We start from the raw sequence: 57671 nt of genomic DNA on the forward strand, positions 1-57671 counted from the left end.
GCCGGGAAAAGAACGCCTGGGACTGATTGGCCCGTTGCAGGCGAATGGCTTCAATCCGGTCCTGCAGGTGTTCCGGCATCGGTACCTGATCCACCATGTCGAAAATCTGCCGGATGGTCTGGTCGGCGAGTTTGTCGCTGTCCAGGTTCAGTGGCCGGCGGTAAAAGATGGCGTTGCCCTCCCGCTGGGGCTCCAGCAGACCGGCCTTGTTCATCACCTTGAGGTGATGGCTCATGCCGGATTGGCGCATGTCGAACAGTTGGCTGAGCTCCATTACGCCAAAGGTGTCCCGTCGCAGCACCCGCAGGATTTCCAGGCGCAGGGGGTCGCCGCTGGCCTTGAAGATCGGCGCCAGGGAATCGAGGCTGGTCGATTCAATGCTGGGGGTGGGGGCGTTGTTGGTCATGGCTGGCAGTTTAGGGAGGCATGGCTGGTTAATCAATAGTCATATCAAAATATTTTGATATAGATTTGTGCGCCGCGGCAGGGGCGGAATCCGGCAGGATGACCGCTTGTCTATCCGATTTGCCCCAACGGTGCCTAATCGGCGAAAATACGCGCCAGTTTTTGTACCCCTAAATCTTTTCTTTTCCTGAAGCCAGTGGAGAACAGTCAATGCCGTCTCGCCAAGATCTCGCCAACGCCATTCGCGCGCTGAGCATGGATGCGGTTCAGAAAGCCAAGTCCGGCCACCCGGGTGCGCCCATGGGTATGGCGGATATCGCCGAGGTGCTGTGGAACGAGTACCTGAGCCACAACCCGGCCAATCCGGAGTGGGCCAACCGTGACCGCTTCGTCATGTCCAATGGCCACGGCTCGATGCTGGTGTACTCACTGCTTCACCTGACCGGCTACGATCTCTCCATTGACGATCTCCAGAACTTCCGTCAGCTGCATTCCAAGACGCCGGGTCACCCCGAGTACGGTTACACACCGGGTGTTGAGACCACCACAGGGCCGCTGGGCCAGGGCATTGCCAACGCGGTTGGCTTCGCCATCGCCGAGAAGGCCATGGCTGCGCAGTTCAACCGTCCCGGTCACAACATCGTTGACCACTACACCTATGCGTTCCTGGGCGACGGCTGCCTGATGGAGGGCATCTCCCACGAAGTCTGTTCGCTGGCGGGCACCCTTGGGCTGGGTAAACTGGTCTTCTTCTACGACGACAACGGCATTTCCATCGACGGTGAAGTGGACGGCTGGTTCACTGACAACACCCCGCAGCGTTTCGAGTCCTATGGCTGGCAGGTCATCCCGGCGGTGGACGGCCACGATGCCGAGGCCGTACGCAACGCCATCGAGCAGGCCCGCGCCAACACTGAGCAGCCGACCCTGATCTGCTGCAAGACCGTGATCGGTTTCGGCTCCCCCAACAAGCAGGGCACTGAAAGCTGCCACGGCGCGCCACTGGGCGAGGATGAGATCGCCCTGGCCCGTGAGAACCTGGGCTGGAATCATGGCGCGTTTGAAGTGCCTGACGACATCTATCAGGCCTGGGACGGTCGCGAGAAGGGCTCTGCCGCCGAGCAGGCCTGGAACGATGCCTTCGCAGCATACCAGCAGGCGGAGCCTGAGCTGGCAGCCGAGTTCCAGCGTCGCATGGCGGGCGAGTTGCCGGCAGACTTTGCTGAGCAGGCTCAGGCCTACATCCAGCAGATTCAGGATAAGGGCGAAACCATCGCCAGCCGTAAGGCCTCGCAGAATGCTCTGAATGCCTTTGGTCCGTTGCTGCCGGAATTCATGGGTGGCTCGGCGGATCTGGCCGGCTCCAACCTGACGCTGTGGGACGGCGCCAAGGGGCTGAGCCGTGAAGACGCCAGTGGCAACTACATCTATTACGGCGTTCGTGAGTTCGGGATGTCCGCGATTATGAACGGCATCGCCCTGCACGGTGGCTTCGTTCCTTACGGTGCGACGTTCCTGATCTTCATGGAATACGCCCGTAATGCGGTGCGGATGGCGGCACTGATGAAACAGCGCGCCATCTATGTGTTCACTCACGACTCCATTGGTCTGGGTGAAGATGGCCCGACCCACCAGCCCATTGAGCAGCTGGCGAGTCTGCGCACCACTCCGAACATGAGCACCTGGCGTCCGGCGGATGCGGTGGAATCCGCAGTGGCCTGGAAAGCCGCAATCGAGCGCCAGGATGGCCCGACAGCGATGGTGTTCTCCCGTCAGGGCCTGCCACACCAGGACCGCAGTGCCGAACAGTTGGCCAACGTCGCCCGCGGTGGCTACGTGCTGTCTGACAGCGACGGCACCCCGGATCTGATCCTGATTGCCACCGGTTCCGAAGTGGCGCTGGCCCAGGACGCGGCCGCCCAGCTGCGTGAGCGAGGCTCGCGGGTGCGGGTGGTGTCCATGCCGTCCACCGACGTATTCGATGCCCAGAGTGCCGATTACAAGCAGCAGGTGCTGCCGCTGGAAGTGACCAACCGTATCGCCATTGAGGCGGCTATTGAGGACTACTGGTACAAGTACGTCGGTCTGGATGGCCGCGTGGTGGGCATGAGCTCCTTCGGTGAATCCGCCCCGGCGGGTGAGCTGTTTAAGGAATTCGGTTTTACCGTCGACAACGTGCTGGCGGTGGCAGGGGAGCTGCTGGAAGCCTGATGAACAGTCCGGGCCGTCCCTATCGCATTGCCCTCAACGGCTACGGCCGGATCGGGCAATGCGTGCTGCGAGCGTTGTACGAAAACGGCTTTCGCGACCGGCTGCAGGTGGTCGCGATCAATGAGCTGTCGGACATCGACACCATCGCCCACCTCACCAAGTACGATTCCACCCACGGGCGGTTTCGTGGGGAGGTGACGGTGGAGGCCGAGCGCTTGCTGGTCAATGGTGATCCCATCGCCGTATTGCGGGGCACCAGTCCGGAAGGGCTGCCCTGGGGTGATCTGGACATCGATCTGGTGCTGGAGTGCTCCGGCTCGTTCTCTGACCGCGCGACCGCTGAACAGCACCTGGCGGCGGGGGCCCGTCGGCTGCTGTTTTCACAGCCCGCGGAAGCCGATGTCGATCGCACGGTGGTGTTTGGGGTTAATGAACACTCACTGTCTTCGGCGGATCGAATCGTTTCCAACGCGTCGTGCACCACCAACTGTATCGTGCCGGTCATCCGGGTGCTGGATGAGGCTTTGGGGGTGGAGCAGGGCGTTACCACGACGATTCACGCGGCAATGAACGATCAGCCGGTTATCGACGCCTACCATCATCACGACCTGCGCCGGACCCGCAGTGCCCTGCAGAACATTGTGCCGGTGGATACCGGCCTGGCGCGAGGGATCGAGCGTCTGTTGCCGCAGATGAAAGGCCGTTTCAGCGCTGTGGCCATGCGGGTACCGACCACCAACGTGTCCGCCATCGATATGACCCTGAATGTACGTCGGGAAACCTCGGTGGCGGAGGTAAACGCCCTGCTGCAGCAGGTGGCGGGTGGACCGCTGAAAGGCATCCTGGGCTACACCGACGAGCTGCTGGCCAGCTCCGATTTCAACCACGACGCCCACTCCGGCGTGGTGGATGGCGGCCAGACCCGGGTGACCGGCGGCCGCATGGTGAAGGTGCTGTGCTGGTTTGATAACGAGTGGGGCTTTGCCAATCGGATGCTGGACGTCAGCCGAAGCTGGCTGCAACTGAACTGAACCCAACCTACTGAACATTTTTGAAGAGACGACCCTATGGCCATCAAAAAAATGACCGATCTGGATCTCGCTGGTAAGCGCGTACTGATCCGGGAAGACCTGAACGTGCCCGTCAAGGACGGCAAGGTGACCAGTGATGCCCGGATCCGCGCTTCACTGCCGACCGTCAAGGCGGCTTTGGACGCCGGCGCCAAGGTCATGCTGATGTCTCACCTGGGCCGACCGGAGGAAGGTGTTTTTGATCAGGCCGCGTCCATGCAGCCGGTGGCGGAGCACCTGTCCGGTCTGCTGGGCCAGGACGTACGTCTGGCCGCGGATTACCTGAACGGCGTTGATGTTGCCGATGGTGAGGTGGTGCTGTTCGAGAACGTCCGTTTCAACAAGGGCGAGAAAAAAGACGACGAAGCCCTGGCCAGGCAGTACGCCGCGCTGTGCGACGTGTATGTGATGGATGCCTTTGGCACCGCCCATCGTGCTCAGGCATCCACCCATGGCGTTGCCCGGTTTGCCCCGGAAGCCTGCGCCGGTCCGCTGTTGTCGGCCGAGCTGGAGGCTCTTGGCAAGGCGTTGGACAATCCGGCCAAGCCGGTGGTGGCCATTGTCGGTGGCTCCAAGGTATCGACCAAGCTGGACGTACTGAATGCCCTGTCCGAGATCTGCGATCAATTGATCGTTGGTGGCGGCATTGCCAACACCTTTTTGGCTGCTGCCGGCCACCCGGTGGGCAAGTCGCTGTGCGAACACGACCTGGTTGATACAGCCAAAGCGATCGCCAGCAAGGTCAACATCCCGCTGCCGAGCGATGTGGTGGTGGCCAGTGAATTTGCTGAGACCGCTGAGGCGACGACCAAGTCCATTGACGAAGTGGCCGAGGGCGACATGATTCTGGATGTGGGCCCGCAGACTGCCGCCCAGTTCGCTGAGCTGCTGACTTCGGCCAGGACCATTCTGTGGAATGGCCCGGTAGGTGTGTTTGAGTTTGATCAGTTCGGTAACGGTACCAAAGCCCTTGCCGATGCCATCGCACAGAGCGATGCCTTCTCGCTGGCGGGTGGTGGTGACACCGTGGCTGCCGTTGACAAGTACGGTGTGGCTGACAAGATTTCCTATATTTCCACCGGTGGCGGAGCCTTCCTGGAGTTTGTGGAAGGTAAGGTGCTGCCGGCGGTTGCGGTATTGGAAGAACGCGGCGCTTGAGGAATGCCGGTGGCTGTGGACAGCCGCCACTCCCGAGTCGGAAGCCTGGGAAAGGCCCCGGGCTTTTTTCGTTTTAAGCAGAATTCACAGAATTTGAGGAGATAGATCCCATGGCCCTGATTTCGATGCGCCAGTTGCTGGACCACGCGGCTGAGTATGGCTACGGTGTGCCCGCGTTCAACGTCAATAACCTGGAGCAGATGCGTGCGATTATGGAAGCGGCGGACAAGACCGATTCCCCGGTGATCGTGCAGGCCTCTGCCGGTGCCCGCAAGTACGCCGGTGCGCCGTTCCTGCGCCACCTGATCCTGGCGGCGGTGGAAGAGTTCCCCCATATCCCGGTGGTCATGCACCAGGATCACGGCACTAGTCCGGCGGTCTGCCAACGCTCCATCCAGCTGGGCTTCAGCTCGGTGATGATGGACGGCTCCCTGGGTGAGGACGGCAAGACCCCGACCTCCTACGAGTACAACGTAGACGTTACCCGCCGTACCGTGGAAATGGCCCACGCCTGTGGTGTCTCGGTTGAGGGCGAGCTGGGTTGCCTGGGCTCCCTGGAGACCGGTCAGGCCGGTGAGGAAGACGGCATTGGTGCCGAAGGTACCCTCAGCCACGAGCAGATGCTTACTGATCCGGAAGAGGCGGCGGATTTCGTCAAGAAAACCCACGTTGACGCCCTGGCCATTGCCATCGGTACCAGCCACGGCGCCTACAAGTTCACCCGTCCGCCTACCGGTGACATCCTGGCGATTGACCAGATCAAGGCCATCCACAAGCGCATTCCGGACACCCACCTGGTGATGCACGGCTCCAGCTCCGTGCCCCAGGACTGGCTGGCGATCATCAACGAGTTTGGTGGCGAGATCCCGGAAACCTACGGCGTGCCGGTGGAAGAAATTGTTGAAGGCATCAAGCACGGTGTTCGCAAGGTCAACATCGATACTGACCTGCGCCTGGCCAGCACCGGTGCCATCCGTCGCTTCCTGGCAAACAACACCGCCGAGTTTGACCCGCGCAAATACCTCAAGGAATCCATGAAGGCGATGACGGATATCTGCGTGGACCGTTACGAAGCCTTCGGCACTGCCGGCAATGCCAGCAAGATCAAGGCGATGGATCTGGAAGTCATGTTCCAGCGCTACGAAGCCGGTGAGCTGGACCCGAAGGTCAACTGATCCACACCGCACTGCGCATGTAATCATCTGGGGCGGCCTTCGGGCCGCCCTTTTTCATGGTTAATCAGAGGCTCCCCCAAAAAAAAGCCCGCCGGGTGGGTGGGCGAAGGTGCCGGGGCACCGGGAGTCCAGAGGAATGGACGAAGGGAATCGGGCCTTGGGGTTAAGTCAGAGGCTCCTTAAAACCGGTTGATGCGATAAGGCGTGAGGTCTATCCGGGTGTCCTGTTGGGTCATCCGGGCGGCCAGCAACTCCGAGGTGATGGCGGCCTGGGTCAGCCCTAGATGCTGGTGACCGAACGCCGCATATACCGAAGGTTGTTGCGGGTGCTGGTCGATCACCGGCAACGAGTCCGGCAGGGTGGGGCGATAGCCCATCCAGGTGGTGTGATTCCGGGTGACCGGCTCCGCATCGGCCAGCAGGGCGCTGGCATGATGGCGCAGGGTATCGAAGCGCTGCTCGATCGGCGGCTGATCGAGCCCCCCGAGCTCAGACATGCCGACCACCCGCAGGCCGCAGCTCATTGGCGTCATCACCACATGGCGGTCCGCCGATCCCACCGGGCGGCGGAGAACGCTGCCGGCCCGGGGCAATGTCAGGTGGTATCCCCGTTCCGCCTGAAGAGGGACATCGACACCGGTGGTTTTAAGCAGTTGTCGGCTCCACGCACCGCAGGCAACAACCAGTTGGTGTGCATCCACCGCGCCCTGTTCGGTGACGGCCTGTGCCGCCATCTGTCCGCCTCGGACGCTTGTTACCCGGGTTTGCTGGAAGCGTCCACCCGCCTCCATGAAGCGTTCGAACAGCCGCTGCACCAGATGGTAGGGATCTCGTACCTGGTGCGACGCGGGTAGTAACAGGCCGTGACGTACCCGCTCATTCAGCCCCGGCTCCAGCTCGGCAACCCCGGCGGCTGACAGCACGGTGCTGTCAATGCCCCAGCCGGCCAGCTTCTCCGCCTGCTGCTCGGCCTGGCTCCCGGCGTGCTCCGCCTCCCAGACCTGCAGGTAGCCGGACGGCACCAGTTCGTCGATCAGGTCCAGCCGCCGCAGCAGCCGTTGCCAGGCGCCCAGGGCTGACTGGTTCAGTGCCCGAAGCCCTTGCTGTCCCACCTGCACCTGCCTGGGACTGGCAGCTTTCACGAACCGCCATAACCAGGGCGTGATCTGCGGCCAGTGTGCCAGTGGCAGTGACACCGGGCCGCGGGGATTGGCCCACAGCAGCGGCGCCGCTTTGAGTGTGTCAGGGGTGGCCAGCGGGTCGTTCAGTTCAGTGGCAAGAAAACCGGCGTTGCCGAAGGACGCACCTTCACCCGGGCGACTCCGGTCAAGCAGGGTGACCTGGCGGCCCCGCTGCTGCAGGGCGATGGCGATGCTCAGGCCCACCACGCCGGCTCCCACAACAACGGTTTCACATGGCTGATTCATGGCTCAGGCTTCCTGCTGCTCGCCAATCAGGCCGGGACCGGAGGCATTGCTCTCACTCTCAGTGGTTTCGGCGCGCTTGGAAAACCAGCCCAGTTGGGCGTAAAGAATGCCGAACAGTGGTGAGAGCCAGCAGGCAAAGGCCAGCGGAATATAGAGCAGGGCAGACAGGTCGCCGTTGACCACCGTCAGTCCCAGTGCGCCCATCACAAAGGCACCACCGGCATTCCAGGGCACCAGCGGGGACACCAGCGTGCCACCTTCCTCAATCGCCCGCGACAGGTTCAGCCGGGAGTAGCCCAGCTTGTCGTAGGCGGGCTTGTACATCCGGCCAGGCAGGGCGATGGACAGGTACACATCGCCGGAGACAATGTTGGTGGCGATGGAGGTGAGGATGGCGCTGGTCTGCAGCCCACGGAACCGGGTAATGACCTGCATGATGGCGGCTACCACCGATTCCAGGCAGCGGGTGCGCTCGAGGGCGCCGCCGAAGGCCAGGGCAAACATCATCAGCGTGACCACCCAGGTCATGGAGGTCACACCCCCTCGGTTGAGCAGGCTGTTGAGGGCGTCATCACCGGTATCAATGCTGTAGCCCGCATGGGCGAAGGTCAGCGCGTCATGGATGCCGGCTCCCTGATCCAGAACCGCGACGACGCCACCGAGCACGGCGCCGGTGAACAGGGCCGGAATCGGTGAAATGCGCAGAAAGGCCATCACGATCACCACCAGCAGCGGTAGCGCCTGCCAGAACCCGAAGTCGAAGTTGGCGCTCAGCCCTTCCTGAATGGCAGCAATGCGTGCCAGGGAGTCACCAGAGGTTTCGGTGGAACCACCAACCACGTAATAGATCACCAGCGCGATCAGCATGGCCGGAATGGTGGTCGGGAGCATGTTGCGGATGTGCTCGAAGATATTGGTTTCGGTCACGGCCGGTGCCAGGTTGGTGGTGTCTGACAGAGGCGAGATTTTGTCACCAAAGAAGGCGCCGGATACCACGGCGCCGGCGGTCCAGTAGATGGGCACACCAAACGCATTGCCGATGCCGATCAGCGCCAGACCAATGGTGCCGACGGTGGTCCAGGATGAGCCGATCGACAGCGAAATCAGTGAACACATCAGCATGGTGGCAGCGAGGAACCAGGAGGGATCGATCAGCTCAAGGCCGACGTGAATCAGCAGCGGTACCGTACCGCTGGCCAGCCAGGTCCCGACCAGCATGCCAACGATGATCAGGGTGGCGATCGAAGGCATGGCGACATGAAGCACGTGGAAGGCGCCGCCTTCGATGTCCTTCCAGCGGTAGCCCTGGGCCCAGCCAACGATTGCAGTGATGGCGAAGCCAATGGCCAGTGGAATGTGGGGAGTAAAGTCGTCGTAGTAGAAGATCTGTATCCCCAGCAGCCCGATCGTGAGCACGATGGGAATCAGGGCAATCGGGAGGGCGGGCATGGCGACCGTTGGGGTGTTGGTATCCGACATGGTGCGGTCCTCAGGGTGCATTGTTGTTATGGCACAGCGTTTATGGTGACGCCGGCGCGGAGGGAGCGCCAGCGAACCGATTCATGCTGCGTGGTGTGTCGCCTGGCGGTAGGCCAGGATTGCCGCGGCAAGATCCTCTTCCGAAGTGCCGACGGATTTGAACACAGTGATGGCTTCGGCGGCTGATGGCAGCCCGGCACGCCCGGCATGATGGCCGCCGCAGAGGTCGCGGAACTCTGCCAGAACGTCCTGCTCAGTGATGGCGCCCTCGCGGATCGGGTCAATCAGGTCACCGGTTTCCTTGAGCGCGCCAGCGCGGGTGTCGACAAAGACGCTGCCGCGAGTCATGACGGTATTGTCGGCTTCGCGCATTGCCGGTGTGAAGCTGCCCACCAGGTCCAGGTGGGTGCCGGGCCGGAGCCAGTCGCCCTGGATCAGCGGGTGATTGGCGAGGGTGGCACAGCTGACAATATCGGCCTGCGCCACCGCTTCGGCGAGCCCGTCCACGGCGACCTGTTCGCAGGTGATGCCTTCCGAGGCCAGGGTATTGATGCAGTTAGCCACCGAGTTGTCGTCAATTCCCCACACCAGCACCCGTTCAATATCCCGCACGGCCAGGTGGGCCGGGATCAGGTGAGTGGCCATCCGTCCGCTACCCACCATCAGCAGGGTTTTGGCATCCGGACGTGACAGGTAGCGGGAGGCCAGGGCCGAGGCGGCCGCGGTGCGCCGGGCGGTGATGGTATTTCCGTCCATTTCCGCCAGGTGATGGCCGGTACGGCCGCAGCTCAGCAGGTAGTGACTGGTAAGGCCGGGAATCTGGCGTTTGTTGTTGCCGGGAAATACGTTGACCTGTTTAACGCCAACGTACTCGTTCTCGATCCAGGCGGGCATCAGCAGCAGGGTGGCGTCCGGGTCGTCACCCACATGAATGTGGTGGTGGTGGCGGATGGGTACGACGATGTCGCGGGTAAACGCCTCATCGAGGGCATTGATCAGGTCTTCCCAGGGCAAACACGCGGCAACTTGATCGGCTGAGAGATACATGCAATTCTCCTGTAAGTTGTCATCGGGGTGAAACACCTCGCTATGTGATCGAGTCTATCTGGGGTTTCCCGGATGCCTTTGTTTCAGAATCCACACTCGTTGTCTGAGTGTCGCGAATGCATCAGCGTCCAGGGACCGGGCCGGCAGTTACAGGTCGATAACCATGGGGCAGACCCTGCTTCGAAAGAATCGGATCGCCCGCACCAGCGGCGAACACCGCCACGATTTCCCCCAGTTGCTGCTGGGGTGTCGCGGAGTCACCGAGTGCGAGTTTGACAGCAACGGTCAGGGGGTCGGTCCCGACAAGATGGTGCTGGTGCCGGGAGATGCCAGTCACGGCTATGAAGGTAAGGGGGAGGACAGCGAACTGCTGGTGATTGATATCCAGTTCGACGATCCGGCGGTTCAATTGTTTGAGTCCACCGCCGAGCGGGCGCTTAACGATCATCTGTTCAACAGCCCCCGCTTTCTGGATATGTCACCGTCGATTCGCTCGCTGGTGGCTCACGCTGCCTGGCAACTGGGGCACCCGACCACGACGGGTGACAGCGGGCAGGTGCTGGCTCAGCAGTGGGCCCTGATGCTGATTGCCCAGATCTATCAGACGTTGGAGCAGTCACCTGAGCATGCGTCGCGAAGGCAGTTGCTCAGCCCGGCGCTACTGAACCGGCTCATTGATCAGCGCATCGCCGAACCTTTGGATAATCGCCAACTTGCCCACCTGCTCAACATGAGTGTGAGCCGCCTGCATCGGCTTTTTGTGATGGAATTTGAGGCAACGCCCCAGCAGTACATCATGAGCCGACGGATGGAATGGGCTCGCCACTGGCTGAAGCTGAGCCAGAAACCCGTTGGGGTGATTGCCCTTGATCTCGGCTTTGCCGATACCGCCAGTTTCTCCCGGGCCTTCCAGCGTTGCTGTGGTGTGTCTCCCAGCCGTTTTCGCCAGCAACAGCCGGGTCTGATGTCGATCAATAATTGATCGTTCCTGTCTTGTAAATTTCCTCGAATCACCAAATATTTCTTATCAAAGGGTGGCGTTGAGCGCTGCCCGTTCTGACCGCTTTGGTGTGAGAGGAATCATGGACTTCAAGGACTACTACGCCGCTCTCGGGGTGGGTGAGTCGGCCTCGCCCGAGGAGATCAAGAAGGCCTACCGGAAGCTGGCACGGAAGTATCACCCCGACGTCAGCACCGAGGCCGATGCCGACGAACGCTTCAAGGACATTGGCGAAGCCTACGAAGTGCTCAAGGACCCGGAGAAACGGGCAGAGTATGACCAGCTTCGCGCCTACCGCGACCGCGGCGGCGAGTTTACACCGCCACCCGGCTGGGAAAGCAGCTCGGGGTTCGCCGGCGGAGGCTATACCGAGGCCGATGCCCGCCAGTTCAGCGACTTCTTCGAATCCATCTTTGGCCGTGCCGGCGGTTTTGGGACCGGACCGGGTTACCAGGCGCGTCGGCGTGGAGAGGATGTCCACGCCCGTCTCGCGTTGTTTCTGGAAGAGGCCTATCACGGCTGCGACAAACAGGTTCGTTTCACCGTCCATGAAGTGGATGACCAGGGACGCCTCCGTGCCCGCCAGAAAACCCTCAACGTCAAAGTGCCCGCCGGACTGCGAGAGGGCCAGCATATGCGCCTGAAGGGGCAGGGCTCACCTGGTCAGGCCGGTGGCGAGCCTGGCGATCTGTTTATCGAAATCTCGCTGGCGCCCCACCCGATGTTCAGTGTCGAAGGCCGGGATGTCCTGGTGACGGTTCCAGTCACCCCCTGGGAGGCCGCCCTGGGGGGCAGCATCACCGTGCCAACCGTTGGTGGCCGGGTCAGCGTCAAGGTACCGCGGGGATCTTCCAGTGGTCGCAAGCTCCGCCTCAAGGGCAAGGGGTTGCCGGGCAAGCACCCCGGCGACCAGATCGTGGTGCTGCAGGTGGTGATGCCGGAACAGCACAGCGATGAGGCCGAAGCACTTTATCAGCAGTTGGCGAAGGCGGAAGAAGCCTTCAACCCACGTGAACGCATGGGCGTGTGAGCTGGAGAGAGTGATGGAACGACAGCAACCCAATATCGAGGTCGAGCTGCTGGAACAGCAGGCAACCTTCAGCCTGCGGGAACTTTGCGAGCGCGGCGATGTGCATGCGGAGTTTGTGGTCAAGCTGGTGAGCTATGGCGTGATCTCGCCACTGGCTGAGGGGCAGGTCACCGAGTGGCGTTTCGACCTGCCTTCGCTGGCCCGCCTGCAGAAGGCTCAGCGTCTGCAGCGGGACCTGAAACTCAATCTTCCGGGCCTGGCCATGTCGCTGGATTTACTGGACGACGTCAACGAGCTGCGGCGGGAAGTGGAGCGGCTGAACCAGCGTGTCAGGCAGTTGATGGGGGAGTGATTGAGAGTATGGTGAGCAATCAATCAAAGATTACTAATTCGTAACCAAATTATTTTCTGTCTATAAATTCAGCAATAACAATGCGTTAGGTTCTGCTTTTGCGAGCTTTGCGTCGCCATTGGGGACATGCAGTGTAGACAACCAAAAAAATGGGAATAAAATCCCAAATCAAGTTTCAGGGAAAAATATCCCAAAACGAGAATCGAGCGTGGTAATGGACCTGAATCTCAGAAATTCGGGCCAAATGAAAGATAACGAGTTGGCTTAATCAAGGAGATAACTATGAGGCGTAAAGCCCTTGCTGGAGCTGTGCGGGCAACCCTGGTCACGATGGCGGTAACGACCCTGGTTGCCTGTGGCAGCGACAGCGATGATAAACCGGGCACGGATCAGCCCGGGGAATGGGATGCGATTGGTAACAGTGTCGGTCCCGTTTCCGGTTTTGGCAGTGTGTACGTTAATGGCGTACGTTTTGACACCGACGGCGTCGTCACCAGTGATGATGGTATTGATCGCGAGGAGCAGCTCGAGAAAGGCATGGTTCTGCGGGTCAATGGCAGTTGGACGGAGACTGGCCAGGGTGAGGCTTACGAGATCTTCTACGACGATCTGCTGCGTGGCCCATTGACGACGGCGTCCTGGGACAGCGAGCAGCGCACCGGTGAACTGAAGGTCTTGGGGCAGACGGTTCTGGTCGATGCTCAGACGGTGTTCAAGGGAGCCTCTGTGGAAGAGCTGGAAGCAACGCCGGAAGCTTTCCAGGTGCGCATCAGCGGCTGGTACCAGCAGGAAGGGAATTTCCGTGCATCCTTTGTAGGTGCCGCCCAGCTTGAGGCCATTTTCGACGAGTATCAGGACGTTGAACTGGAAGGGAAGATTTCCAATCTGGATCAGCTTGCGGAAACCTTCAACATCAACGATCAGCCTGTAAGCTACGACCTGGCACAGTTCGATGACGACCTTGATGAAACAGAGCTCAGTAACGGCATGTTGATCGAGGTTGAGGGTACGCTGAAAGAAAATGGCGTATTCGTTGCCAAGGAGATCGAGCGGCAAGGTGATTATCTGGCTGGCGAGGAAGGCGATGACCTTGAATTGTCCGGGCCGGTGATGGGTGAGTACGATGCCGCCAACCGACGGTTCATGCTGAATGGCTTCACCGTTCAAGTGTCCGATGCAACGGAGTTTGAAGATGGTGCTCAGGAAGAGCTGCTGACCAATGGTGTTCGGGTTTCGGTAGAAGGTCAGGTGAGTGGTGGTGTGCTGCTGGCCGAAGAGATTGAGCTGAAGATGGTGGATGCTGAAGTTGAAGGCGTCATTGTCGGTATCGATCTGAGCACCAATACCATCGACGTGGGCGGTGTAACGGCCCTGATCTCCTCGGGCTCTCTGCTGGAAAACGACGAAGATGACTCTCAGGACCGGCTCAAGATTGATGAGCTGGCGGTGGGAGACCTGGTGGAGATTTCCGGCTTTCAGCGTGAATCCGACGGCGTTGGCTACCTGGAAGTGTTCAAGCTTGAGCGTGAGTCAGCGGATGACGATGACGATCAGGAGCCCTTTGAGTTGCAGGGGCGCGTTACTGACGTAACGGAGACTGCTATTACGGTCTTGAGTGTCGAGCTCCTGGCAGGTGATGTTGATATCTCCGATATCGAAACCGGCCAGAAAGTCGAGGCTGAGTACGTACCAACGGAAGGTGGGCAGTACAAACTGCTTGAGGTTGAGGCAATCGCCAGTACAGAGGACTGACTTCCCCAACCCTGATAGATGGAAGTAAGGCCGGTGCTGTGTTCCTTTTCGCAGTTACCGGCCTGCTTTCTGGTGTTATCCCTTCTATGGGAATACAATCCCAAACATGAGCACATCTGAAGATCGTCCCCTCCACAAGGCCCTGTTCCGTATACTGCGGCCACTGGCCAGGCTGTTGCTGCGCAACGGCATTCCCTATGGGGAATTTGCCGAGCTGGTCAAGCGCGCCTATGTCCAGGCGTCCCTGGAGGATTTCAATCACGGTCGCCGAAAAACCACGGACTCCAAAGCCGCGGTGATGACCGGCTTGACCCGTAAGGAAGTCAAGAGATTACGGGAATCCCTGGCCGACGAAGAGGCAACAGTTGAGGACCGGGTTCACACCAATCGCGCATCACGGGTAGTCTCCGGCTGGATACACGATACGGATTTCCAGGATGATCAGGGAGAGCCCCGGGTGCTGTCTTTTGATGGGGAGCTGGGTTTCTCTGAACTGGTACGGCGGTACAGTGGCGACATGACGCCACGGGCGGTTCTGGATGAGCTGTTGCGAGTTGGCGTTGTGGCACAGGCAGAAGGCCTGGTGCTGCGCAAGCGCGCTTACGTGCCAGTTGGAGACGATGCCGAACTCCTCAATATCTTCGGCGAGGATGTCTCCGATCTGATCTCGACAGTCGACTTCAACCTGGTCAGTACCGAAGCCGGACATCAGCCCCTGTTCCAGCGTACCTTGACCTACAACAATATACCGACCGAGGTCCTGGACGCCTGGCGCGAGTATGCTGCAGATCAGTCCCAGGCACTGTTAGAATCCCTCGATCGCTGGTTGGGGCCCTATGACAGGGACATTTCCGGCAAACACGAAACCTCCCAGGCCGTTCGGACCGGTGTGAGCATTTTTTACTTTGAAGATCCGATCCAGCCACCCAAGGAAAGAGAGCACGAATCATGACCGACCCGAAATCGCGCCCATCGCTGAAACTGGTACTGGGTGTCTCCGCACTGGGAGTGCTGGCCGCCTGTGACGGTGGCATAGATGTCGCTGATGGCGGTATCCGGGGGACTGGCGACAGTGTTGGCCCGGTTTCAGGCTTTGGTAGCGTCTACGTTAACGGCGTTCGCTTCGATACCAGTTCACTGAATGGCAAGATCACCAGTAACGATGGAATTGACACCGAAGCCCAACTTGAAAAGGGCATGATCGTTCGAGTCGAGGGCAAGTGGCAGGACGATGGCCAAGGCACCGCCACAGCTCTGGAGTATGACGATACCCTGCGAGGCAAGGTATCTGATGTGGTCTTTGACGAAAAACGGGATCGTCTGACGTTCTCGATGTACGGACAGGCGGTGCGAGCGGATACTCAGACTGTATTCAAAGATACCAAACTGTCCTCGCTGAAAGACGGTGATTTTGTTCGGGTGAGTGCCTGGTTGGCAGATAATGGCTATCGTGCGTCGTTCATAGGGTTGATTGAAGACGGCCTTGAGGATGACATCGAAGTTGAAGGTTCGGTCGACAGCTTCTCGATGCAAACGAACCTGAACAGCTTCCGGATTAAGGGGCAGTTGGTTCAGTATTCTTCCGCCAGCCTGGCATCCAGTGGCCTCAGCGAAGACGCGCTGGGCGATGGCCGTTTGCTGGAAGTGGAAGGCGCACTGGTGGATGGCACCATTGTGGCGCGCTCCATACGTCCCCATGATGGCGCGCGCTACCGCAGCAGTGAGGGTGCGGATATCGAACTGTCTGGGCCTGCCAATGCTGTTAACCCAAGTTTGGGTTTCTATCGGGTTGGCGGACAGTTGGTTGAATTAAGTGCTGATACCGAGTTCGCTGGCTTGAATGCCGAAGACTTCGGCAACGATCTCCTGGTCAAAGTTGAAGGCGAAATCCGCGAAGGCGTCCTGGTTGCTGAATCGGTTGAGCGTCGGGAATCCGGTGCCAAAGTAGAAGCCGTTATTACCCAGGTTCCAGACCTTTCAACCCAGCGGCTGGAAGTGGGTGGCGTGCCGGTTCTTGTCAACTCCTCGACCCTGATTGCAGACGATGATCAGGAAGGTCTTCGAATGACCTTTGAGCGATTGCAGCTTGGCGATAGCATTGAAGTTGATGGTATTGAAAAACTGGATGCCGCAGGCAACGTTTACCTCGAGGCCGTCAAGATTGAACGGAACTCGGAGGATGGAGCCGACGGTGATAGTGATGAGCCGGGTGCAGTGGCCAGCTTTGAACTGGAGGGCAACCTGATTCAGTCCTCCATGACCGATCTGCAGATCCTCGGGGTGACCATGGCCATCACCGAGAATTCCACTCTGGACGACGCCGAGGCCCTGCTCCCGGGCCGGGTGGTTGGTGTCCAGTACCGCCTGCTGGACAATGGTTCCTATGAAATCCTGGAAGTCGACGTCGACGACGATGATGACGACTGACGCAAAGCCGGGCCTCTGAGCGTCAGAGGCCCGGCACCCTTACACCAGCCGGCTGCGGGCGTTGCGGTATTCCGTTTGCAGTTGGCTAACCAGTGACTCAACGGAGTCCACCGTATCGATCAGGCTGACGCCCTGCCCAGCCGACCATACGGTTTTCCAGGCCTTGGCCTCATCGTCCATGGGCTTCAGCTTTTCCCCGTAGTTCACATCCCCTGCCTGATTCAGCTTGTCCATCGGGAAACCGGCGGCTTCCAGGCTCTGGCGCATAAAGCTGGCGGGTACCCCGGATACCGCAGGCGTATGGATAATGTCCTCGGAGGCGGATTCAATGATCATCTGCTGGTAGGCCTGCTCGGCCCGGGATTCCCGGGTGTTGATGAAGCGGGTGCCCATATAGCTGAGATCGGCGCCCAGGGCCTGGGCGGCCAGCAGGTCTTCGCCTTTGGACAGGCCACCGGCGAGGATGACGGTGCCGTCGAACACCTGCTGGATTTCATGGACCAGGACCAACGGATTGGTGGTGCCGGCGTGTCCACCCGCGCCTGCTGCCACCGCGATGATGCCGTCAACACCCGCCTCGGCGGCCTTGCGGGCGTGTTTGCGGTTGGTGACGTCATGAAACACCAGACCGCCATAGCTGTGCACGGCTTCGACCACCTGGCTGGCGGCGCCAAGTGAGGTAATGACAATGGGCACCTGGTGTTTCACGCACAGTTCCAGGTCCGCCTGCCAGCGCGGGTTGGTCCGGTGGACCACCAGGTTGACGGCATACGGCGCGACCGTGGTATCGGGGTGCTGCTCGCGGTAGGCGGCCAGCTCCGAGTTCATCTGCTCCAGCCAGTCTTCGAAGCCTTCACTGGTGCGCTGGTTGAGGGCGGGAAAGCTGCCGACAACGCCTGCTTTGCAACAGGCCAGGGCCAGTTCCGGGCCAGAGATCAGGAACATGGGGGCAGCAATCAGCGGCAGGGAGAGGGTGTTCTGCAGGGGGGTAGGTATGGCCATCGTAACTCCTGTTATTATCGTGTTGTCATAAAGCCAGGGGAGCTGATCAGAGGCTCCCAAGATACATAGGCACCTTACTAACTGTCGATCATAGCGGTTTCCCGCTCTGACACAAACAACCCGAATACAACGGAGACATTATGGGCGAGGCAAAGCGCCGCCAGACGGGTGGAGCACCAACGCGTCAAAGCCGTGGTGGCAAACGCACGGGATGGATGATTACCGGAGGCGCCATCGCGCTGGCATTGGTGGCCGGTGTGGTCTGGCTCAGCCAGCCGCCGGCGGCGGAATCGCCGTCGTTGCCGGTGGCGGCAGAGGACGCCGGGTCTTTCCCGGAGGAGCTGGATCAATACGGTGTCAGCATCGGCCCGGCGGATGCCCCGGTGGTGGTGCGTGAGTTCGCTGACTATCAATGCCCCGCCTGTGCGAACTTTGCTGAGGCCAGCCAGAAACTGAAGGCCGAGTATGTCGCTTCCGGTCAGGTGCGTTTCGTGTACTTCGACCTGCCGCTGCGCCAGCATGCCAATGCCATCCCGGCTGCCATGGCTGCTCGCTGTGCCGGTGATCAGGACCAGTACTGGTCGATGCATGAGCGGTTGTTCGCCCGGCAGGGCGCCTGGAGCGACAGCGAGTCCGCGGCGGAGATCTTCACCCGCTATGCCGGCGACCTGGGGCTGGATCAGTCCCGCTTCCGTCGCTGTATGGCAACCGACCTGCACCGGGAGGCCATCGAGAACAGTGCCGCGGTGGCCCGCCAGTTGCGGGTCATGAGCACGCCGACGGTGATGGTCGACAACATCCCGCTGACCCGGCCCGGCTGGGGGCAGTTGTCCGCTGTGGTTGAACGCGAACTGGCGCGCTGAAAGCGGCATGTGTAGACCGGCGGCGAGACGTTGGCATTGCCTCGTGGAGGCTACGGACTTGCGTCGCGCCGCCTGAACCTTAGAATGCCGGACACTGGCGTTACCGCCGTGTCCACCCATCGTGCTCCGGATTTACGATCCGGCCCGCAGGAGAAAGTTATGAGTCAATCTGTTGTCGTCTGCGCGCTTTACAAGTTCGCTGTTGTTGATGATTTTCAGACCCTTCGCCAGCCACTGCTGGACCTGATGCTGTCCCGGGATGTTCGCGGCACCTTGCTGCTGGCCCGTGAGGGTATCAATGGCACCATTGCCGGCAGTCGCGAGGGTATCGATGCCGTGAAAGCGTGGATTGATAGCCACCCGCGCTTTGCCGGCGTTGATTACAAAGAATCGTTTGTCGATATCCAGCCGTTCAAACGCACCAAGGTGAAACTCAAGAAAGAGATCGTCACCATGGGTGTGGAAGGCATTGATCCCAAGAAGGTTGTTGGCACCTACGTTGACGCTGCCGAGTGGAATGAGCTGATCTCCGATCCGGAGGTGTTGCTGATTGACACCCGCAACCAGTACGAAGTGGAAATCGGGACCTTCAAGAATGCGGTCAACCCGGCTACGGACACGTTCCGGGAGTTTCCGGATTACGTCCGCGACAATCTCGATCCTGCCAGGCACAAGAAAGTGGCGATGTTCTGCACGGGCGGTATCCGCTGCGAGAAGTCCACGGCCTATCTCAAGGAACAGGGCTTTGATGAGGTTTATCACCTCAAAGGCGGGATTCTCAAGTATCTGGAGGAAGTCCCCCAGGAACAGTCGCTCTGGCAGGGCGAGTGTTTCGTGTTCGACGACCGGGTCACCGTGGACCACAACCTTGAGCGGGGCGACTACGACCAGTGCCACGCCTGCCGCCGGCCCATCACCGACGCCGACAAGCAGCGGCCTGAGTATCGTCAGGGCGTCAGCTGTCACCAGTGTGCTGACAGCCTGACCGAGGCCCAGAAAGCCCGCTTTGCCGAGCGCGAAAAGCAGATGCAGCTGGCGCGGCAGCGGGGGGAAACCCATGTCGGTGGCGAGGCGGCCCACATTATTGCCGAGCGTAAGGCCCGCAAGAAAGCGGAGCGCGCGCGGCAGGCCGAACTCAGTCAAGCCGGGGAGAAAGGCTGACACCCCGGCCCACTCATCCTGAAACGAGGCGATCCATGCAACGTCTGCTATCCACTCTCATTCTGATGGCCTGCGCCTCCGGCGCCGGCGCCGTAACCAACCAGGAAGACTGGGGTGGGGAAGCCGAGCTGGGGGTGCTGATCACCTCCGGCAACACCGAAGAGACCAACATCAATACCCGCGTAGCGTTGGTGAATGACGTGCCGGGCTGGCGCAACCAGCTCAAGCTGGCGTCGCTGTATTCCAAGGCAGATGGTGAAACCACCTCGGAGGAGTATCGGGCCTCAGCCCAGACCGACTACAAGTTCAGTGAGCGGCAGTTCTGGTTTCTCCGCGGCAGCTATGAGGACGACCGCTTCTCCGGCTACGATTTCGAATCATCGCTGACCTCCGGTTACGGTCATCGGCTATGGCAGCAGGGGGAGCGATCTTTCCTGGAGCTGTCCGCCGGTGGCGGTTATCGCTTCAACCGGTTTGATGAACCGGATGATACCGGTGAGCGGGAAGAGAAAGAGGCTATTACCAGACTCTCCGGGAGGCTGGATTACAGTCTGTCGGAAACCGCCCTGGTCCGACAGACGCTCAGCACGGAAGTGGGACTGGACGACGGTAATACCGTCAGCGAATCGGAAACCTCGCTACAGGCCGCCATCAATGGCAGCCTGTCGATGAAGCTGGCGTTCCGGCTCAAGCACCTGTCTGAACCGCCAGGAGACAGTGAAAACGTCGATACCGAGACTGCGGTGTCGCTGTTGTATGGCTTCTGAAGTGAGGGCTGAGCCCGGGTTAAACCCGGTTTCTCAGCCCCAGTTCGTCGGGGTAGGGGGTGAGGTAATGCTGCATCTCCACATAGTCCACCGGTTCCCGGCGCTGCGCCATTCGCAGTAGTGTCATGGGCACCACCAGCGGGGTTTCGCCCCGGTGGTACGCCTCGATCTGTTCCACCAACACCGCCCGATCCTCGCTGCCCATGGAGGCCCGCAGGAACCCCATCAGATGCTGCATGGCATTGACGTGGGCTCCGCGACTGACCTTCTGGGTCATCGCACCCATGAACTCTTGAATGTAACGATCCGCCAGTGCCTCAAGGGGCTGGGATTTCAGGTCCGCCAGCATTGGTCCCAGTTGGCGGTAAACCGCCTCGCTGTGAGCCAGCAACTGGAATTTGTGGCGGGTATGGAAATCGATCAGAGCCTTGGGCGTCAGGTCTGCCGCTACGTTTTGCAACCAATCGTCGTACACAAACACCCGCTCGACGAAATTCTCCCGCAGCTGGTCGTCGTGGAGCCGGCCTTCTTCCTCCACCGGCAGCAGCGGGTAGGCCTTCATCAGTGCTTCGGCAAACAGACCCTGGGCATCGCGTCGGATGGTGCGGCCCTGGTCGTTGTGGACCTTGATGCGCTCCATGCCACAACTGGGAGACTTGGCCATCAAAATGTAGCCGCGCAGGTGCGACAGGCCCGGCAGGGCGCGTGCGATGGTCTCATGCATGGCGTCGGTGTGGTCGGCGTCGCCCTTGGACTCCACCAGTCGAAGCTCCTCCCCGACCTCACGGAGGTGAATCGCCGGCCGCGGTGTGCCCATGCCGGTGGCCACCTCCGGACAGAAGGGCCGAAACTCAAAGTGCTTCGCCAGTACCTGCGTACAGAAGCGTGAATGCTTGTGGCCGCCATCATGGCGGACGTTCTGCCCCAGCAGGCAGGTGCTGATACCAACCGGAATTCCTGTCACGGCGATCACTCCTTTCGTTGATTACCTAAAAGGCTCTACGAACCCTCAGTGTAATCCGATCTCTCAGACCCCGCCAGGGAGCGCATCAGAGCCTCCCCGGCACAGAAATACCGGCAAACCCACGATTTCCTGCAATCCCACACCAAGCTGCTATTAATAACTAGTGTCCTGTCTGGCCAAGGAATTCGTCAGACGGGACATCAGGGCGCCTCTGATGAACTTCGAATCGCCTCTGCGCGATCCGAGGCTACCTCGACCAGCGTAATGGATAGGCAAGAGCACAGCTGCCGACAGGAGCACTCGGTTACCATGGCCATCAACACACCCAAACCGTCCCGGCCATCGAAAACAATGGCTGACGCTTCCGCGCAGACCGCGGACGACCCTTTGGCCAACGATGAGGATCGGTTCTTCCAGCTGATCGAACAGCTGCCCATGGTCGCCGTGCAGGGTTACGACCGCGAACGGCGGGTCATCTACTGGAATCAGGCCAGCACCCGGATCTACGGTTATTCCGCAGACGAAGCCCTGGGCCGCCGCCTGGAGGACCTGATCATTCCTCACCGCATGCGTGACGAGGTGATCGAGGCCCATCGCGTCTGGCTGGCCGAGGGGGTGGCGATTCCTTCGGCGGAGCTGGAACTGCAGCATCGGGATGGTCATACCGTGCCGGTGTACTCCAGCCACGTACTGCTACGCCAGGCCTCCGGGGCCTGCGAGATGTTCTGTATCGATGTCTGCCTGCAGGAGCAAAAGCGGGCGGAGCAGAAGCTGGTTCGGCAGGCTCATTATGATGGCCTGACGGGGTTGCCCAACCGCTTCAGCATGGAGCAGGAGCTGGCCTGCCGGATCACCCGGGCCGGGAACGAGGGGCAGCGGCTGGCCCTGTTGTTCATCGATCTGGATGAGTTCAAACTGATAAACGATACCCTTGGCCACGATCTCGGCGACCGATTGCTTCAGGCGGTGGCCGCGCGACTGGCGTTGGTGGTTGGTCCGCCAAACTGGCTCAGTCACTTTGGTGGGGATGAGTTTGTCGCCATTCTGGCGGACGTCGACGGACGACCGGAGGTTGAGGGGTTCCTGCAGTCACTGCGCGACCAGTTTGCGGATTGCCTGGTGGTCGATGACGTCGACTACGCCCTGAGCGCCAGCATCGGTGTCAGTCTGTTTCCGGATGATGGCCGTGACAGCCGTTCGCTGATGGGTGCGGCTGACGCCGCCATGCACCAGGCCAAGGCCCGGGGGCGAGACGGCTACTGCTTCTTCAGCCAGGCCATTTCCGATCAGCTACACCGTCACCAGCAGGTGGTGACCTTGATCCGCCAGGGCCTGGAGCGCGACTGGTTCCAGCTCTACTACCAGCCCCAGGTTGACTTGCGCAGCGGTCGGATCAGGTCCTGTGAGGCGTTATTGCGTTGTTTCCCGGCGGAAGGGGGGCCGGTGTCGCCGGCGGAATTTATCCCGGTGGCAGAAAAGTCAGGCCTGATCTGGGAGATCGGCCAGTGGGTGCTGCAGCAGGCCTGCCAGCAGTTGGCACAGTGGCAAACGACGCCCCTGGCCGGTCTGCGTGTGGATATCAACGTTTCCGCCAATCAGCTGATCAAGCAGCGCTTTGATGACCAGGTGCTCGAGGTGACGCGTCAGTTCGGAATCCCGCTCAAACAGCTGGGGCTGGAGCTGACCGAGCACGAAATGATGTCGAGCCAGGACGCTGAGATGGCCCAGCTGCATCGCCTCTACAACGCCGGCGGCCATATTGCCATTGACGACTTTGGCAGCGGCTACTCGTCACTGGTGTATCTGCGGCGGTTGCCGCTGTGCACCCTGAAGATCGACCGGCTGTTCCTGCAGAACGCACTCGGCAACGACGCCGACATGGCCATCCTGGAGGCGATCATCCAGGTCGGTCACCGGCTGGGCCTGACGGTCCTGGTGGAGGGCGTCGAAACCGCGGAGCAGGACCGGTTGGTCCGCGATCTGGGTTGCGATGCCGCCCAGGGGTTTTACTATGCCCTTCCGATGCCTGCTGACGAACTGGTGGCCTTTCTGGCAACCACGACAGGAGCGGATTGGTCAGCCTTCCGCTGAACGGTCGTCCTCCGGCTCGCCAAACCGGCTGGCCAGTACGGTCGCGTAGATGGTGCGAACGTCGTCAGCGAACTGCTCCACCGAATAATCCGCGGCAAATGACAGGGCGTTGTCTGCCAGGCGCTGGCGCAGCTCGTCATCCTCCAGCAACTGTTGCACCCGTTGCAGCCAGAGCTGCTGCTTTTCCGGGGTCTTGTAGCCGTTGTGATCGTCTCGTACCACGTCGTCGATGCCGCTGGAACGCACCGCCACCACCGGCAGGCCCGCCGCCATGGCTTCCAGGATCACCATGCCCTGGGTTTCCGACTTGGAGGCAAACGCGAAGGCGTCGCCAAGGTGGTACCAGGTGGCCATGTCGTCCGGGGGAACGGCGCCGACCAAGGTGAAGTGCCGGCCAAGGTCCAGCTCATCAATGCGCTTCTGCAGTCGCTGGCGCTGATGGCCATCACCAATCATCAGGAACCGGAACGGCACGTCGGTGCGACGCCGCAACTGATCGATGGCATCGATCATGAAATCGATGTTCTTCTCATTGGACAGCCGCGACACGCTCACAAACACCCGCTCGTCGCCAAGTTCGAGTCGCTGGCGCAGCTTGTCGACCTCGCGCTGGTGCACCTCCTGGAAACGCTGATACTCGATACCGGTCGGCTGCACGTAGGTGGGGGTCTTGACGTCAATCATCCGCAGGTACTCCTCGGTGGAGTAAGTGGGCACGATGACCGCATCGCAGCGGTTGGCAAAACGCTTGATGATCTCGTGGGAGATCAGGTTACGGAACAGCCGCCCGGGCAGCGGCACGAAGTGGGCGTAGTGCTCGAGCCGGGTGTGGTAGGTGTAGACCGCCGGGACCCGCAGCCAGCGGGCGATGAACAGCCCCAGGGAACCGATCCAGAAGGGGTGATGAATGTGGATCAGGTCGGGGCGGAAGTCGGCCACCTGCCGCCGCAGGCGGGGCAGGAAAATGTTGGCCAGCCGGAACTCACGTTTTTCGCCCAGCGCCAGCAGCGAGGGTATGCGCAGAACCTGCTCTTCCTCCGCTGGCTGGTCCCGGTAGCGTGGTGCCACCACCAGCACCGAGTCGCCCAGCGCCTTCAGGCCCCGCCGCAGGCGTTCAATGGAGATCGGTACGCCACCGATGAACGGCAGGTAGTTGTTGGTGAACATGGCCACCTTCAATGGCCGCTTCAGCCAGGGTGTGGGGTCCAGGTCATAATCCGGGTAGTAGTCACGACCGACGTACACGGTGACGTAGAGCCGAATGGCGATCACCACGAACACCGCCAGCACCAGCAGGAAGTTCAGGTAGCCGACATAGAACAGGGAGTAGATGAAGAACCAGAAACTCTCCAGTTGCTTCATCACCGGGTGCTGGCCAATCTCCAGTCGATTGAGCTCGATGGCCACGTCTGCATCCGGGTTCTCCGGCACCGTCACCCGTACATAGTGGTAGAAACTGTCCTCGTTGTTGAGCACCAGGCCGCCGGCACCGCCGGTGGTAATGAGCCGGGTATCGTGAACTTTCTGCTCGGCGAAGATGGGGATGCTGGCAGAGAACACCGCGTCCACCCGGTGTTGCTGCAACAGGGACATCAGCGCCTGACGGAATTCCACCGGTTGCAGGTGCTTGTCCTCCATCCCAAACAGCAGGTCCTTGCCGGAGCTGAAGGGCGGGTGGTTGATGAATACAAAGCGGTGGGGACTGTCGTCGCTGGCCAGTTGTTCGTCCAGCCAGCGGATCTGCCAGCGCCAGGGGGTCTTGCCGGTGCTGTCGAGGAACAGTAGCCGGCTGTTGCCGGCGCTCACGCTGTAGAAATGCGGGCCAAAGTGGTCGTAGAAGCGGAAGCTGCCAAAGTTTTCCTGCTCGTTTTCGCCAAAGGTGAGCAGGTAGGGCATCTGCAGGTGTCCCAGGGTGCCCTGCAGTGCCCGGTACTTGTCCTCACCGCCACTGCTGACGGCGTTGCCTGCGGACACCAGGAAATCCACGCCAGAGCGGTTCAGTTCCGGCACGATACGCTGCTCGAAGATCCCGACCGAGTTGTTGATGTTGCCAACCACCGCGAACGAGAACGGCTGATCGGCGGTCAGGGATGCCTGCAGCTCGGCGACCTGGTCGGTGTGGATCGCTTCCAGTCGGGGGCCGTAAAGATTCAGGTACACCTTGTAGCCAATCAGCAGCAGGATGATCAGCAGGTTGAGGTAGAACAGCGCCTTCAGGGGGTGGCGGAAGATCATGGGGTCTTGGTGTCCTTGCTTTGGCGGGCCAGGTCGCGCTGCAGCAGAATCAGGCCGATCAGCATACCCAGGTAGATGGTGAGGAAGCGCCAGGCCACCGTCACCAGCACCAGGTGCTGGCCCGCCAGCAGGTCGCGGAAGAAGGTGCCAAACACGCCCTCGGAGATGCCGGAGGCACCGGGGGTCGGCGCGAAATACATCACGAACGTGGTGACCGTCATCAGGCCCAGGGTCGTCAGGTAAGGAATCTGGTAGTCCAGTGCCGCCAACAGGACCGCCGGCAGACTGAACAGGCACAGCAGGAACCCGACGGTACACAGCACCGACAGCGCCACCCAGCGGCGGGGGCCGGCGAGATAGGCGCGGAAACTGTGGGCAAAGCGGATCAGCTCCCGCTTCAGCCGGAAGCGCCAGCGGCGATAGCGGTCGTCACCCAGCGCATGGGCCCGGTGCAGGCCCGCCAGCATTGCCTGCAACGGCACCAGCAGCCAGCGGGTACGGAACAGCACCAGCGCGAAGAAGGTCAGGTAGATGGCGGCGAACACCGCCAGGGCAGTGCCCAGCTGCTGGTTGAGCGAGAAGGACTGCAGGGCGGGCAGCCACATCAGGAACAGCGGAGCCAGGGTAAAGATCACCGCCACTGCCAGCACCGTGCGGATGGTGGTGGCAGCGGTGGCCCGGCCAAGGGGAATGCCGTGCTGGCGCAGGTATACCACCTGAGCGACGCCGCCACCGGTGGCCATCGGTGTGACGTTGGAAAAGAACAGGTTGATGAACACCAGCTTGAACAGCGCGGCCATCGATAGCCGGTGCCCCAGGGCCCGGAGGGTGAAGTGCAGACGCAGCCCGTCCATCAGGAAGTACAGCAGCACCAGACCGGTGATGGCAATCAGGGAAATGGGGGACAGCAGGCGGTCATCGAAGGCAATGCTGCGACCGGCAAAGCGATCCCAGATGGTGTAGAGCCCGAGGGCGGTCAGCCCCAGGAACAGGGCACTGAAGAGCAGCAGGCGTGTGCCGGAGCCCTGGTTTTCTTCCCTGTTGGACGAGGTCTGGGACGGCGAATCAATCCGTGTGTCACTCATGCGCGTTCCATCGAAGGATGACGGCGCAGTGTAACCATTCCGGGGCCACCTGGCTAATGGCCAGCCGGACTCCCGGTGGCCGGATCAGTGGCCGTAGACCAGGAAGGACGCATCCTGGATGTTGATGTCGGTCATGTACACCGAGCCGATGCTGTGACCGCCCACCTTGAACCGATCGATGTCGAGATCCGCCCGGAAATCGACGTTGTGAATCGACAGGCCATCCTGCCCGCTGGTACCACTGGTGCCCTTGCTGATGGACGCCTCGGCGTAGGCCATGCCGAAGTGGCCCAGCATGTCGTCGCCGCGGTTGTTGTGCAGGCGCAGCCCTTCAATGCCCACTGCGGCGAAGTTGAACAGAATGGCGAAGTTGCCCACGTTCCAGTCGAGCTGGCCGTTGGTGATGGCAAAGTGGCTGCTGATGTGGGTTTCGGCGCCCTGGACCAGGGTGCCGCTGGGCAGCACACGGCTGTTGTCAGTGTTGCCAACCACAATGTCGGTGGGGCCCAGGTAGCCTTGCAGCAGGATGTTCTCAAACATGGTGGTGCTGGTGGGCTGGCCGCCGGTGACAATGGAGTCGATGGCCAGCTCGAAGTCCACCGCATTGAGGTAATCGGTCAGGCTGGCGGGATCGCCGCTGTCCACCGGGCTGAGGTGAATCACCAGATCACCGTCGTTGTACTGACGACCGAATTCGCCAGCCACCGAGTAGCGGTTCATGGCGTCCGCCACCTGCCAGTGATTCGGGTCCAGAGTGCCCTGGTCGCCCCGTCGAGCCAGTTCCGAGAAGCCGTAGTCGAGCACTTCGCCCGGGCCGGCGACGTCCAGGGTCAGTTTGAGGTTGTCGAGCATGGTGCCGTTGTGGCCAGACAGCCGCACCTGGTTGAAATCCAATGGCGCCTCATCGACATAACGCACCTGCCCGATGTCGATCCGTGCCGCCAGTTCCATGGTGATACCTGCCTGGCCGGTCACCACCCCCATCTCACCGTCGTCCAGACGCTCCAGTGCCTGGGTCGGCATTGCTGTCAGCCACAATCCGGCGGATACCAGCAGGCCGGCAGCGGCACTGGCGGAGAAGGAGTCTCGATTCAGAGGCATGGGGCGATCCTTGGCATGGGTGGGGCTGAACCCCGGATTCTTGTTGTAAGGTTACATGTTGTTACAGTAGACGCATCGGGGTATCTGGTCTGTGATTACTCTCACAGACCGGCGCGAATCACAGATCTGGCCCGTCGGGCCAATGGCAGGGTGGTTCAGGCGGAGCGGGACGAGGCCGGTGTGGTGTCGTCCGGGGACAGTGCCTGCAGGATGAGCTGGCGCTGGTGGTTGAAAAACTCGGTGATTTCATGGGCCGCCGCGACCCGGTCCCGGTCCAGGACCGCCTGGGTCAGCCCCTTGAAGAAGCTGGCGGTACGGCGAAGATCCTGGCGATAGCGATCGGCGCTGAGGTAATAGGTGCGACTGACGGCAGGCTTGAAGTTGGTCAGTGCCTCGGTGAGGTAGGGGTTGCCCACCACTTCACAGCAGACATCCATGACATCGAAGCTGGCCTCCACCACCGCCAGCACGTCGGTGCGCTCCTGCAGCCGCCGGGATACCTGCTCGATGTGGCCCAGCAGGCGATCGCGGTGTTCGGGCTGCCAGCGGTCGATCAGACGTTCCACCAGCATCTGCAGCAGGTGCATGTAGACATCGTAGAGCTCGGAGGCGTGCTCGGCGTCAAGCCAGGTGGCGACAGCACCCTTGCGGGGGATGATGTCGACCAGGTGCCAGCGCTCCAGGGTGTACAGCGCTTCCTTGACCGAAGCACGGCTTACCTCCAGTTCGGCGGCGATCTTGACCTCATGAATGCGCTCGCCCGGCCGAATCTGACCAGTCATGATCCGTTCAGCCAGGAAGTTGGCAATCTGTTCGGCGAGGGTGTTGGGGACCTGAAATTCCATGGCGCGAGTTTAGCACACCGGGCCAGAGTGCCATGTCACCTGTGTCACGCCCTTGAAATCCTGCTGACACGCACACAGGTATAGGGTTTACATGGGGCCCGGCGATGGCAGCAGCACCGCGACGCCGGTAGCCCCGGCGAATGAACAGAACAGGGAGCCCACCATGCCCAAGCATTTCGAAGAGGCCCCCGGCCTCTATGATGCCCCGATTCCTGAGACCGAGGGCTACGTCTTCAACCAGACCATGATGCGAATCAAGGACCCGGCCGTCAGCCTGGACTTCTACACCCGGGTGCTGGGTATGAGCCTGGTTCGCAAGCTCGATTTCCCGGAGATGCAGTTCAGCCTCTACTTCCTGGGTTACCTGGATGAGCGTCAGGCGGCAGCCGTACCCCGGGACGAGGCCCACCGCACCACCTTCACCTTCGGGCGCGAGGCGATGCTGGAGCTGACCCACAACTGGGGGACCGAGGACGATCCGGACTTCCACTATCACAATGGCAATGACCAGCCCCAGGGCTTTGGCCACATCGGCATTGCGGTACCGGATGTGTATCGGGCGGCGGAGCGTTTTGATGAGCTTGGGGTGGAATTCATCAAACGGCCGGATGACGGCAAGATGAAAGGCCTGGCCTTCATTCAGGACCCGGATGGTTACTGGATCGAGATCCTCCAGCCCAACATGCTGGAAAAGCAGCGCCGCGACCACGACTGATCGCGGCGGTCCGGCGGGTAGCAGTGCCCGTCGGCACCGTCCGGCATCAGTGCGATCAGCCCAGCACCAGCACGATCAGCTCCCGCGGGCCGTGAACGCCATAGGCCAGGGTCTGTTCGATATCGGCGGTCTTGGAAGGGCCTGAAATCAGCAGGGCGTTGGTCGGCATCCCCGCAGACCAGCCCTGCTGGCGCAGGGCATCCAGAAACGTGCTGTACAGCTGGTCGGCGTCCAGCACCGCAATGTGAATGGGTGGCACCAGACTCATCAGTCTCGGCTCGTCCCGGGTCGGCCACAGGATCAGCGAGCCGGTTTCGGCGATGCCGCCAAGGGTCGACGTCAGGCTGGCATCAACGTCGTTGAACAGCGATGGCTGCCAGGCCTCGATCACCTGGTCGTACGCCAGCAGTGTTGGCAGGTCGTCACGGCCACTTTGCCGCAGGGCCTGACCAAGTGGGTGTTCCACCGGCGCCAGCAGATTGCGTACCTTCCGGGCCTGCAGAATCTCCGCCAGCCGGAGCAGCCAGTGCGCCCGGTCGACCCGGTGAACCTCTCCGTGCACCGACTCCAGTGTTTGCTCAAACCGTTGCAGGCACTCCTCCTGACTCCACGGTGGCCGCTCCATTGAGGTGAAGTCCAGCGGTGTTGCCTCAGCCGCGGTGTCCGTTGCGGCCCTGAGCCGATCCAGAATCTGTTTCCGTGCGTTCATGATTCGTCAGACTCCTGCTTGGACCGTTGTCGCACCCATTGGTGCAGGCTGCGGCTGGCCAGTCGTGGTGCCGTGCGGTACTGGGTCCAGGCACCCAGGTTTGCGGGCTGCAGACGGCGGAAGCGGGTGGCCAGGGCGGTACCCAGCCGGTAGCGGCCGCCATTGCTGTGCAGCCAGCGCCAGCTGCGCCAGGCCACCGCTTCCACCGGGTTGCGCTTACTGCCATGGCCGGCGACCCGGGACGGGTGTAAGCGGTCGCCGTCCACCGCCTCCCGGCGCAGGCGGACCAGCAGATCGGGGATCGGGATGCGTACCGGGCACACCTCACCGCAGGCGCCACACAAGCTGGAGGCACTGGGCAGGTGGCGGGTCGAGGCCAGGCCAAGCAGATGGGGCATCAGGATCTTGCCAATGGGGCCGGGGTAGGTGGTGCCGTAGGTGTGGCCGCCAACCCGAGTGTAGACCGGGCAATGGTTCATGCAGGCACCGCAGCGAATGCAGCGCAGGGTGTCGCGCAGCTCCGGGTCCTGGTAAAGCGTGGCGCGGCCGTTGTCCACCAGCACCACGTGAACTTCCTCGGGGCCGTCCAGCTCGTCCGGCTGGCGGGGGCCGGAGATCATATTGAAGTAGGTGGTGATGTGCTGGCCGGTGGCGGAGCGGGTCAGCAGTGCCAGCAGTACCGCCACTTCGTCCAGGCCCGGCACCACTTTCTCGATGCCGGTGACGGCAATGTGGCAGGGTGGCACGGTGGTGGTCATGCGGCCATTGCCCTCGTTCTCCACCAGGCACAGGGTTCCGGTACTGGCGACCGCGAAGTTGACCCCGGAAATGCCCACATCCGCCTGCATGAATTTCTCCCGCAGTTGCTGGCGGGCACTGGCGGTCAGGTACTCGACATCGTGGGAGCGCCGGGTGCCGGTCTTGTCGTGCAGCAGCTCGGAGATCTCATCGGTGTTCTTGTGGATCGCGGGCATGATGATGTGGGAGGGCGTTTCCTCCGCCAACTGGACAATGTACTCGCCCAGGTCCGACTCCAGCGCCTCGATGCCGTGCTGCTCCAGATAATGGTTCAGCTCCATCTCCTCCGACACCATCGACTTGCCCTTGATCACCCGCCGGGCGTCGCGGGCGCGGCAGATGTCGGTGACGATGCGACAGGCATGGTCACCATCCACCGCCCAATGAACCTGAATGCCGTTGGCCTGAAGTTGTTGCTCCAGTTGCTCCAGCAGGTTGGGCAGCTCGGCCAGGGCGCGCTGGCGAACCGCCGCCCCCAGGTCCCGCAGGGCGTCCAGATCCCAGTCGGCGAACGCAGCCTTGCGTTTGGCCATCAGCCCATCCATTGCGCGACGGAAGTTCTGTCGTACCTGGGGATCACTCAGCGCGGCCCGGGCCCGGGGGTGGAACTGTTCAACGTCGGACGGGGGTGGCTGGGCGGTCATGGCGTGACCTCTCTATCCTCTCGATCCTGTCCACCCGGTCCACCCTGGGTCCGCTGCCACAGGAACGATAGGATATGCTGGCCCCGCAGTGGTTGCTGTTCCTTCTCGGCGTGGCCATCGATGTTCATCAGGCAACCACAGTCGGTGGTGACAAAGGCGCGGGCGCCGGTATCAACCAGGCTGCTGACCTTCTCATTGACCATGGCGCCGGAGATCTCCGGGTGGCGTACCGCAAAGGTGCCGCCAAAGCCACAGCATTCCTCCGCCCGTACCTGTTCCACCAGGGTGACCTTGTCCAGCTGGCCAAGCAGTGCTGGCCCCACGGCGGCGATGCCCATTTCCCGCCGTGCGGAGCAGGAGGTGTGCATGGCGACCGTCACTGGTTCACCCTGATCCCGCAGCTTGATGTGGCAGACGTTGAGCAGAAAGTCGGTCAGCTCCCAGACTCGGGCCGCTACCTCATTGGCCAGCGCCTGCTGCGGCGTGTCCTGAAACAGTGCGGGGTAGTGCTGGCGCATCATGCCGGCACAGGACCCGGAAGGCACCACAATGGGCCATGGTTCGTCAAACAGCGGAAGTTGGGCGGCGGCGACGGCGCGGGCGTCGTCGTGGTAACCGGAAGTGTAGGCGGGCTGGCCGCAGCAGGTCTGGGCCTGGGGGAACAGCACCTCAATGCCTTCCCGTTCCAGCAACTGGATGCCGGCCATACCGGCATCCGGGAAGAACAGGTCCACCAGACAGGTGCCGAAGAAGAACACCTTTTGCGGTTTGGCGGGATAGACCTTAACCGGCTCTGTCATCAGACCTCCCACTGCATGCGGACTCGGTGGCTGCGCACGCGCAACCACACCGACGTCTCCTAAACTTATGCAGCGGGAGCGAGCCTGTCCAGAAGCCCGTTAACCAAACTACGGCGTGGCGGGACGGTCCACGGTCAGCCGGGGGCTGTTCTTGGCCAGGGTCTGGTTACCAATGCCCCGGACCTTGGTGAGGTCCTCCGTGCTCTGAAAGGGGCCGTGATCATTGCGGTAGCTGACGATCGCCTGGGCCTTGGCCGGGCCGATGCCATCCAGTGCGGTCAGTTGTTCGACGGTGGCGGTATTGATGTTGATGGGGGCGACAGCGTTCGCCGGGTCCGCCTGCAGGGGCAGGGTCAGCAGCGACAGCACAAGTGCCAGAGTCGCGAGGATCGGGCTGCGATGAAGGGGTTTCCGGGGTACGAGGTTGTGCATGGATTTCTCCTGGGCGCATGGACTCGCGGACCAGGATCTGCAAGATCAGGTGCTGCCGGTGGCAGACGATTGGCTGGATAACCCGCGGTCCGGTGTTGGTAACAGCGACAAGGGGTTTGGCTCGGCCACGCAGGCCGACACCAGCCAATAACCGGTATGCCTTGAGAAGGCGCCCGACAACGAAAACAGACAGAGGGAAACATGCAGGTAAAGCTGGGGGAGAAAGGGGCACGGAAAGGCTCACAATCCTTGTAAACCTTCTCCGTCGCCGGCCTGACGCCCGGTCCTTCGGGCTGCCCTGCTCCGTGGGCAGTCGTCCATGTACGCTCACATCCTGTGAGCCCATCCGTTCATCCGTATGCCTGCTTCCGTGCGGGCTTGTCATCCTTGACACTGTCTATTCTAGGTAAGTGCCGAGTTGGTGCCAAAGGACATTGCCGACGGTTCGTGTGCGATATCTCCTACAGTGGTGTAGGCGCTGGCGCACCAAATGAGATCAATTCCTGTTCATATTTTTCAGCTGCGCCAGCAGTTCCCCGGCGGGCCAGGCCCGGCGTCGGGTTTCGCACTGATGAACCAGCCTGGTGAGGGTGTCGTTGATCGGTGCCTGGCGGCCCTGGGCATGGGCGAGAGCGACCACTTCGCCGTTGATCCAGTCCACTTCGGTGGCGCGGCCGGCCTCCAGATCTTCCCACATGGACGAGCGGGCGACCGGGTCCATGGCCAGCATTTTTTTCGCCAGCCGGGTGAACAACCAGTCCGGCGCCCGCATCAGCGTGGGTATCCAGCGGGTGGGCAGACCGGTCAGTTTGATCACCGGAATGCCTGCTCGGTCCAGCAGAGTCAGGGTTTCTTCCTGGGCCAGCGCCAGGCAGCGCCGGTAGTCCCGCTGGGAGAGTTCCTCCAGCAGCGGCACGCCAGACAGGGCGTTGATGGGGTTGTTCAGGTTGAGCAGCAGCTTGGACCACATCACCGAAAGCATGTCCTGACGTAGCTCCAGCGGCAGACCCGCGGCGTTGAACAACCCCAGCCAGGGTTCCAGAACGGCGTCGTAAGCTGCCATCAGATGGCCTTCGGTACCCTGATGAAAGTGCCCGGGGGCCTGCTGCAGAACATTGAATGGCACCATACCCGCCAGTACACGGGCATCGGGCATGGCCGCCGCCAGGGTGTCGGCGTTGGAAATGCCATTCTGCAGGCTGATCACCGGCGTGCCAGCCGGCAACACCTCTGCCAGTTGATGGCCGGCTTCCGCGGTAGCGGCGGATTTGACCGTGACCAGTACCAGGTCTGCGTCAGCGGCCGCGCTGGGGTCGGTGACGTAGTGGCCCTCGGACAACTGCTGGCTGTGGCGGAAACCCTGGTAATCGCTGGCGACCAGTGGGTGTTGCTGTAACACCGCCTGTAACCGGGGGCGACCGATGAAGCGGACCTCTGCGCCTGCGGCCAGTAGCCGGGCGCCCAGGTAGCAACCGACGCTGCCGGCGCCAAAAATGGCGATCCGGCCGGGGGGATTGGTGGCGGTGTGATCGTAGGTGTGGGCCATGGCGACATCCTGGGGCGGCGTTTTTGTTGTTCTGACAGCTTGGGAGCCTCTGCCATCTTTTCGTGACATCTGACGATTGTGACATCAGGCCAAGTAACCATACTGTCCCCGCGAGCCGCGTCAACTACTCTTCGGCAGCGGTCGCCTGTTGGCGCTGGTATTCGGCGGCCTCGCGGATGCGCTCCATGGTGATTTCCTTCACCGCGTCCTGACTGCTGCGGATGTGGCTGGCCAACAGGTCGGCGGCGTGGCTTGCTTCGCCCCGGCGGAGGGCGTCGAGAATCTCCGCGTGCTCCTCGTAGGTGGCGTCGATGCGATCGTCACGGGTGAAGTCGAGCCGACGGATGATGCGCAGGCGTTCGGTGATCTCCCGGTGAATGCGAGTCATCTCGCGATTGCCGGCAGCGGCCACCAGGTCACAGTGGAAGCTCTCATCCAGCGCCCGCACGGTACTGCCCACCGCCCGTTCAGAGGGATGATCCGGGTTCCAGATCGCCGTCAGGGTGCGCAGGGTCGGCGGTGGTTCCGGCAGAAGACAGAGCTTCTCCACCGCTGCCCGCTCCAGGGTGATGCGCAGATCGTACAGGTCGGCCACCTGCTGGAAGTCCAGCGGCCGCACCTGCCAGCCGCTGCGGAACAGCACGTCCACATAGCCTTCCCGCTGCAACCGGTACAATGCCTCGCGCACCGGAGTGCGACTGGCCTGCAGCCGGCCGCCGATATCGCCCTCACTGAAACGGTCGCCAGGAATCAGGCGGAACTCGAAGATGTCTGCCTTGAGGGCCTCGTAGACCCGATCGGCCATGCTTTCCTTGCGACGGCCCGGGGATTTTTCTGTCATGACTCTTGCTCCCTAAGTCACCGGGCACCCTCAAACAGAGGAGGGCGCCCGGCCTGGGTTATATCTCAATGCTAAGCAACGGTTCGCCCGGCGTCACGGCCTTGCCGGCCTGAACATGCAGGGCCGAGACGGTGCCATCGTGGCTGGCGAGGACTTCAAACTCCATCTTCATGGCCTCCACCACCAGCACCCGGTCGCCCTTGCTGACCCTGTCCCCGGGTTTCACCAGGCACTGCCAGATGTTGCCTGCCATGTCCGCGCTCACCAGCTCGCCGAAGCGGGCCAGATCGGCGGTGTCGGTTGCCGGTGGCGCCTTGGCCAGCCGCTCCAGGGTGTCGGCTTCGCTGTCTTTCCAGCGCGCCACCTCCTGTTGGTAGGCCGACCGCTGGCTCTGGCGGAACTCGGCGATGGCGCCGGCGTTGGCGTCCAGAAAGGCCTGGTGGGAGGCCAGCTCAAAGGTGGTGTGTTCAATCTCGATGCTGAGCTGGCCGGCGCGGAACAGATCCCGCTGACGCTCCAGTTCCTGCTCCGACACCGGGTAGTAGCAGACCTGATCAAAGAAGTTCAGCAGCCAGGGCTGGCCGTCCTGAAACTGCGGGTTCTTCAGGTAGCGGTTCCAGATGGGCAGGGTCCGCCCCACCAGCTGGTAGCCCCCCGGGGAGTCCATGCCGTAGATGCACATGTAGATGCCACCAATACCCACCGTGCCCTCGGCGGTGTAGGTGCGAGCCGGGTTGTACTTGGAGGTCAGCAGCCGGTGCCTGGGGTCCAGCGGCACCGCGCAGGGCGCCCCCAGGTAGACATCGCCGAGCCCGAGCACCAGATAACGGGCGCTGTAGAGCACGTCGCGAACCTGCTCCCGTTCCGCCAGGCCGTTGATGCGCTGGATAAAGTCGACGTTGTTGGGCAGCCAGGGCGCCTCATCCCGCACCGACTGGCGATAACGTTCCACCGCCTCAAGGGTGGCGCTGTCCTCGAACGCCATGGGCAGGTGCAGCACCCGGCTGGGGACGGACAGCTCGTGGGTTGGCGGCAGCCGCTCCTCCAGCGCCAACAGCTGATCCACCAGCGCCTGCTGGGGCAGCACCCGGGGATCGTAGCGCAGTTGCAGCGAGCGCACGCCGGGGGACAGCTCCAGCAGCCCCGGCGGCAGCCGTTCCTTCAGGGTTTCCATCAGCGCGTGGATGCGCAGGCGGGCTCCCAGGTCGAGCTCGTTGGGGCCGTATTCCATCAGGATGTACTGATCCCCGGCCTGGCGATAGCACACTTCCGGGCGCTGATCGGTGCCGGCCAGGTGTCCCAGCAGGGTGGCGGAGCGGTCCGCCTGCGGCGCCAGCGACGGCCGCTGCCAGGGTACCGGGGCGCTGGCGGTGAGGCTCTCGACAGCGCGGTCGCAGCGCTCTGACAACGCCACCGCCGTGGCCTGGTCCATCGCCACAAAGCGGATGGTGTCGCCGGGTTTGACCTGTCCCACCTTCCACAGCTCGGCACTGGCGATGGTTACCGGACACACGAAGCCGCCCAGGCTGGGGCCGTCACGGGTCAGGATCACCGGCATGTCGCCGGTAAAGTTGATGGAGCCGATGGCGTACTCACAATCGTGAATGTTGGACGGATGCAGCCCGGCCTCCCCGCCGTCGGTACGGGTGAACGACGGCTTGGGGCCGTTCAGGCGGATGCCCAGGCGGTTGGAGTTGTAGTGCACCTCCCAATCCTGCTGGAAGAATTCCTCGATGGAGCGCTCGGTGAAGAAGTCCGGCGCGCCATGGGGACCATACAGCACGCCGATCTGCCAGTGGCTGGGGTAGTCCGGTACCAGTGCCGGGTCGGCCGCCGCCGGCGCGTGGGTGGGGGCCGGCGTGGTGCAGGCCGGCAGCTCCGGCTGGCTGATGGCGAGGGTGTCCCCGGGGCGCAGCGGCCGGCCACCATGGCCACCGAACTGGCCCAGGGCAAAGGTGGCGCGGCTGCCCAGGTACACCGGCACATCGAGCCCGCCCCGTACCGCCAGATAGGTACGGCAGCCCGAGGTGGCCTTGCCGACCGCCAGCACCTGGCCGGCACGCACGCTCACGGGGGTCCAGAAGGGCACCGGCTGATCATCCAGGGTGGCCGGGGAGGGCGCACCGGTGAGGGCGATAACGGTGTCCTGATGGAACGTCAGTTCCGGCCCCACCAGGGTGGCTTCCAGGCCGGCGGCGTCGGGGTGGTTGCCCACAATGCGGTTGGCCAGGCGGAAGGCGTAGTCGTCCATCGGCCCGGAAGGGGGCACCCCGATGTGCCAGTAGCCCATCCGGCCCGGGCAGTCCTGCACTGTGGTGTAGGTGCCCGGCTGGCGCACCGAGACTGCCGCCGGCTGGTAGTCGAAGCTGTCCAGCGCGCGGGTGGACACCTCGCCTGCGGCGAAGGCCGGGTTGGCCACCACCTGGCGCAGGTAATCCAGGTTGGTGGCGATGCCCATCAGCCGGGTGCTGGCCAGCGCCTGTTGCAGCCGCTGCAGCGCCTCGGCACGGTCGGCGCCGTGGACAATCAGTTTGGCGATCATCGGGTCGTAGTGGGCCGAGACCTCACTGCCGTTCTCCACCCAGGTGTCTATGCGGACCTCGCCGTCCGGCCAGTGCACGTCGGTGAGCTCGCCCGGGCTGGGCTGGAAATCCCGCAGCGGGTCCTCAGCGTAGATCCGCACCTCCATCGCAGCGCCGGAAAACGCCGGGGTGAAGCCGGCCAGATCCGGGCCCTGGCCGGCGGCGATGGTGAGCATCCACTCGATCAGGTCGAGCCCGGTGACCGCCTCGGTGACCGGGTGTTCCACCTGCAGCCGGGTGTTCACCTCCAGGAAGTAGAACTCGTCCCGCTGGGCGTCGTAGATGTACTCCACGGTGCCGGCGGAGCGGTAGTTCACCGATTGCCCCAGGGCCACGGCGGCGTCCAGCATTTTCTGGCGGGTGGCTGCCGGCAGGTTGGGGGCCGGGGTTTCCTCCACCACCTTCTGGTTGCGGCGTTGCAGCGAGCAGTCCCGTTCGCCAAGGGCGACCACATGGCCGGCGCCGTCGCCGACGATCTGTACTTCGACATGGCGGGCGCGGGCGATGAAGCGCTCAAGAAACACGCCACTGTCGTTAAAGAAGCTCTGGCCCAGACGCTGGACCGAATCGAAGGCGTCCCGCAGGGCGGCCTCATCGTCGCAGCGGGTCAGGCCGATGCCGCCACCACCGGCGGTGCTCTTGAGCATCACCGGGTAGCCCAGCTCGGCGGCGGTGGTGAGGGCCTCGTCCAGGTCCGCCAACAGGCCGCTGCCTGGAGCGAGCGGAACGCCGGCCTGCTCTGCCAGTTCCCGGGCACGGTGCTTGAGACCAAAGTCCCGCATCTGCTGCGGGGTAGGGCCGACAAAGGCAATGCCGGCGGCTTCGCAGGCCTCGGCAAAGCCGGCGTTCTCCGACAGGAAACCATAGCCCGGCAGGATGGCCTGGGCGCCGGTCTGGCGGGCGGCAGCGAGGATCTGCTCGCCGTCCAGGTAAGTCTCACTCGCACCCTGGCCGGTCAGAGCAATGGCCTCATCCGCCTGCTGGACGTGCTGGCTGTGGCGGTCCGGCTCGGCGTACACCGCGACACTGGCGATGCCCAGCCGGGCCAGGGTGCGCAGCGAGCGGACGGCGATCTCACCGCGGTTGGCAATCAGTACCTTGGTGAACGGCAGGGGACCGTTAACGGGTGTCGGAATTGGGTTGGTCATGGCGGTCTCCTTATGCCTGGCCGTTGGTAAGGGCGGTGATGTAGGGACGCCAGCCGCCGAAGGCGGTGACATCCCGGGCCTGCTCCAGGGCATAGCCTTCACAGATAAAGCCTTTCACCCAGCGGCCATCGGCCAGCTCCACGTTGCCAATGCCCAGGGGCGGCGGCACCAGGTCGACAAACGAGCCGAAGCGGTTGGCCTGCATGCGCCATACCTCTACAACAATAGCCGCGCCGTCCTCGTTGGCGACCCGCCGCAGGCCGGGTTTGGGGGGCGTGGTTTCCGGCAGCGCATAGAGCCGGTAGCTGGGGGTGGTGGTGGTCTGCTCCAGCAGTTCCGCCTGGCGTTCGGTGAGCTGACCATTGAGCGGCATGCCGCTGAGGTGAGCGCCCACCACCGCCACGGTGACGGTGTCTTCGCCGGGTTCTGGGATTGCCGTCTGGCTGCTGTCGGGGCCGGTTTCCAGTGGTCGCGGGCGATCGGTGGCGCCCAGTGGCAGTGGGTGGCGGTTCAGCCATTGGCTGGCGAGGGTCTGCAACGCCTGGTCTTTCCAGGCACCGCTGATCAGGGTGACGCCAAACGGCAGGCCGTCTTCACGGAACCCGGCGGGAATGGCCAGGGCGCAGAAGTCCGCCAGGTTGACGAAGTTGGTGAAGGTGCCGAGCTGGCTGTTCAGTGTCAGTGGGTCCGCCTGCACCGCCGCAATGGTGGGGGCAATGGGGGCGGTGGGCACCAGCAGGCCATCGACGTCGGCCAGGGTCTGGTCAATCCGGCGCAGCAGCTCCTCGCGACGGTACTGCGCCTGGAAGGTGGTACTGGCGTCAAACTGGCTGGCGGATTCAATGATGCCCCGGACCACCGGATGCACCGACTCGCCCTGTTGCTGGAGAAAATCACCGATGGCGGCGTGGCGCTCGGCAACCCAGGGTCCTTGGTACAGCAGCTCGGCGAGTTCCAGCAGCGGATCAAACGCCATCGGCACCAGTTCAATCCCCAATTGCGGCCAGTCCGTTAGGGAGCGCTGCCAGGCCGCGACGGTGGCGTCGTCCCCCAGCCAGTGGTGGGGCGCTGGAATGGCCAGCCGACGAATCGGGCCAGGCCGGCGGATGGCGGGGCCGTCGCCCGCAGCAGTCCCGGTGCGGGAGAAAACATCGCGGTCGTCCAGACCGGTCAAGCGGGCGCTCACCGCAGCGGCATCGTCCACCGTCAGCGCAAACACCGAGACACAGTCCAGCGAGCGGCAGGCGGGTACTACCCCGGTCATGCTGAAGGCGCCCCGGGTTGGCTTCAGCCCCACCAGGTTATTGAGGCCGGCGGGAACGCGGCCCGAGCCGGCGGTGTCCGTGCCCAGGGCAAAGGGCACCAGTCCCCGGGCAACCACCGAGGCAGATCCGGAGCTGGAGCCGCCGCTGATCACTTCCGGATCGAAGGTGTTGGCCACGGCACCATAGGGAGAGCGGGTACCCACCAGGCCGGTGGCGAACTGGTCCAGGTTGGTCTTGCCAATCACCACCGCGCCGGCGGCTTTCAGTTTCGCCACCACGGTGGCGTCCTCCGTGGGCTGGTAGGCAAACTCGGGGCAGGCGGCGGTGGTGGGGAAGCCGCGGGCATCAATGTTGTCCTTCACCGCGCAGGGCACCCCATACAGCGGGAGCCGGGCGGGATCGCCACCGGCCTGTGCCAGAGTGGCGGCCAGTTCGGTCAGGGCCTGGTCGAGGCCGGGCTGGTCGAGCAGGGCAATCCAGGCCGGATCGTCCGCAGTGCACTGAGCCAACAGCTGTGGCAGCAGGTCGTCGGGTTGGGCGCCTTGTTGGTAGGCCGCCTGCCAGTCATTCAGGGTCCATCCGGAAACATCGAACATGGGCAGAGTCCTTCATCTAAGGTTGCGTGAACTTGTATACAACCTGCATGGCAAGGCCTGTGCCATTTCGAATGGATGGATATAAATCTATATATAACAATGAATTAAAGGAATGCGGCTGGTATCCCGACAGATCGAACTGCACCGTTATAGCGCGCTGGCACCAAATAGGACCGACCCCGGTTTTACTGCATCGTGATTGATTGTTGTGTTTTGGTGTTTTTATTAGTTGGTTGATATTTATGGGTTTTCGGTGGGTTTTCGTCATGCCACACGGTTGTGCACGACCAGAGGCCGGCGCCGGCTTACGCCCAGCGATGAGGCCCCAGGCCCTTGAATGACCCCCGATTGGTCTTGCTCTGTCTTCTTGTATACATCGCAAACTTATGAAAATTAAAGACCTTTTCCTGTGTTGGAACGGTAGCTGCACTGGTGGCTGGGCGTTTTGACCGATGTCCCATCAAACAGGAAAAGGACGTAAGACATGACCATTAAAAAACACGTGACTCTGGGCCTCTCCGCACTGGCGCTTTCCATCTCCATGCAGTCGATGGCGGCGGAAGACCCGATCAAGGTCGGTATCCTGCACTCCCTCTCCGGCACCATGGCCATCAGTGAATCCACCCTGAAAGACACCATGCTGATGCTGATTGAAAAGCAGAACGAAGCCGGCGGCGTGCTCGGTCGGCAACTGGAACCGGTAGTAGTGGACCCGGCCTCCAACTGGCCGCTGTTCGCCGAAAAAGCCCGGGAACTGCTGGAGAAGGAAGACGTTGATGTCATCTTCGGCAACTGGACCTCGGTTTCCCGCAAATCCGTGCTGCCGGTGGTGGAAGAGCTGAACGGCCTGCTGTTCTACCCGGTTCAGTACGAAGGTGAAGAATCCTCTGAAAACGTGTTCTACACCGGCGCGGCGCCCAACCAGCAGGCGATTCCGGCGGTGGACTACCTGATGAACCAGATCGGCGTTGAGCGCTGGGTACTGGCGGGCACCGATTACGTCTACCCGCGCACCACCAACAAGATCCTCGAAACCTACCTCAAGGACCATGGCGTCGCCGCTGACGACATCATGATCAACTACACCCCGTTCGGGCATTCCAACTGGCAGTCCATCGTCGCTGACATCAAGCAGTTCGGCAGCGAAGGCAAGAAGACCGCCGTGGTCTCCACCATCAACGGCGACGCCAACGTGCCGTTCTACCGTGAACTGGGCAACCAGGGCATCGAAGCGTCCGACATTCCTGTGGTGGCGTTCTCGGTGGGTGAACAGGAGCTGTCCGGCATCGATACCGGCCCGCTGGTAGGTCACCTGGCGGCCTGGAACTACTTCATGAGTGTGGATGCCGACGCCAACTACGACTTCATCGACGCCTGGGTGGACTACAGCGGTAACGAGGAAGCCGTCACCAACGATCCGATGGAAGCCCACTACATCGGCTTCAACATGTGGGTGGAAGCGGTGCGCAAAGCCGGCACCCCGGAAGTGGACGCGGTCAAGGACGCCATCATCGGCGTGTCGGTGCCCAACCTGACCGGCGGCTACGCCACCATGATGCCGAACCACCACATCACCAAGCCGGTGCTGATCGGTGAAATCCAGGACAACGGCCAGTTCTCCGTGGTCTGGGAAACCCCGTCCACCGTGGCTGGCGACGCCTGGTCCGACTTCCTGCCCGGTTCCAAAGACCTGATCAGTGACTGGCGCAAGCCCCTGGCGTGCGGCAACTACAACGTGGTGAGCCGCAGCTGTGGCGGTGCCGCCGAAGTGGCTGCCGAGTAACCGAGACCCGGCGGGACCATCGCGGCCACCGGGCCGCGGTTGTCCCCGCCCGCCCGGCGCTCCGGCGCCCGGCTGAAGGCAAGACCGAACCCTACGCGTTACCGCCAACAACGCTCACCCCTTAGCTACAGGAAGACACCCATGAGCATCTCCCGATCGCTCACCAGCCTGCTGTTGCTGTGTCTGCTGGTCCTGGCGCCGATGGCCCAGGCCCAATCGACGGACAGTGAGGCCACGGCGCTCTTGCAGGCGCTGGCCGAGGCCTCCTATGCCCAGAAGAAAGACGTGATCGCAGAAATCGCAGGCAGTGGAGACGAACGCGCCCGAGGCTGGCTGGACGCCTTTGCCAACGGCAAGCTGAGCCGCATCGAAGACAGCGGCCAGTTCGTGATTGTGCTGTCCAACCGCGGCCGTAACTGGACCGTGGCCGACGCCCTCAGCGGCGAATCCCTTGGTGAGGTGTCCCGCCGCGATCTGGACACCATTCGCGTCAACAACGCGCTGCGCAACGAACTGGACGGCATTCTCTCCGTCATTGATCTGACCGTGGCCAACCCCGACACCCGCCTGGCTGCCGCCCGTGATCTGCGCGGCGAGGTGGACGGGCCGCTGGCCGAGCGCATCGAAGGCCTGCTGCAAACCGAAGCCAACAGCGACGTGCGCGCCGCCCTGGCCGAAGCCCTTGCCATCCACCAGGTAGGGCAGGGCGACGTGGCCGCGGTGGCGGTGCTGGATGGCAGCCTCAACGCCCAGGCCCGTGTCGCCCTCAATGCCGCCGCCGGGAGCGACAACCCCGAGCTGGCCGCTGCGGCTGCCAAGGCGCTGAAGGGCGTTGAAACCAAACTCAAGCTCAACGACGTCGCCGAGACCCTGTACTTCGGCCTCTCCCTCGGCTCGGTGCTGGTGCTGGCGGCGATCGGCCTGGCCATTACCTTCGGCGTGATGGGGGTGATCAACATGGCCCACGGCGAGTTGATCATGCTCGGCGCCTACACCACCTGGGGCATGCAGCAACTGTTGCCGGGCCAACCGGGGCTGGCACTGATCCTTTCCATTCCCGCCGGCTTCCTGGTGGCGGCGCTGGCGGGCATCGCCATTGAGCGCACCGTCATCCAGCACCTCAAGGGGCGCCCGCTGGAGACCCTGCTGGCCACCTTCGGGGTCAGCCTGATGCTGCAACAACTGGTGCGTACGGTGATCTCCCCGCTCAACCGTACCGTGGTTACCCCGGACTGGATGAGTGGCTCGCTGATGATCAACGAGGCCCTGTCACTGACCCTCAACCGCCTCTACGTCATCGGCTTCGCCCTGGTGGTGTTCGCCGGGCTGATGCTGATCATGCGCCGCACCCGCCTGGGTCTGGACGTCCGCGCCGTCACCCAGAACCGCGCCATGGCCCGCTCCATGGGCATCAAGGCCACCAAGGTGGACATCCTCACCTTCGGTCTGGGCTCCGGCGTGGCCGGTCTGGCCGGGGTGGCGCTGTCGCAGATCACCAACGTCGGCCCCAACCTGGGCCAGAGCTACATCATCGACTCCTTCATGGTGGTGGTGTTCGGTGGTGTCGGCAACCTCTGGGGCACCCTGGTCGCCGGCCTCTCCCTCGGCACCATCAACCAGATCCTCGAGCCCTGGGCTGGTGCGGTCCTGGCGAAGATCGTGGTGCTGGTCTTCATCATCCTGTTCATCCAGAAACGCCCACGCGGACTGTTCCCGCAGAAGGGCCGAGCGGCAGAAGGGTAAGTCATGGAGTCATCAATACTGAACACGTCCAAGCCGTGGCTGTTGCGTCCTTTCAACGAGCGCTCCACGCAACTGTTCCTCGGCATCCTGTTTGCCGCCGTCGCGCTGGTGACCGTGCTGCACCTGGCCTTCCCGGAAGGTCACGCCCTGCACGTCAGCGCCTACACCGTAACCCTGCTGGGCAAGTATCTGTGCTACGCCCTGCTGGCGGTGGCGGTTGATCTGGTCTGGGGCTTCCTAGGGATTCTCAGCCTGGGTCACGGTGCCTTCTTCGCCCTCGGCGGCTATGCCATGGGCATGTACCTGATGCGCCAGATCGGCGATCGCGGCGTCTACGGCGACCCGGTGCTGCCGGACTTCATGGTGTTCCTCAACTGGCAGGAACTGCCCTGGTACTGGCAGGGCTTCGACATGGCCTGGTTTGCCTTCCTCATGGTGCTGCTGGCCCCCGGCCTGCTGGCGCTGGTGTTCGGCTTCCTTGCGTTCCGCTCGCGGGTGACCGGGGTGTACCTGTCGATCATCACCCAGGCGCTGACCTTTGCCCTGATGCTGGCGTTCTTCCGCAACGAGATGGGCTTCGGTGGCAACAACGGCCTCACCGACTTCAAGGACATCCTTGGCTTTGATCTGCGCACCGACGCCACCCGACTGGCGCTGTTCATCGCCACCGGCATCGCCCTGGCCATTGGTTATGTAGTCTGTCGCGGCATCGTGCTCAGCAAGCTGGGCCGGGTCAGCGTGGCCTGTCGCGATGCCGAGGCCCGTACCCGCTTCCTGGGCTACCGGGTGGAACGGGTGCAACTGTTCGTGTTTGTGGTTTCCGCCATGCTGGCAGGGGTGGCCGGTGCCCTGTACGTGCCGCAAGTCGGCATCATCAACCCCAGCGAGTTCTCGCCGCTGTTCTCCATCGAAGTGGTGGTGTGGGTGGCTCTGGGTGGCCGCGCCACGCTGTACGGCGCCGTCATTGGGGCGCTGCTGGTGAACTACGCCAAGACCGTGTTCACCGGCATCATGCCGGACGCCTGGCTGTTCGCCCTCGGCGGCTTGTTCGTACTGGTCACCGTGTTCCTGCCCAAGGGCATTGCCGGCCTGCTGCAGCGCCGCAGGAAAGACGACAGCAGTGACTGCGTATCCGGCCAGGAGGCAACCGCATGAGCATCTTCCAGGAACTTAGCAATCGCGACCGCGTCTTCGAATTCTTGGCTCCGGCGGCGTCCCCGGTGGACGTTCGCCACGGCCCGATTCTCTACCTTGAGGACGTCAACGTCAGCTTCGATGGCTTCAAGGCCATCAACAACCTCAACCTCACCATCGACGACGGCGAACTGCGCTGCATCATCGGCCCCAACGGCGCCGGCAAAACCACGATGATGGACATCATCACCGGCAAGACCCAGCCCGACACCGGCTCGGTGTGGTTCGGCAGCCGCCACAACCTGCTCACCATGAACGAGCCGGACATTGCCAGTCTCGGCATTGGCCGCAAGTTCCAGAAGCCCACCGTGTTTGAGGCGCTGACGGTGTTCGAAAACCTCGAACTGGCCATGGCCACCGATAAGCGGATTCTGCCGACCCTGACCGCCCGCCTCACCGGCGAACACCGGGACCGCATCGACGAGGTGCTGCACCTGATCGGCCTGGCCGAGCTGCGCTACCGCGAGGCCGGCATTCTCTCCCACGGCCAGAAACAGTGGCTGGAGATCGGCATGCTGCTGATGCAGAAGCCGCGGCTGCTGCTGGTGGACGAGCCAGTGGCGGGGATGACCGAACAGGAAATGGAACGCACCGCCGAACTGCTCACCAGCCTGGCCGGCAAACAGTCGGTGGTGGTGGTCGAGCACGACATGGGCTTCGTACGCTCCATCGCCAGGAAAGTCACCGTGCTGCACCAGGGCAGCGTGCTGGCGGAAGGCACCATGGACCAGGTCTCCAACGACCCGAAAGTCATCGAAGTGTACCTGGGGGAGGGCGCCTGATGCTGAAAGTGGACAAACTCAACCAGTTCTACGGCGAAAGCCACACCCTGTGGGACCTGGAACTGAACGTACCCAAGGGCCAGTGCACCTGCGTGATGGGCCGCAACGGCGTGGGCAAGACCACGCTGATGAAGTGCATCATGGGTGAGGAAGCCGTCAAGGATGGCTCTTTGACCTACTCTTTAGGGGGTGAAAACGGGGGCGGCACCGAACTCACCCGGCAGAAAGTGGAAGACCGCTCCCGCCTGGGCATCGGCTACGTACCCCAGGGCCGACAGATCTTCCCGCTGCTGACGGTGGAAGAAAACCTGCGTACCGGCCTCGCCGCCCGCAAGGATGGCAGCAAACAGATCCCCGAGCGCATCTACGAGCTGTTCCCGGTGCTCAAGGAAATGAAAAACCGCCGTGGCGGTGACCTTTCCGGTGGCCAGCAGCAACAGCTGGCCATTGGCCGCGCGCTGGTGATTGAGCCGCAGCTGCTGATCCTCGACGAACCCGGCGAAGGCATTCAGCCCAACATCGTCGCGCAGATCGGCGAGGTCATCCGCAAGCTGATCGCCGAAGACGGCCTCACCGTGCTGCTTGTGGAACAGAAACTGCCGTTCGCCCGCAAGTACGCCGACCGCTTCGCCATCCTCGACCGGGGCCGCCGTGTCGCCCAGGGTGAGATTGGCGAGCTGTCCGACGAACTCATCAAACAGCACCTAACGGTATGACGGCGTATCAGGCCATCGGCAACCGGCAAGCCGCCAACGACTCTGGCCACCGCTTCGACGGCGACCGGCGCTGGGCAGCAACCCTGTCCCTGGGCTTCGTGGCCCGGCAGGAGCGGGGCGAGACCCTCACCCGGCTCACCCGCCGCCACCACAGTGGCCCCCTGCGGGTACAGCGCCCCTTCTATCCGGAAGGCCGCACCGGCTGCTGCCACGTCTACCTGCTGCATCCGCCGGGCGGACTGGTGAGTGGTGACGCCCTCACCATCTCCGCCGACGTGGGCGAGGGCGCCCATACCCTGCTCACCACCCCGGCGGCGGCCAAACTCTACAAGGCCGACAGCCACGGCGTCGCCTGGGCCCAGCACACCCATTTGACGGTAGCCAAAGACGCCATCCTCGAATACCTGCCCCAGGAAACCCTGGCCTTCGACGGCTCCCGTGGCGAACAAAGCACCACCATCGAGCTGGCGTCCGGTGCCCGCACCCTGGGCTGGGAAATCCTCGCCCTCGGCCGCCCGGCCAGCCGGTTGCCGTTCGTCTCCGGCCATCTGGAACAACGCTTCAAGCTGACCCTCGACGGCCAACCCCTGTGGCTGGAACGCCAACCGCTGGACCCCAACCACCCGCGCTTTGCCGGCAAATGGGGGCAGGGCGGCGCCACCGTCCAGGCCACCCTGTGGGCGGTGGGGCTGGACGACGAAGCCGATGCCATCGAAGCCGTCCGCGAGGCCCTGCCTGAAAACAACCGCTGGGCCATCACCCGCCGCCGAGGCGTGGTGCTGCTGCGCTACCTGGGCAACGAACGCAACGAAGCCTGGGCCCTGTGCCAACAGACCTGGGAAATCCTCCGGCCCCGGCTCACCGGGCTCGAGGCCCACATACCCAGAATCTGGCTGACCTGAACGCCGAAATGCCAACGACAACAACGGAGCATTGAGCAATGGAGCTAACACCCAGAGACAAAGACAAGCTGCTGCTGTTCACCGCAGCGCTGCTGGCCGAACGCCGCAAAGCCAAAGGACTCAAACTCAACTACCCCGAAGCCATCGCCCTGATCAGCGCCGAAATCATGGAAGGCGCCCGCGAAGGCCGCTCCGTGGCTGAACTCATGAGCTCCGGCACCGAAATCCTAACCCGAGATGACGTCATGGATGGCGTGGCCGACATGATCCACGAGGTCCAGGTGGAAGCCACCTTCCCGGATGGCACCAAGCTTGTCACCGTCCACAATCCCATTGTTTAAGGAGTGGCTGAGATGATCCCCGGCGAATACCAATTGAAAGACGGCGACATCGAACTCTGCGCGGACCGCGAACGCACCACCATTGAAGTCTCCAACACCGGCGACCGCCCGGTGCAGATCGGCTCCCACTACCACTTTGCCGAAGCAAACCCAGCGTTGGAATTCGACCGCGCTGTCGCCAAGGGCCTGCGTCTCGACATCGCCGCTGGCACTGCCATCCGCTTCGAGCCCGGCCAGACCCGCGAAGTCACCTTGATTCCCTATGCAGGTGGCCGCGAGATCTACGGCTTCCGTGGCGACGTCATGGGCAAGTTGGACTGAGCGATCAAAAGAATGATGTCTGAGGTCCGGTTGGGTTCTCCCTTCCGGGAATGTGCGGAGCCATGGATGGCGGAGCCCAAGCGTCACATGGATGTGCCGAAGGAGCGTTTCCCGGAAGGGAGAACCCAACCGGACCCGGCACCCAAGTTCAGAGAGGGATAGCATGAAAATCAGCAGACAAGCCTACGCCGATATGTACGGCCCCACCGTGGGTGACCGCGTCCGCTTGGGCGACACCGACCTGTGGATCGAAGTGGAACAGGACCATACCCACTACGGCGACGAAGTAAAATTCGGCGGCGGCAAAGTCATCCGCGACGGCATGGGCCAAAGCCAGCGCAACGACGATAGCGTGATGGACACCGTCATCACCAACGCCCTCATCCTCGACTGGTGGGGCATCGTCAAAGCCGACGTCGGCATTCAGAAAGGCCGCATCGCCGCCATCGGCAAGGCCGGCAACCCCGACACCCAACCGGACGTGCAGATCGTCATCGGCCCCGGCACCGAAGTCATCGCCGGGGAAGGCAAAATCCTCACCGCCGGCGGCATCGACCCCCACATCCACTTCATCTGCCCCCAACAGGTGGAAGAAGCCCTGATGAGCGGCATCACCACCATGCTTGGCGGCGGCACCGGCCCGGCCACCGGCACCAACGCCACCACCTGCACCCCCGGTGCCTGGCACATGGGCAAAATGCTGCAGGCGGTCGACCAACTGCCCATGAACATCGGCTTCCTTGGCAAAGGCAACGCCTCCCTGCCAGAAGCCCTGATCGACCAGGTCAAAGCCGGCGCCATCGGCCTCAAACTGCACGAAGACTGGGGCACCACCCCCGCCTCCATCGACAACTGCCTCACCGTTGCCGACCAGTACGACGTGCAAGTGGCCATCCACACCGACACCCTCAACGAATCCGGCTTCGTGGAAGACACCCTGGCCGCCTTCAAGGGCCGCTGCATCCACACCTTCCACACCGAAGGCGCTGGCGGCGGCCACGCCCCGGACATCATCACCGCCTGCTCCAAGGACTACGTACTGCCATCCTCCACCAACCCGACACGGCCCTACACCGTGAACACCGTGGACGAGCACCTGGACATGCTGATGGTGTGCCACCACCTTGACCCCAACATCCCGGAAGACGTCGCCTTCGCCGACTCCCGCATCCGCCGCGAGACCATCGCCGCTGAAGACATCCTCCACGACATGGGCGTGATCTCCATGATCTCCTCCGACTCCCAGGCCATGGGCCGGGTCGGCGAAGTGGTGTGCCGCACCTGGCAGACCGCCCACAAGATGAAAGTCCAGCGTGGCCTACTGCCGGAAGACGAAGAGCGGGGTGCCGACAACTTCCGCGCCAAACGCTACATCGCCAAGTACACCATCAACTCCGCCATTACCCACGGCCTGGGCCATGACGTGGGCTCGGTGGAAGTGGGCAAGCTGGCCGACCTGGTGCTGTGGAGCCCGGCGTTCTTTGGCGTCAAACCCGCCTGCATCCTCAAGGGCGGCATGATCGCAGCCGCCCCCATGGGTGACCCCAATGCCTCCATCCCCACGCCCCAGCCGGTGCACTACCGCCCCATGTTCGGAGCCTACGGCAAGGCCGCCAGTGCCACCCGCCTGACCTTCGTCAGCCGGGCCGCCCTGGACGCCGGTATCGGTGAGGAACTGGGGCTGGACAGCCCACTGTCCGCCTGCAAGGGCGTGCGGGACGTGCGCAAGGGCGACATGAAACTCAACGACGCCTGCCCACACCTCACCGTGGACCCACAGACCTACGAAGTACACGCCGACGGCGAACTGCTCACCTGCGAGCCCGCCGCCGAACTGCCGCTGGCCCAGCGCTATCACTTGTTCTGATACGCAGCCTGAGCTGGGTTGATGAAGAAACCTGAGCCTGCGAAAGGAGAAACCGAATGCTGGAAATGACGCAACGCATCGCCCCGGTGGAAAAAGCCGAGGTGCTGGATACCCTGACCCTGCCCTACGAACTGCGCATCCGCGGCCGCCTGCGGGCCACCACCGACAACGGCCACGACATTGGCCTGTTCCTCGACCGCGGCCCGGTGTTGCGGGAAGGGGACCACCTGATGGCCAAGGGCGGCGAGATCGTCCGCATCCGCGCTGCCGACGAACCGGTGGTCACCGCCCGCATCGAATCCGGCCTGCCGATGGCCCGGTTGTGTTACCACCTGGGCAACCGCCACGTTTCCCTCCAAATTGGCTCCGGCGGGGCCATCGGCAGTGACGACCAGGGCAGCTGGGTGCGCTTCCCGCCCGACCACGTGCTGGAAGAACTGGCCGAACGCCTCGGTGCCACCGTGGTCCACCACCAAGCCCCGTTCGACCCGGAACCGGGTGCCTACGCGCAGGCCGGGCAGGGGCATTCTCACGGTCATAACCACGGGCACGGACATGGTCATTCACACAGCCATGGCCATTCACACGATCACGACCACGGGCATGCCCATGGCCATCACCACTGACAACCCAACCGGTGATCTGGCCCTGCTGGGCCTGCTGCAACTGGTCAGCCCGGCCCTGCCCATCGGCGCCTTCGCCTGGTCCCAGGGCCTGGAAAGCGCCTTTGAACTGCAATGGGTGACCAACGAGGCAGAGCTGGGCCAGTGGCTGGAAGGCGTACTGGACGACGGCCTCACCCGCTGCGAACTGCCCCTGCTGGCCCGGCTGCAAACCGCCTGGGCCGAAGGCGACAGCGCCACGGTGGCCAGCTGGAACCAGTGGCTCCACGCCACCCGCGAGACCGCCGAACTGACCGACGAAGACGTCCGCCTCGGCGCGGCCCTAGTACGCCTGCTCAACAGCCTGGAGCTGCTGCCACAAGCGGACGACGGCGAACTGCCCACGGAACCGGGCTACGTCACCGTCTTCGCCTGGGCGGCGCATCTTCGCCATGTGCCAGCACGCCAGACCCTGCTGGGCTTCACCTGGGCCTGGCTGGAAAACCAGCTCGCAGTCGCCTGCAAAGCCTTGCCCCTGGGCCACACCGCCGCCCAACGGCTGACCGAACAGCTGCGGCCCAAACTGGTGGCTGCGGTAGACAAGGCCCTGGGCCTGAGTGACGACGAATTAGGACCGGTGCTACCCGGGTTGGCTTTGGGTAGCGCGCTCCACGAAACACAGTATTCGCGGTTATTCCGCAGCTAACACCAGACAAAGAAGAGTGAGGATTTCACAATGACACATTGTTTACGAGTAGGCGTCGGCGGCCCCGTCGGCTCCGGCAAAACCGCCCTGCTGCGCCAGCTGTGCAAAGCCCTGCGGGACCACTACAACATCGCCGTGGTCACCAACGACATCTACACCCGCGAAGACGCCGACTTCCTGCTGCGCCACGAAGCCCTGGGCGCCGACCGCATCCTCGGCGTGGAAACCGGCGGCTGCCCTCATACAGCGATACGCGAGGATGCCTCCATGAACCTGGCGGCCATCGACGACCTCCAGTCCCGCCATCCGGGGCTGGAACTGGTGCTGGTGGAATCCGGCGGCGACAACCTCTCCGCCACCTTCAGTCCGGAACTGTCCGACCTCACCCTGTACGTCATCGACGTCTCCGCTGGCGACAAGATCCCCCGCAAAGGCGGCCCCGGCATCACCAAATCCGACCTGCTGATCATCAACAAGATCGACATCGCCGAACAGGTCCACGCCTCCCTGGACGTGATGGAGCGGGATTCCAAGAAGATGCGTGGCGAGCGGCCGTTTGTGTTTACCAACCTGTATGACGGGGTAGGGCTGGACACCATCATCAGCTTCATTCTGGAGCGGGGCATGCTGCCGGAAAGGCGTCCTGAAAAACTTGCTGAAATGGCCTGAGCAAACGAACCAATACGATTACAGAACCACCAGGAGCAACACCATGAAACTGACTTCAAAACTTCTCGCCACCGCCGCGCTGTTGACCGCCTCCGCCACCGCCATGGCCCACCCCGGCCACACCGAAGGCGGCTTCACCAGCGGCCTGCTGCACCCCATGCTGGGGCTGGATCACCTGCTGGCGATGGCCGCCATCGGGTTCTGGAGCGTGCGCCAGAGCAAACTGATGAAAAACGCCACCCCCGCCTTCGTGGTCGGCGGCATGATCCTCGGCGCCGCCCTGGCCTGGGGCGGCCTGAGCCTGCCGGGCGTGGAAACTGGCATCACCTTCTCGGTACTGCTGGCGGGGATTCTGATCGCCACCCTGGCCAAGCTGCCCACTGCCGTGGGTGGCTCTCTCGTTGGGGCGTTTATGGTATTTCATGGTTTTGCCCATGGCACGGAAATGCCAGAAGGCGCAACCCTGGTCGCCTACCTGACCGGCTTCTCCATTGCCACGCTGCTGATTACGTTTGTGGGCCGTGGCCTGGGGGCGTTGATGCTGAAAGCTGACAGCCGGTTTAGCCGGGGCGTAGGCGGTGTGCTGGCGGTGGCTGGGGCGTACTTGTCCGTGGCCTGAGCGCTGGCAGGTGCCCGTAACCGGGAAACTCATGAAAGCCGTGCGGGAGACCGTACGGCTTTTTTGATGGGCTGTTGTTTGTTAACGAGATTTTGCATATCGCCCTAGGCCCGCGCACCAGAGTTGGGCTACTGTATATCGGATACAACGGATTGACATGTTTTAAGTTAGGGATGACGGATGGACTACACCCCGGTTCTTCAACCTCTCTTCACCGCCCTCTGGTACCTGATTCCCCTTGCCATCCTCGCGGGTGTGGTCAAGTCGCCCTGGTTCAAGGGCAAAGTCGGGGAGTTCGTTGTTAATGCCTCCGCACGCCTGTTCCTCGACAAGCACCGCTACCACCTGATCAAGAACGTCACCCTGCCTACCGAAGACGGGACTACCCAAATCGATCACATCATTGTTTCCCAGTATGGGGTGTTTGTGGTGGAAACGAAGAATATGAAGGGCTGGATTTTTGGTAAGCCGAATCAGCGGTATTGGACGCAAAAGATCTTCAAGCACTCGCAGAAGTTTCAGAACCCGCTGCATCAGAACTACAAGCATGCGAAGACGTTGCAGAGCCTGCTGGGGCTGAGTGACCAGCAGGTGCATTCGTTGGTGGTGTTTGTAGGGGATTCGACGTTTAAGACGGAGATGCCCAATAACGTGACGCAGGGTGGGGGATACCTTCGCTTCATCAAATCGCACTCTGAAGAACTGCTCTCTGAGGCTGAGGTTCGGGAGGTTGTCGAGAAGGTTGAGTCTGGGCGATTGGCGGCTTCGTTTCGGACGAATCGGGAGCATGTGGCGCATGTTCGGGAGATTGTGGCCAGGAAGGAGGGTGAGCTGCGGTGTCCCAAATGTCGGGGGGAGATGGTGAAGCGCACGGTGAAACGTGGGGACAATGCCGGGAAGGAGTTTTTTGGGTGTAAGGCGTTTCCCAAATGCCGTGGGGTGGTTGATTCGGCGTTATTGTGATGATGACGAATCGCCGTTATTGCAGCTCAGGGTGTTGTGGGAGGCTGTAGGTGTTTGTTTTTATTTGATTGATTTCATGGAGTGCTTCGGGCGGTGAGCGTTATGCCGCGTTCGGTATTTTTGCAATAACGAAGCGTTCCATCTAATACGCTGTTAAGCAGTAGGGAGGTGACGTGAAAATTGCAAGTGTTGCGAAAACAATCGCTGCCCTCTCTTGGTCATTAATGGCCCTTGTTTCCATGGGTGTCGGATGGAGCCTCATTGCTGGAAATCCATCAGTCTCCTTTAGTGGGGACTCGGTCAACGATCAATTTGCCATAGGCTACACAGTTGCAGGAGGCTTCCTCCTCTTGCAGGCAGCATTTACGTTTTGCAGAAAGAAGCTAGCTTTGGTTCTTTCTATCCCACTGGCACTTTTCGCCGCGATAGCGGGCTCTGGCCAGCTAAACCAGCTCTTTCAAGGCAGCATAATTACCTCTAACTATCTGATTATGTATGGGTTCGTTTTCATGGTTTCCATCCTCACTATCGCTGTCGTGGCATTTTCGGGCAATGGTGCGGACCTGGAAAATGCTTAACAATACACAGCACCGGACGCCACTGTCGTGGTGCCGGTGTGTTTGGTGTTAGCAATTTTAGGATTTCCCAGTCATTTGAGAGTTTGAGGATGGATATCACCGCAATAAAAGGCGCATACGACGGCTTCAAGCACACCAAAGAAATTTTTCAGACGTTGCTAGATGCCAAAATAGATGCAGGCGCTAAGGAAAAGGTCAGTGCTGCCATGAAAACGCTCATGGAAGCCCAAGACAGTTTGTTCAATGCGCAATCAGTGATGTTTTCTCTTCAAGAGGAGAATCAGTCGCTAAAACAGAAGGTTAAAGAGCTTGAAGAATGGCGCATCCAAATGGACTCGTATGAGCTTGTAGAGGCGCCCGGGAAGGCGGTCGTATACAAGTTTAGGGGAAGTCCTGAGCACTATGCGTGTCCGTCCTGCATGGTAGAGAAACGTGTATCGATCCTTCAAAATCGGGGTGTTGTGTCTGGCGTATTCGATTGTCCACATCCAGACTGCAAAGCAGAGTACAACGTAAATCCCTACAACAATTCCTGGATGAGCTAGCTGGTTGTGACTCTTGGGTTCGCCGAAAACGTTGCTAACAATGTGGCCAATGGGACGCCAACTACGCTGCGCTTCGTTGCCGCCCATTACCACCGGCGTTAGCTTCATGGAGGACAGTGCATGAAATGCAAAATGTGCGGTGAAGAAAAGCGATTAATTGACGCACACATAATACCGCGCAGCTTTTACGAGCCTCTTAAAGAAAACGGTCGAACCCCACGGATTGTCACTGATGTTGCGGGAGAGTACCCCAAAAGGTCCCAAACCGGCGTTTACGATAAAGAAATCGTTTGTGAGAGCTGCGAGCAGCTCTTTTCTCCTTGGGATGATTATGGGTACCGTTTTCTTTTCCAAGAACTCAACGATGAGCAGTTTATAAGGAAAGACGGTGAGATTGTTGCGTACAACTTCGGAAAGTGCGATTACGAAAAGCTGAAACTGTTCTTCCTTTCAGTCCTATGGCGGGCTTCTGTATCTAAGCACAAGATATTTGAGAAAGTTCAGCTTGGGCCTTTTGAGGAAAAGCTGCGACAAATGTTGTTGGAAAAGGACCCGGGAGATAACAGTGAATTCGCCGTTGCTTTGTCTAAGTTTGATGCCTCCGCAAATGAGACTGGGATCTTAAACCCAGATAAGACACGTTATGATGGTGTTGTCCACTATAGGTTTTACATGGGTGGGTATATGGCTGTGATAAAGGTCTCAAGCCAGCGAGCATCTGAAACGTTCGAAAAACTATACATTTCTGAGGGAAACGATGTTTTCTGCATAGTTCGGGAGTTTGAGCAAAGCCGTGAGTTTCGAGCTCTCGTTAATGTCGCTAAAAATGCAAACCGGCCGGCCAAAATCTAACCAATGCGCCAACGGGACCGCTTTGTTCCGCTGCCGATCCACAAATCGGCCCGTTACGCCAGCGTTATGTAGCCACTTCTCACCCAATACATTAGGATGGGCATAATGAATGAGCTTATGGATGATCTAGTTAAAACTTATGCAAATCTTAGTCTGCATAGTGCAAATGAAGCAGAGACCAGAAAGAAACTTATAGATCGGGTGCTGGAGGAGGTCCTTGGTTGGACTAACGACGATATTTCCTATGAAGAACGTGTCTCCGAGGATGGTAATACCACCTTTGCAGATTACATTATAAGAACTGCGGATATATCAATACTTATTGAGGCAAAACGAATTGGAAAATCTTTTAGCCTAGTTCCTGACAAAAAGAAAGTGAAGCTATCTGGCTCTTTTCTGCAAGGAGAAACTGGAGATGCAATAAAGCAAGCTAGAGAGTATTGCAGAAAAAAATCAATTCCATTTTTTGTAGTTACTAATGGTTCTCAATGGATTCTGTTCCCGGCTGTTAGAACAGACTCTGTCTCGTTTTCGGATTCAAATGCTATTATCTTTGATTCCATTGAGAGAGCGTTAGGCGAGGAATTTACAGAATTTACTGACTTGTTGTCTAGATCTGGAGTTATTGAGGGAAATCTGGCTATTCAATTGATAGGCAGAAATACCGACCAGTTTGAGGAGCGACGACTCAATAAATTTTTCAAAGGTGGTCACTCCAAAAGAGAAAATCCGATATATCCACTTATCGAAAACGAGGTAATTACTGCATTCTCCGATTCAATTATAAGTTCGGATACTGACCTTTTAGATAAATGCTACGTGAAGAATGCAGATCGCACAAAGTTTGACAACCGAATACAGATGCACCTGCAAAAGCGGGAACCTCTTTTCTCAACTCAACCGAAAAGACCAATGCGTAAGCGTGAATCGGGTTCATTGGTTGACTCAATAAACGCTGCCTACAAAAACCATCGTCCATTAGCGATTTTAATTCTGGGAACTGTTGGGACAGGCAAAACTACCTTCCTCCAGTATACGCGCAGGGTCGCCTCTTCAAAGTATTTTGAGAAGAGAAAAGATCAGCCGTATCCACATTGGATAGATATAGATTTTAGGAGCTTTTCAAAAAACGAATCACCGATAGAGTTTATATACTCCCAGTTGTTCGAGTACATTAACAATGATGATTTTTTTAAGGACTATAACAGATCAATTCGATCAGCATATAAAACTGAAATTGACGCACTCAAGTCCGGCCCCCTATTTTTGCTCTCAAAAGACGAAAAAGAGTTTGAGAAAAAGATAACAGAAGTAATAATGAGTGATTATGAGAAGAAAGTTCCATACGTAGATAAGCAGTTAACCTACGGAGCGAGAAAGTCTCCAATATTCTTGGTTATTGATAATGTTGACCAGTTTGAAGATGATGAGACCCAATCTCAGATTTTCTCGGACGCAATTGCAATAGCTAGTCGGTTAAATATAAATCTCATAATTGCGATGCGAGAATCAACATACGTAAATCATCGTGCGTCCCCTACTTTTGATGCCTTTGATTTTGATCCTTTTCATATCGAACCGCCGGAAATACCCTCAGTTTTATCAAGACGGTTTTTCCTCACAGCTCAACTTCTCTCCGGTAAAAAAGGTTCATTCACTGCACTTAACGGGGCAAATTTTGACGTCGATGATCTCTCGGTCTTTATTGACATAGTAAAAAGTTCCGTCCTTGGGACGGAAATAGGCGAGAGAATAGATGTATTGG

At 61.2% G+C, this 57671-nt stretch carries 52 protein-coding genes (2 of these 52 running past the window's edge); 34 read left to right on the forward strand and 18 right to left on the reverse strand.

Annotated elements, in window-relative coordinates; all coding sequences use genetic code 11:
• Positions 1–406: the 5' portion of a metalloregulator ArsR/SmtB family transcription factor gene (locus J2887_RS04725; protein WP_227174475.1), read on the reverse strand. It extends 599 nt beyond the left edge of the window; 406 of the gene's 1005 nt are visible here — the first part of the coding sequence; it begins with the start codon at positions 404–406; its stop codon lies off the left edge, out of view.
• A 209-nt stretch (positions 407–615) separates the two neighbouring features.
• Here J2887_RS04725 and tkt point away from each other — a divergent pair, with 209 nt between their 5' ends.
• From tkt to fba, 4 genes are all read left to right on the forward strand, one after another.
• The gene (gene tkt / locus J2887_RS04730; RefSeq protein WP_227174477.1) at positions 616–2616 is read left to right on the forward strand and encodes a transketolase; all 2001 of its coding nucleotides are present in this window, start codon (positions 616–618) and stop codon (positions 2614–2616) included.
• Positions 2616–3647: a type I glyceraldehyde-3-phosphate dehydrogenase gene (gene gap / locus J2887_RS04735; RefSeq protein WP_227174479.1), complete on the forward strand. Its 1032-nt coding sequence runs from the start codon at positions 2616–2618 to the stop codon at positions 3645–3647. Before tkt ends, gap begins: the two co-directional genes overlap by 1 nt.
• 36 nt (positions 3648–3683) lie before the next feature.
• On the forward strand, positions 3684–4844 hold the full coding sequence (locus J2887_RS04740) for a phosphoglycerate kinase (protein ID WP_227174481.1): 1161 nt from the start codon (positions 3684–3686) through the stop codon (positions 4842–4844).
• Between the two features lie 110 nt (positions 4845–4954).
• Positions 4955–6019, forward strand: a complete 1065-nt coding sequence (gene fba / locus J2887_RS04745) for a class II fructose-bisphosphate aldolase (RefSeq protein ID WP_227174483.1) — start codon at positions 4955–4957, stop codon at positions 6017–6019.
• A gap of 179 nt (positions 6020–6198) precedes the next feature.
• Here the strand turns inward: fba and J2887_RS04750 are convergent, their stop codons facing one another.
• The 3 genes from J2887_RS04750 to J2887_RS04760 all read right to left on the reverse strand — a co-directional run bounded on the left by J2887_RS04750 (position 6199) and on the right by J2887_RS04760 (position 9972).
• Positions 6199–7446: an NAD(P)/FAD-dependent oxidoreductase gene (locus tag J2887_RS04750; RefSeq protein ID WP_227174485.1), complete on the reverse strand. Its 1248-nt coding sequence runs from the start codon at positions 7444–7446 to the stop codon at positions 6199–6201.
• A 3-nt stretch (positions 7447–7449) separates the two neighbouring features.
• Positions 7450–8925 carry a Na+/H+ antiporter NhaC gene (nhaC, locus tag J2887_RS04755; RefSeq protein WP_227174487.1) on the reverse strand — a complete coding sequence of 492 codons (1476 nt, stop codon included), beginning with the start codon at positions 8923–8925 and terminating at the stop codon, positions 7450–7452.
• Between the two features lie 81 nt (positions 8926–9006).
• Positions 9007–9972, reverse strand: a complete 966-nt coding sequence (locus J2887_RS04760) for an ornithine cyclodeaminase family protein (protein WP_227174489.1) — start codon at positions 9970–9972, stop codon at positions 9007–9009.
• Between the two features lie 163 nt (positions 9973–10135).
• Between J2887_RS04760 and J2887_RS04765 the strand changes: the two genes are divergently transcribed.
• The 6 genes from J2887_RS04765 (at position 10136) to J2887_RS04790 (ending at position 16533) form a co-directional block, all read left to right on the forward strand.
• Positions 10136–10954, forward strand: coding sequence for an AraC family transcriptional regulator (locus tag J2887_RS04765; RefSeq protein ID WP_227174491.1), 819 nt, complete (start codon positions 10136–10138; stop codon positions 10952–10954).
• 100 nt (positions 10955–11054) lie between these two features.
• Entirely contained in the window at positions 11055–12002 is a 948-nt protein-coding gene (locus tag J2887_RS04770; protein WP_227174493.1) for a DnaJ C-terminal domain-containing protein, read from the forward strand.
• A 13-nt stretch (positions 12003–12015) separates the two neighbouring features.
• Entirely contained in the window at positions 12016–12354 is a 339-nt protein-coding gene (locus tag J2887_RS04775; RefSeq protein WP_227174495.1) for a chaperone modulator CbpM, read from the forward strand.
• 282 nt (positions 12355–12636) lie between these two features.
• The gene (locus tag J2887_RS04780) at positions 12637–14106 is read left to right on the forward strand and encodes a DUF5666 domain-containing protein (RefSeq protein WP_227174496.1); all 1470 of its coding nucleotides are present in this window, start codon (positions 12637–12639) and stop codon (positions 14104–14106) included.
• Between the two features lie 106 nt (positions 14107–14212).
• Positions 14213–15058, forward strand: coding sequence for a DUF6502 family protein (locus J2887_RS04785; protein WP_227174497.1), 846 nt, complete (start codon positions 14213–14215; stop codon positions 15056–15058).
• Positions 15055–16533 (forward strand): DUF5666 domain-containing protein, encoded by a 1479-nt coding sequence (locus J2887_RS04790; RefSeq protein WP_227174498.1) that lies wholly within the window; start codon positions 15055–15057, stop codon positions 16531–16533. Before J2887_RS04785 ends, J2887_RS04790 begins: the two co-directional genes overlap by 4 nt.
• 39 nt (positions 16534–16572) lie before the next feature.
• Here J2887_RS04790 and J2887_RS04795 read toward each other — a convergent pair whose 3' ends face one another.
• Positions 16573–17535 (reverse strand): NAD(P)H-dependent flavin oxidoreductase, encoded by a 963-nt coding sequence (locus tag J2887_RS04795; protein ID WP_227174499.1) that lies wholly within the window; start codon positions 17533–17535, stop codon positions 16573–16575.
• A 140-nt stretch (positions 17536–17675) separates the two neighbouring features.
• Between J2887_RS04795 and J2887_RS04800 the strand changes: the two genes are divergently transcribed.
• From J2887_RS04800 to J2887_RS04810, 3 genes are all read left to right on the forward strand, one after another.
• On the forward strand, positions 17676–18398 hold the full coding sequence (locus J2887_RS04800; protein ID WP_227174500.1) for a DsbA family protein: 723 nt from the start codon (positions 17676–17678) through the stop codon (positions 18396–18398).
• Between the two features lie 159 nt (positions 18399–18557).
• Positions 18558–19559: a rhodanese-related sulfurtransferase gene (locus J2887_RS04805; protein ID WP_227174501.1), complete on the forward strand. Its 1002-nt coding sequence runs from the start codon at positions 18558–18560 to the stop codon at positions 19557–19559.
• A 35-nt stretch (positions 19560–19594) separates the two neighbouring features.
• Positions 19595–20326 carry a DUF481 domain-containing protein gene (locus J2887_RS04810; RefSeq protein ID WP_227174502.1) on the forward strand — a complete coding sequence of 244 codons (732 nt, stop codon included), beginning with the start codon at positions 19595–19597 and terminating at the stop codon, positions 20324–20326.
• Positions 20327–20345: 19 nt separating this feature from the next.
• On the opposite strand, the gene J2887_RS04815 is transcribed toward J2887_RS04810, so the two are convergent.
• Positions 20346–21290, reverse strand: a complete 945-nt coding sequence (locus J2887_RS04815) for a YbgA family protein (protein WP_227174503.1) — start codon at positions 21288–21290, stop codon at positions 20346–20348.
• A 351-nt stretch (positions 21291–21641) separates the two neighbouring features.
• On the opposite strand from J2887_RS04815, the gene J2887_RS04820 reads away from it, so the two are divergent.
• Positions 21642–23381, forward strand: coding sequence for a putative bifunctional diguanylate cyclase/phosphodiesterase (locus tag J2887_RS04820; RefSeq protein WP_227174504.1), 1740 nt, complete (start codon positions 21642–21644; stop codon positions 23379–23381).
• Here J2887_RS04820 and J2887_RS04825 read toward each other — a convergent pair.
• The 4 genes from J2887_RS04825 to J2887_RS04840 form a co-directional block, all read right to left on the reverse strand.
• Complete coding sequence (locus J2887_RS04825) at positions 23367–25616, reverse strand: glycosyltransferase (protein ID WP_227174506.1); 2250 nt, start codon at positions 25614–25616, stop codon at positions 23367–23369. The two genes, J2887_RS04820 and J2887_RS04825, sit on opposite strands and share 15 nt — an antisense overlap.
• Complete coding sequence (locus J2887_RS04830) at positions 25613–26701, reverse strand: lysylphosphatidylglycerol synthase transmembrane domain-containing protein (RefSeq protein ID WP_227174508.1); 1089 nt, start codon at positions 26699–26701, stop codon at positions 25613–25615. The genes J2887_RS04825 and J2887_RS04830 overlap by 4 nt, the downstream gene beginning before the upstream one ends.
• Before the next feature lie 84 nt (positions 26702–26785).
• Complete coding sequence (locus J2887_RS04835; RefSeq protein ID WP_227174510.1) at positions 26786–27802, reverse strand: DUF6160 family protein; 1017 nt, start codon at positions 27800–27802, stop codon at positions 26786–26788.
• Between the two features lie 155 nt (positions 27803–27957).
• Positions 27958–28647, reverse strand: a complete 690-nt coding sequence (locus tag J2887_RS04840; RefSeq protein ID WP_227174512.1) for a GntR family transcriptional regulator — start codon at positions 28645–28647, stop codon at positions 27958–27960.
• A 163-nt stretch (positions 28648–28810) separates the two neighbouring features.
• On the opposite strand from J2887_RS04840, the gene gloA reads away from it, so the two are divergent.
• Positions 28811–29362, forward strand: a complete 552-nt coding sequence (gene gloA, locus J2887_RS04845; protein ID WP_227174514.1) for a lactoylglutathione lyase — start codon at positions 28811–28813, stop codon at positions 29360–29362.
• A gap of 55 nt (positions 29363–29417) precedes the next feature.
• On the opposite strand, the gene J2887_RS04850 is transcribed toward gloA, so the two are convergent.
• The 4 genes from J2887_RS04850 to J2887_RS04865 all read right to left on the reverse strand — a co-directional run bounded on the left by J2887_RS04850 (position 29418) and on the right by J2887_RS04865 (position 32745).
• On the reverse strand, positions 29418–30071 hold the full coding sequence (locus J2887_RS04850) for a LutC/YkgG family protein (RefSeq protein ID WP_227174516.1): 654 nt from the start codon (positions 30069–30071) through the stop codon (positions 29418–29420).
• Positions 30068–31513, reverse strand: coding sequence for a LutB/LldF family L-lactate oxidation iron-sulfur protein (locus J2887_RS04855; RefSeq protein WP_227174518.1), 1446 nt, complete (start codon positions 31511–31513; stop codon positions 30068–30070). Before J2887_RS04855 ends, J2887_RS04850 begins: the two co-directional genes overlap by 4 nt.
• The gene (locus J2887_RS04860; protein WP_227174520.1) at positions 31510–32313 is read right to left on the reverse strand and encodes a (Fe-S)-binding protein; all 804 of its coding nucleotides are present in this window, start codon (positions 32311–32313) and stop codon (positions 31510–31512) included. The genes J2887_RS04855 and J2887_RS04860 overlap by 4 nt, the downstream gene beginning before the upstream one ends.
• Positions 32314–32421: 108 nt before the next feature.
• Positions 32422–32745: a ComEA family DNA-binding protein gene (locus J2887_RS04865; RefSeq protein ID WP_227174522.1), complete on the reverse strand. Its 324-nt coding sequence runs from the start codon at positions 32743–32745 to the stop codon at positions 32422–32424.
• Between J2887_RS04865 and J2887_RS04870 the strand changes: the two genes are divergently transcribed.
• Positions 32744–32896 (forward strand): hypothetical protein, encoded by a 153-nt coding sequence (locus J2887_RS04870; protein WP_227174523.1) that lies wholly within the window; start codon positions 32744–32746, stop codon positions 32894–32896. The two genes, J2887_RS04865 and J2887_RS04870, sit on opposite strands and share 2 nt — an antisense overlap.
• Before the next feature lie 345 nt (positions 32897–33241).
• Here J2887_RS04870 and J2887_RS04875 read toward each other — a convergent pair whose 3' ends face one another.
• The 4 genes from J2887_RS04875 to atzF all read right to left on the reverse strand — a co-directional run bounded on the left by J2887_RS04875 (position 33242) and on the right by atzF (position 40723).
• Entirely contained in the window at positions 33242–34291 is a 1050-nt protein-coding gene (locus J2887_RS04875) for a 2-dehydropantoate 2-reductase (protein WP_227174525.1), read from the reverse strand.
• 124 nt (positions 34292–34415) lie between these two features.
• Positions 34416–35132, reverse strand: a complete 717-nt coding sequence (locus J2887_RS04880; protein WP_227174527.1) for a GntR family transcriptional regulator — start codon at positions 35130–35132, stop codon at positions 34416–34418.
• A gap of 58 nt (positions 35133–35190) precedes the next feature.
• On the reverse strand, positions 35191–38862 hold the full coding sequence (uca, locus tag J2887_RS04885) for an urea carboxylase (protein WP_227174529.1): 3672 nt from the start codon (positions 38860–38862) through the stop codon (positions 35191–35193).
• 10 nt (positions 38863–38872) lie between these two features.
• A complete protein-coding gene (atzF, locus tag J2887_RS04890; protein ID WP_227174531.1) occupies positions 38873–40723 on the reverse strand; it encodes an allophanate hydrolase in 1851 nt (616 codons plus the stop codon).
• A 484-nt stretch (positions 40724–41207) separates the two neighbouring features.
• Here atzF and urtA point away from each other — a divergent pair, with 484 nt between their 5' ends.
• The 18 genes from urtA to J2887_RS04980 form a co-directional block, all read left to right on the forward strand.
• Positions 41208–42506, forward strand: a complete 1299-nt coding sequence (gene urtA, locus J2887_RS04895) for an urea ABC transporter substrate-binding protein (protein WP_227174533.1) — start codon at positions 41208–41210, stop codon at positions 42504–42506.
• Between the two features lie 141 nt (positions 42507–42647).
• The gene (gene urtB, locus J2887_RS04900; protein WP_227174534.1) at positions 42648–44249 is read left to right on the forward strand and encodes an urea ABC transporter permease subunit UrtB; all 1602 of its coding nucleotides are present in this window, start codon (positions 42648–42650) and stop codon (positions 44247–44249) included.
• A 3-nt stretch (positions 44250–44252) separates the two neighbouring features.
• The gene (gene urtC / locus J2887_RS04905; protein ID WP_227174536.1) at positions 44253–45404 is read left to right on the forward strand and encodes an urea ABC transporter permease subunit UrtC; all 1152 of its coding nucleotides are present in this window, start codon (positions 44253–44255) and stop codon (positions 45402–45404) included.
• Positions 45401–46225, forward strand: a complete 825-nt coding sequence (urtD, locus tag J2887_RS04910; RefSeq protein ID WP_227174537.1) for an urea ABC transporter ATP-binding protein UrtD — start codon at positions 45401–45403, stop codon at positions 46223–46225. The genes urtC and urtD overlap by 4 nt, the downstream gene beginning before the upstream one ends.
• Positions 46225–46941, forward strand: a complete 717-nt coding sequence (gene urtE / locus J2887_RS04915; RefSeq protein ID WP_227174538.1) for an urea ABC transporter ATP-binding subunit UrtE — start codon at positions 46225–46227, stop codon at positions 46939–46941. The genes urtD and urtE overlap by 1 nt, the downstream gene beginning before the upstream one ends.
• Positions 46938–47843 carry an urease accessory protein UreD gene (locus J2887_RS04920; RefSeq protein ID WP_227174539.1) on the forward strand — a complete coding sequence of 302 codons (906 nt, stop codon included), beginning with the start codon at positions 46938–46940 and terminating at the stop codon, positions 47841–47843. The genes urtE and J2887_RS04920 overlap by 4 nt, the downstream gene beginning before the upstream one ends.
• A gap of 38 nt (positions 47844–47881) precedes the next feature.
• A complete protein-coding gene (ureA, locus tag J2887_RS04925; RefSeq protein ID WP_206644057.1) occupies positions 47882–48184 on the forward strand; it encodes an urease subunit gamma in 303 nt (100 codons plus the stop codon).
• A gap of 12 nt (positions 48185–48196) precedes the next feature.
• Positions 48197–48505, forward strand: a complete 309-nt coding sequence (locus J2887_RS04930; protein WP_227174540.1) for an urease subunit beta — start codon at positions 48197–48199, stop codon at positions 48503–48505.
• A gap of 163 nt (positions 48506–48668) precedes the next feature.
• Complete coding sequence (gene ureC / locus J2887_RS04935) at positions 48669–50372, forward strand: urease subunit alpha (RefSeq protein ID WP_227174541.1); 1704 nt, start codon at positions 48669–48671, stop codon at positions 50370–50372.
• Positions 50373–50428: 56 nt separating this feature from the next.
• Complete coding sequence (ureE, locus tag J2887_RS04940) at positions 50429–50998, forward strand: urease accessory protein UreE (protein ID WP_227174542.1); 570 nt, start codon at positions 50429–50431, stop codon at positions 50996–50998.
• On the forward strand, positions 50982–51680 hold the full coding sequence (locus J2887_RS04945) for an urease accessory protein UreF (protein WP_227174543.1): 699 nt from the start codon (positions 50982–50984) through the stop codon (positions 51678–51680). The genes ureE and J2887_RS04945 overlap by 17 nt, the downstream gene beginning before the upstream one ends.
• Before the next feature lie 30 nt (positions 51681–51710).
• Entirely contained in the window at positions 51711–52349 is a 639-nt protein-coding gene (ureG, locus tag J2887_RS04950) for an urease accessory protein UreG (protein ID WP_227174544.1), read from the forward strand.
• A 43-nt stretch (positions 52350–52392) separates the two neighbouring features.
• A complete protein-coding gene (locus tag J2887_RS04955) occupies positions 52393–52968 on the forward strand; it encodes a HupE/UreJ family protein (protein WP_227174546.1) in 576 nt (191 codons plus the stop codon).
• A gap of 180 nt (positions 52969–53148) precedes the next feature.
• On the forward strand, positions 53149–53931 hold the full coding sequence (locus J2887_RS04960; protein WP_227174548.1) for a nuclease-related domain-containing protein: 783 nt from the start codon (positions 53149–53151) through the stop codon (positions 53929–53931).
• A 173-nt stretch (positions 53932–54104) separates the two neighbouring features.
• Positions 54105–54509, forward strand: coding sequence for a hypothetical protein (locus J2887_RS04965; protein WP_227174550.1), 405 nt, complete (start codon positions 54105–54107; stop codon positions 54507–54509).
• Positions 54510–54598: 89 nt separating this feature from the next.
• Entirely contained in the window at positions 54599–55054 is a 456-nt protein-coding gene (locus tag J2887_RS04970; RefSeq protein ID WP_227174552.1) for a hypothetical protein, read from the forward strand.
• A gap of 120 nt (positions 55055–55174) precedes the next feature.
• Positions 55175–55906 carry a hypothetical protein gene (locus J2887_RS04975; RefSeq protein ID WP_227174554.1) on the forward strand — a complete coding sequence of 244 codons (732 nt, stop codon included), beginning with the start codon at positions 55175–55177 and terminating at the stop codon, positions 55904–55906.
• 105 nt (positions 55907–56011) lie between these two features.
• Positions 56012–57671 carry the 5' portion of a P-loop NTPase fold protein gene (locus tag J2887_RS04980; protein WP_227174555.1) on the forward strand. The gene runs 785 nt beyond the window's last position, so 1660 of the gene's 2445 nt are visible here — the first part of the coding sequence; the start codon lies at positions 56012–56014; the stop codon falls past the right edge of the window.

It is taken from the genome of Marinobacter sp. CA1 (assembly GCF_020546665.1).
Lineage (GTDB): Bacteria > Pseudomonadota > Gammaproteobacteria > Pseudomonadales > Oleiphilaceae > Marinobacter > Marinobacter xestospongiae.

Coding starts and splice junctions, on each gene's coding strand:
- J2887_RS04830 (WP_227174508.1), bottom strand. CDS start 26,701: ATGAGTGACACACGGATTGATTCGCCGTCCCAGACCTCGTCCAACAGG.
- J2887_RS04820 (WP_227174504.1), top strand. CDS start 21,642: ATGGCTGACGCTTCCGCGCAGACCGCGGACGACCCTTTGGCCAACGAT.
- J2887_RS04775 (WP_227174495.1), top strand. CDS start 12,016: ATGGAACGACAGCAACCCAATATCGAGGTCGAGCTGCTGGAACAGCAG.
- ureC (WP_227174541.1), top strand. CDS start 48,669: ATGAAAATCAGCAGACAAGCCTACGCCGATATGTACGGCCCCACCGTG.
- J2887_RS04850 (WP_227174516.1), bottom strand. CDS start 30,071: ATGAACGCACGGAAACAGATTCTGGATCGGCTCAGGGCCGCAACGGAC.
- J2887_RS04870 (WP_227174523.1), top strand. CDS start 32,744: ATGGATTTCTCCTGGGCGCATGGACTCGCGGACCAGGATCTGCAAGAT.
- J2887_RS04750 (WP_227174485.1), bottom strand. CDS start 7,446: ATGAATCAGCCATGTGAAACCGTTGTTGTGGGAGCCGGCGTGGTGGGC.
- J2887_RS04880 (WP_227174527.1), bottom strand. CDS start 35,132: ATGACAGAAAAATCCCCGGGCCGTCGCAAGGAAAGCATGGCCGATCGG.
- J2887_RS04825 (WP_227174506.1), bottom strand. CDS start 25,616: ATGATCTTCCGCCACCCCCTGAAGGCGCTGTTCTACCTCAACCTGCTG.
- J2887_RS04840 (WP_227174512.1), bottom strand. CDS start 28,647: ATGGAATTTCAGGTCCCCAACACCCTCGCCGAACAGATTGCCAACTTC.
- gap (WP_227174479.1), top strand. CDS start 2,616: ATGAACAGTCCGGGCCGTCCCTATCGCATTGCCCTCAACGGCTACGGC.
- J2887_RS04740 (WP_227174481.1), top strand. CDS start 3,684: ATGGCCATCAAAAAAATGACCGATCTGGATCTCGCTGGTAAGCGCGTA.
- urtD (WP_227174537.1), top strand. CDS start 45,401: ATGAGCATCTTCCAGGAACTTAGCAATCGCGACCGCGTCTTCGAATTC.
- gloA (WP_227174514.1), top strand. CDS start 28,811: ATGCCCAAGCATTTCGAAGAGGCCCCCGGCCTCTATGATGCCCCGATT.
- J2887_RS04785 (WP_227174497.1), top strand. CDS start 14,213: ATGAGCACATCTGAAGATCGTCCCCTCCACAAGGCCCTGTTCCGTATA.
- nhaC (WP_227174487.1), bottom strand. CDS start 8,925: ATGTCGGATACCAACACCCCAACGGTCGCCATGCCCGCCCTCCCGATT.
- J2887_RS04945 (WP_227174543.1), top strand. CDS start 50,982: ATGGCCATCACCACTGACAACCCAACCGGTGATCTGGCCCTGCTGGGC.
- J2887_RS04790 (WP_227174498.1), top strand. CDS start 15,055: ATGACCGACCCGAAATCGCGCCCATCGCTGAAACTGGTACTGGGTGTC.
- fba (WP_227174483.1), top strand. CDS start 4,955: ATGGCCCTGATTTCGATGCGCCAGTTGCTGGACCACGCGGCTGAGTAT.
- J2887_RS04805 (WP_227174501.1), top strand. CDS start 18,558: ATGAGTCAATCTGTTGTCGTCTGCGCGCTTTACAAGTTCGCTGTTGTT.
- J2887_RS04860 (WP_227174520.1), bottom strand. CDS start 32,313: ATGACAGAGCCGGTTAAGGTCTATCCCGCCAAACCGCAAAAGGTGTTC.
- urtA (WP_227174533.1), top strand. CDS start 41,208: ATGACCATTAAAAAACACGTGACTCTGGGCCTCTCCGCACTGGCGCTT.
- J2887_RS04970 (WP_227174552.1), top strand. CDS start 54,599: ATGGATATCACCGCAATAAAAGGCGCATACGACGGCTTCAAGCACACC.
- J2887_RS04960 (WP_227174548.1), top strand. CDS start 53,149: ATGGACTACACCCCGGTTCTTCAACCTCTCTTCACCGCCCTCTGGTAC.
- ureG (WP_227174544.1), top strand. CDS start 51,711: ATGACACATTGTTTACGAGTAGGCGTCGGCGGCCCCGTCGGCTCCGGC.
- J2887_RS04975 (WP_227174554.1), top strand. CDS start 55,175: ATGAAATGCAAAATGTGCGGTGAAGAAAAGCGATTAATTGACGCACAC.
- J2887_RS04920 (WP_227174539.1), top strand. CDS start 46,938: ATGACGGCGTATCAGGCCATCGGCAACCGGCAAGCCGCCAACGACTCT.
- J2887_RS04865 (WP_227174522.1), bottom strand. CDS start 32,745: ATGCACAACCTCGTACCCCGGAAACCCCTTCATCGCAGCCCGATCCTC.
- tkt (WP_227174477.1), top strand. CDS start 616: ATGCCGTCTCGCCAAGATCTCGCCAACGCCATTCGCGCGCTGAGCATG.
- J2887_RS04875 (WP_227174525.1), bottom strand. CDS start 34,291: ATGGCCCACACCTACGATCACACCGCCACCAATCCCCCCGGCCGGATC.
- atzF (WP_227174531.1), bottom strand. CDS start 40,723: ATGTTCGATGTTTCCGGATGGACCCTGAATGACTGGCAGGCGGCCTAC.
- J2887_RS04835 (WP_227174510.1), bottom strand. CDS start 27,802: ATGCCTCTGAATCGAGACTCCTTCTCCGCCAGTGCCGCTGCCGGCCTG.
- ureE (WP_227174542.1), top strand. CDS start 50,429: ATGCTGGAAATGACGCAACGCATCGCCCCGGTGGAAAAAGCCGAGGTG.
- urtB (WP_227174534.1), top strand. CDS start 42,648: ATGAGCATCTCCCGATCGCTCACCAGCCTGCTGTTGCTGTGTCTGCTG.
- urtC (WP_227174536.1), top strand. CDS start 44,253: ATGGAGTCATCAATACTGAACACGTCCAAGCCGTGGCTGTTGCGTCCT.
- uca (WP_227174529.1), bottom strand. CDS start 38,862: ATGACCAACCCAATTCCGACACCCGTTAACGGTCCCCTGCCGTTCACC.
- J2887_RS04955 (WP_227174546.1), top strand. CDS start 52,393: ATGAAACTGACTTCAAAACTTCTCGCCACCGCCGCGCTGTTGACCGCC.
- urtE (WP_227174538.1), top strand. CDS start 46,225: ATGCTGAAAGTGGACAAACTCAACCAGTTCTACGGCGAAAGCCACACC.
- J2887_RS04780 (WP_227174496.1), top strand. CDS start 12,637: ATGAGGCGTAAAGCCCTTGCTGGAGCTGTGCGGGCAACCCTGGTCACG.
- ureA (WP_206644057.1), top strand. CDS start 47,882: ATGGAGCTAACACCCAGAGACAAAGACAAGCTGCTGCTGTTCACCGCA.
- J2887_RS04765 (WP_227174491.1), top strand. CDS start 10,136: ATGGGGCAGACCCTGCTTCGAAAGAATCGGATCGCCCGCACCAGCGGC.
- J2887_RS04855 (WP_227174518.1), bottom strand. CDS start 31,513: ATGACCGCCCAGCCACCCCCGTCCGACGTTGAACAGTTCCACCCCCGG.
- J2887_RS04930 (WP_227174540.1), top strand. CDS start 48,197: ATGATCCCCGGCGAATACCAATTGAAAGACGGCGACATCGAACTCTGC.
- J2887_RS04800 (WP_227174500.1), top strand. CDS start 17,676: ATGGGCGAGGCAAAGCGCCGCCAGACGGGTGGAGCACCAACGCGTCAA.
- J2887_RS04760 (WP_227174489.1), bottom strand. CDS start 9,972: ATGTATCTCTCAGCCGATCAAGTTGCCGCGTGTTTGCCCTGGGAAGAC.
- J2887_RS04810 (WP_227174502.1), top strand. CDS start 19,595: ATGCAACGTCTGCTATCCACTCTCATTCTGATGGCCTGCGCCTCCGGC.
- J2887_RS04770 (WP_227174493.1), top strand. CDS start 11,055: ATGGACTTCAAGGACTACTACGCCGCTCTCGGGGTGGGTGAGTCGGCC.
- J2887_RS04795 (WP_227174499.1), bottom strand. CDS start 17,535: ATGGCCATACCTACCCCCCTGCAGAACACCCTCTCCCTGCCGCTGATT.